The sequence below is a fragment of the Allobosea sp. TWI1241 genome (assembly GCF_039673065.1).
In the GTDB taxonomy this organism is placed as follows: domain Bacteria; phylum Pseudomonadota; class Alphaproteobacteria; order Rhizobiales; family Beijerinckiaceae; genus Allobosea.
Map to the genome: position 1 here is coordinate 221,671 of NZ_JBDJKW010000004.1, position 56,796 is coordinate 278,466.

The following is a 56,796-nucleotide window of genomic DNA, read 5'->3' on the forward strand; positions in this document are numbered from 1 at the left end:
ACTTCCTGCCGACGGACAATGTCGTGCTCGAGCAGAACGTGCCGATCGTCAATTTCGGCGACCGGCTGGTGGTGTTCGACACCGGCATGGGCTTCTCCAAGGCCTTCGGGCCGACCACCGGGCGCCTGCTGAAGAGCATGCAGGAGGCGGGCATCAAGCCGGCCGACGTCGACGCCATCGTCTGCAGCCACGCCCATATCGACCATATCGGCGGCATCTGCACCGAGGACGGCAAGGCGATCTTCCCCAACGCGCAGATCTATATCAGCCAGCTCGATTTCGATTTCTGGACCGACGAGGGCAAGCTCGGCTCGCCCCTCAAGGCCTTCATCGAGCATGCGCGCAAGAACCTGCTGCCGGTGCGCGACCGCATCGTCTTCTTCAAGGACGAGCAGGAGTTCCTGCCGGGCGTGCAGGCGCTGGCGGCGCCGGGCCATTCGATCGGCCACCACATCTTCAAGGTCGCCTCGGGCGGCAAGTCCTTCGCCTTCCTCGGCGACCTGACGCACCACGCCGTGCTGCTGACCGAGAATCCGCGGCTGGAATTCGCCTATGACCACGATCCGAAGCAGGCGGTGCAGTCGCGCGTGCGGCTTCTGACCATGCTGGCCGAGGAGAAGATGCCGGTGATGTCCTATCACTTCGCCTGGCCGGGCTTCGGCAATCTCGCCAAGGCGGGCGACGGCTTCCGCTACTATCCGGCGCCGATGCAGATGCTGCGCGGCTGAAGCCGCTCCGCGCCGCGGCGTAGCCCAGCCATGCGCCGGTGCGCCTTTCCCGGGCGCACCGGCGTGCCCTAGGCTCTCCCCATAACGACGCCCGCATCCGGGCGCGCCACAGGGGAGGGATCATGGCCGTCATCAGCAGGGTCGAGGCAGGCTTCTATCGCATTCCGCTCGCGGTCGCGGTCAGCGACAGCATGCATGGCGAGATGACGGCCTTCGAGCTGAACACCGTGCGCATCACGGATGCCGACGGTGCCACCGGCGTGGGCTACACCTATACCTGCGGGCGCAACGGCGCCGCCGTCGACGCGATCCTGCGCCGGGAGATCCCCGACCTTTTGGCCGGCGAGGACGCCGACCGCATCGAGCATCTCTGGAACAAGGTCTGGTGGGCGCAGCATTATGGCGGCCGCGGCGGCCCGACCGTGCTGGCGCTCTCGGCCATGGACATCGCGCTGTGGGATCTGAAGGGCGTGCGCCTCGGCCTGCCGCTGTGGAACCTGCTCGGCGGCCATGCCGACCGCGTCAGCTGCTATGCCGGCGGCATCGATCTCGACTACCCGCTCGACCGGCTGCTGGCGCAGACCGACGACAACCTGAAGAAGGGCTTCCGTGCCATCAAGATGAAGGTCGGGCGCAAGCGGCTCTCGGAGGATGTCGAGCGAGTCGCGGCGATGCGCGCCCATCTCGGCGACGGCTTCCCGCTGATGGTCGACGCCAACATGAAATGGACGGCCGACGAGGCGATCCGCGCGGCGCGCGCCTTCCAGCCCCATGAGCTGACCTGGCTCGAGGAGCCGATCATCCCCGACGACGTCGCCGGCCATGCCCGCATCGTCCGCGAGGGCGGCGTGCCGATCGCGGCGGGCGAGAACCTGCGCACGCTGTGGGAATTCAAGCAGCTGGTCGCCACGGGCGGCGTCACCTTCCCGGAGCCGGACGTCACCAATTGCGGCGGCATCACCAGCTTCATGAAGATCGCCCATCTCGCCGAGGCCTGGAACCTGCCGGTGACCTCGCACGGGGCGCACGACGTCACCGTGCACCTGCTGGCCGCCGTCCCGAACGGCGCCTTCCTGGAGGCACACGGCTTCGGGCTCGATCGCTACATCGCCGAGCCGCTGCGCATCGAGGATGGGCTGGCGATCGCGCCCTCGCGTCCGGGGCACGGCATCGTCTTCGACTGGGCCGGGCTCGAGGCCCTGCGCGGCTGAAGCCGGGGCGCTGGCCCCGTCCTGCAGCCCGCCTGCGTCAGAGCACGTCGTGAACCCGCAGCCGCGTGGATTCCATGTGGATGCGGATCACGGTGGCGAGTTGGTCGGCGTCGCGGCGCTCCAGCGCCTCGATCATCTGCTCGTGCTCGGCGACGGCGTCGGCCCATTTGACCTCGCCCTCGTTGCCGATGAAGCGCAGGCGCTTGATGCGGGCCTGCAGCGTGCCATGCATCTCGACCAGCACCTCATTGCCCGAGGCCGCGACGATCGCGCTGTGGATCGCCTGGTTGAGCTTGAAATATTCGAGCCGGTTGCGGCTGGCGTAGTAGCGCATCATCGCGTCGTGCAGGCCGCGAATCTCGGCGATGGTCTCGTCGGGGGCGAGCGCGCAGGCCATGCGCCCGCCGAGCTCCTCGAGCGTCTTCAGCACCTCGAGGATGTTCTTCATGTCGAAGGCGCTGAAGCGGCGGACGATCGCGCCCTTGGCGGGCTGGATCTCGACCAGCCCCTCGCTCGCCAGCGTCTTGATCGCCTCGCGCAGCGGGGTGCGCGACACGCCGAGCTGGGCGCCGACGACGCCCTCGTTGATGCGCTGCCCCGGCGTGAGGCGGCCCTCGATGATCATGTCGCGCAGGCGCTCGAGCACCTCGTCGTGCAGGGTCCGGCGCATGATGCGCGGGATTCCCTCCGCGCTTCCGTCCATCGTTCCCACATCGTTGCTCATCGCCGCTCCTCGCTCCTTGTTGTTGTACGGCATGGCGAATTGGCGCTGTCAACGTGGCGCGACGCCATCCGCTGGCCCTGGCAGTTTCCCCCTCTGCGCGGCTACCTTACGGAAGGCTCGCGCCCGCACTATAGGCATATGTAATTATGCTGCATACAGAATACTTGATCGTCCCGTATGCGCATGATACCCGCCTTCTCATGGATATCGGCCCGCGGCGACGGGCGACCGGGAGGACGAGATGAACACCCAGGCGCAAACCTCTCTGCCAACGATCGCTGTGGCGATGGGCGACCCGTCCGGGATCAGCCCCGAGCTGACCGCCCGCATCCTGGCCGAGGCCGATCTGCGCTCCGCCGCCGACTATGTCGTCTTCGGCGACCTGCGCCTGTTTCAGATGGGCGCCGACGATGCCGGCCTGACGCCCGACCTGCTGGTGATCGGGGAAGGCGACGCCATCCCCGCCGGCGCCGGCAAGCCGGTCTTCGTCGACCTGAAGAACCATGATCCGGCCGATCTGCAGCGCGGCAAGGCGACGCTCGCCGGCGGCAAGGCCGCGACCGACAATTTCCGCCGCGCGCTGCGCCTCGCCGCTGCCGGCCAGGCCGATGCGGTGTTCTTCACGCCGTTCAACAAGGCGGCGATGCGCTTCGCCTATCCGGGCTATGACGACGAGATCCGCTTCGTGCGCGACGCCATCGACTTCGAGGGCGCCGCCAGCGAGTTCAACGTGCTCGAGGGGCTGTGGAACTGCCGCGTGACCTCGCACATCCCGCTCTCCGAGGTGGCGAAGAACATCACCGGCGAGCGCATTCTGCGCGCGCTGACGCTGTCGGACATGAACCTGCGCGCCGCCGGCTTCAACCCGCCGCGCATCGCCGTGGCGGGCATCAACCCGCATGCCGGCGACGGCGGCAATTTCGGTCGCGAGGAGATCGACGTGATCGAGCCGGCGGTGAAGCTCGCCAAGGAGAAGGGCTTCACGGTCGAGGGGCCGTTCCCGTCCGACACCGTGTTCCTGCGCGCCAAGAACGGCGATTTCGACGCCGTGCTGACGATGTATCATGACCAGGGTCAGATCGCGATGAAGCTCATGGGTTTCGATCGCGGCGTCACCCTGATCGGCGGCTTCCCCTTCCCGATTTGCACGCCGGCTCATGGCACGGCCTATGAGATCGCCGGCAAGGGCATCGCCAATCTGGGCGCGACCCGCGCCGCCCTCGCGCTCGCCATCAAGATGGCCGGCGAGAAGAAGGCGGCCTGATCATCGTCCCGGAAGCGGTCGCCAAGAGCCGCGCAGACAAGACGCGTATCCCCACAAGGAGGAAATGATGAAGCATCTCTGTGTCATGGCCGGCGTCGCCGCCGCGTCCTTCGCGGCGATGGCCGCCCCGGCTGTCGCCTGGCAGCCGACCAAGCCGATCGAGTTCGTCGTCACCTCGGGTCCCGGCGGCGGCACCGACAACTTCGCCCGCATCGTCCAGTCCATCATCGCCAAGCACAAGTTGGTCGATCAGTCGATCGTCGTGCTGAACAAGGGCGGCGGCAGCGGCGCCGAGGGCTACATCTACGGCAAGGCCGGCAAGGGCGACCCCCACCGCGTCGTCTTCGGCACCAACAACGCCTATCTGCTGCCCTACGTCGCCAAGCTCGGCTACAAGGTCTCGGACCTGACGCCGGTTGCCGGCCTCGCGCTCGATGAGTTCCTGATCTGGGTCAACGGCAACTCGCCCTATAACGACGCCAAGGCCTATATCGACGCGGTCAAGGCCAAGCCGGGCGGCTTCAAGATGGCCGGCAGCCAGTCCAAGGACACCGACCAGACCCTGACGGCGATGATCCAGGAGGCCACCGGCGCCCGCTGGATCTACGTGCCCTTCCAGGGCGGCGGCGCCGCGGCGGTGCAGCTCGCCGGCGGCCATGTCGACTCCAACACCAACAACCCCAACGAGAATGTCGGCCAGTGGAAGGCCGGCCAGGTGAAGCCGCTCTGCGTGTTCTCGCCGGTGCGCCTCGCCAAGAGCGAGCCGATCCATGACGGCAAGGGCTGGGGCGACATCCCGACCTGCAAGGAAGCCGGCCTGCCGCTGGAGTCCTTCCAGATGCCGCGCACCGTCTGGATGCCGGCCGACGTGCCGGCCGACGCGGTCGCCTTCTACGCCGACGTGATGGAGAAGGTCTCCAAGACGCCGGAATGGGCCGAGTTCATCGCCCGCACCGCGCAGACCGCCCGCTTCATGAAGGGCAAGGAGTTCACCGACTTCGTCGCCAAGGACGAGGCGGCCAACGCCAAGGTCTTCAAGGCCGAGGGCTGGGCGGTCAACTGACCGCGGCCTCGCGGATGATCATCATCCCATGACATCGACCCGGGCCGATCCACGCGTCGGCCCGGGCTTCGGCACAGGCTGCGATGCCGGGTCCCGTCGCGCGCGGCGGGCCCCGGCATCGCAGCCGCAGACCGGCATCAGTGAAAGGGCGTCCTGCTCATGATCACGCGCTTCCAGGCCGAGATCGCCACCGCGATCGCCACCCTCTGCTTCGGCCTCGTCATCGTCACGGGCTCGCGCGAATTCGGCGTCGGCTGGGATTCCTCCGGCCCGCAGCCGGGCGCCTTCCCCTTCTATGTCGGCCTTCTGATCGCGCTCGCCAGCGCCGGCACCATCGTCACCACGATCGTGCGCCGCATCGGCGGCTCTGCGGCCCTGGCGGAGGGCTTCCTCGACGGGGCTCAGGCCAAGCGCGTCGCCTCCTTCTTCTTCCCCATGCTCGGCTTCGTCGTCTGGAGCGTGCTCGGCGGCATGTACACCGCGACGGTGGTCTATCTCGCCGGCGTGATGCGCTTCCAGGGCGGCTTCGGCTGGCTGCCCAGCCTCGCCACCGCCATCGGCACCGCCGCGGCGTTCTATTTCGGCCTCGAGAAGTTCGCCCAGGTCGGCCTGCTCAAGGGGCCGCTCGACATGCTCCTCGGCCTCTGATCCCAGCGAGACGGAACGGAACGTCCCATGGAAAACTTCGCCTCGCTCATGCACGGCTTCGAGGTGGCGCTGACCTGGCACCACGTCGCCCTGATGATGGCCGGTGTCCTGCTCGGCATCCTCGTCGGCGTGCTGCCCGGCCTCGGCGCCCCCAACGGCGTCTCGCTGATGCTGCCGCTGACCTTCACCATGGACCCGGTCTCGGCGATCATCCTGCTGACCTCGCTCTACTGGGGCGCGCTGTTCGGCGGCTCGACCACCTCGGTCCTCTTCAACATCCCCGGCGAGCCCTCCTCGGTCGCGACGACCTTCGACGGCCATCCGATGGCGAAGCAGGGCAGGGCGGCGGAAGCGCTGTCCTTCGCCTTCCTGTCGGCCGGCATCGGCGCCATGGCCGGCGTGATCGTCATCACGCTGCTGTCGAGCTGGGTCGCGAATTTCGCGCTGAAGTTCTCCTCGCCCGAGTATTTCGCGGTCTACTTCATGACCTTCGCCAGCTTCGTCGGGCTGGGCGGCGCCTCGCCCTTCAAGACGCTGGTCGCCATGGCCATGGGCTTCGCCTTCGCCACGATCGGCATGGACTCGGTCTCGGGCAATGTCCGCCTGACCTTCGAATACGACGTGCTTCTGGCCGGCATCTCCTTCCTGATCGCGGTTATCGGCCTGTTCGGCCTCGGCGAGCTGCTCCAGACCATGGAGGAGGGGCTGCGCTTCCAGGGCATCAAGGCGAAGGTCAGCCCGCGCGACGTGCTGGCTACCGCCGCCAAGCTGCCGCGCTACTGGTTCGCGCTGCTGCGCTCCAGCATCATCGGCATCTGGATGGGCATCACGCCCGGCGGGCCGACCGCGGCCTCCTTCATGAGCTACGCCATGGCCAAGCGCTCCTCGCGCCAGCCGGAGAAGTTCGGCAAGGGCGAGCCGGAGGGCGTGATCTCGCCGGAGACGGCCGACCACGCGGCGGGCTCGGCGGCGATGCTGCCGATGCTGGCGCTCGGCATCCCGGGCTCGGCGACGGCCGCCGTGATGATGGGCGGGCTGATGATCTGGGGCCTCAACCCCGGCCCGATGCTCTTCGTCGAGCGGCCGGACTTCGTCTGGGGCCTGATCGCCTCGATGTATCTCGGCAACGTCGTCGCGGTCGTCGTCGTGCTCGCCACGATCCCGCTCTTCGCCTCGATCCTGCGCATCCCGTTCTCGATCATCGGGCCGCTGATCGTCGTGGTCTGCTTCATCGGCGCCTATACGGTCGCCAGCAAGGAGTTCGACATCTGGGTGGCGCTGGCCTTCGGCATCGTCGGCTATGTCTTCAAGAAGCTCGACTATCCGATCGCGCCGCTGGTGCTGGCCATGGTCATCGGCGACAAGGCGGAGGATGCCTTCCGCCAGTCGATGATCTTCAGCCAGGGTTCGCTCTCGATCTTCTGGTCGAATCCGCTGGTGTCGACGCTGATGACGATCGCGCTCTCGCTGCTGCTGTTCCCGCTGTTCGGATCCGCCCGTCGCGGCGTGCGCCGGCTGGTGACGCGCCGGGCCGCCAAGGCCTGAGACGGACCCTCTTTCCCTCTCCAACGTTCCGGAGCAAGCTCATGACCCTGCCGCTGAACGGCATCATCCCGATCGTTCCGACGATCTTCCACGAGAACGGCGACCTCGATCACGAGGGCAACCGCCGCGTCATGGACCTCTCGGTCGACCAGGGCGTCGACGGCGTCTGCATCCTGGCGAACTTCTCGGAGCAGTTCCTGCTGACCGACGAGGAGCGCGACCAGGTCATGCGCCTGTCGATCGAGCAGATCGCCGGCCGCGTCGCGACGGTGGTCACCACCTCGCACTTCTCGACCCGCATCGCGGCGCAGCGCGCCAAGGCCGCGGCCGAGGCCGGCGCCGACGCGCTGATGATGATGCCGCCCTATCACGGCGCGCTGCTCAAGGCCGACGAGCAGGGCATGATCGAGCATTTCGAGACCGTGGCCGAGGCCTGCGGCATCCCGATCATCCTGCAGGACGCCCCGCTCTCCGGCGTCACCATGACCGTCGATTTCATGCTGCGCCTCAACAAGCGCGTGCCGCTGGTCAACTGCTTCAAGATCGAGGTGCCAGGCACCGCCAACAAGCTGCGCGCGCTGGTCGAGGCCGGCGGCGCGGCGATCAAGGGCCCGTTCGACGGCGAGGAAGCCATCACCCTGATGGCCGATCTCGACGGCGGCGCGACCGGCACCATGACCAGCGCGATGATCCCCGACCTGATCAAGCCGATCCTGCATGCGCATGCGGCCGGCGACCGCAAGACGGCGGCCGAGCTCTATGCGCGCGTCCTGCCGATCATCAACTACGAGAACCGCCAGTGCGGCTTGCGCGCCGCCAAGGCGTTGATGCTGGAAGGCGGCGTGATCAAGTCCGACGCCGTCCGCCATCCGCTGACCCCGCTGCATCCGAAGACCCGCGAGGGGCTGCTGGAGCTGGCGCGCGAGCTGAACCCGCTCTCGATCCGCTGGGGCAAGTAAGCTCAGGCCCGCGGGCTTCTCCCGCCGCGCTGCTCGTGACGGCGCGGCGGGCTCTCCTCGAAAGGCACCCGCATCGCGCGGGTGCCTTTCGCATTTCCGGAGAGGCTCAGCCCTTGCTCCACACCGCCAGCTCGTAGCCGTCCGGGTCGGTGAAGTGGAAGCGGCGCCCGCCGGGGAAGTCGAAGACCGGCTTCACGATCCGGCCGCCGGCCGCCTCGATCGCGGCCTGCACGGCGGCGAGGTCGTCGGCATAGAGGATGACCAGCGGTCCGCCCGGCATCGGCGTGCCGATATCGGTGAAGCCGCCTTCGAGCCGGCCATCGGCGAAGGCGCAGTAGTTCGGGCCGTAATCCGTCATCGTCCAGCCGAAGGCCTGCGCGTAGAAGCTGCGCGCCCGGGCGATGTCGGTGACGACGAACTCGACATAGTCGATGCGGCGGTCATGGGGCGAGGTCGGCATGGCGCAGTCCTGTAAGTGTGTCGGCGGATTGAAGCGGACGCCTTGCCGGCGCGGGGCGACGGGCGGTGTCAGCAGTGCGCCGGGTTTGCGCCGGCACGCCGATATTGTAGCCAGAGAGCGACAGGCCGCGAAGGCCGCTTCGTGCAGGATTGTCGGCAAGGCTGCCGGCTGAGATCACAGGGAACAGCAGATCATGAGCGAGACGACCGTTTCTCCCGCCGAGGCCCTGATCGCCGCCCGGCGCGGCCCGTCCCTCGCGGAGATCGCCACCCTGCCGGTCCCGGCCGACATCGATGCCGGCTTCGCCGCCCAGGCCGCCGTCAGCCGCGCGCTCGGCTACCGCAATGCCGGCTGGAAGGTCGCGATCGCCGAGGGCGGCCGCCCGGTGGCCGGCCTGATGCCCGGCCCCTGGCTCGAGCCCGGCATGACCTATCGCGGCGTGCATGGCGCCGAGCTGCGCGTCGAGATCGAGCTGGCCATCCGTCTCGGCCGCGACATGCCGCTGCGCCCGGGCCGTCCCTACAGCCGCGAGGAGCTGCTCGACCATTGCGACGCCGCCTTCGTCGGCATCGAGATCGTCGAGAGCCGCATCGACGATTGGACCCATGTGCCGTTCCCGCTCTGGATCGCCGATTCGCTCGGCCATGGCGGCTACATCCTCGGGCCGCAGGTGCCGTTCGCGATCTTCGACGACATCCCGGCGCTGACCTGCACGGTCGAGCTCGACGGTGACGTGCTCTACGAGCGCCAGGCAGTCCATGCCAATGGCGACCCGCTGGTGCCGGTGCTCGCCTGGGCGAACCGCGCGGAGGAGGGGCCCCTCGGCGGGCTCGAGGCCGGGCAGATCATCACCACCGGCAGCCTGTGCGGCGGCGTGCTCGCGCCGACGGTCGGCCCCGTCGTCACCCGCCTCGACCCCGTCACCGCGATTTCCTTCGCGCTCGCCGAGCAGGCCGACTGAGCGATTCGGCCATCCCGGCGGCCGCGTCGGGATGGCCAACTTTTCGTTCAGATTTACGGTTGATGGTGCGTTGAGGACGCCCGTCGGATTGCGGGCAACTGGCGGCGAGGTCACAAATTGACCGCATTCGCTGCGTCACAGGTTGAGTTGCGTTGGAGGCGAGATGCGGTCATGGCGGAGGCGGGGGATCGGTTTGGCGGGCGGTGGCGCCTGCGCGGTCGCGGCCTTCATCGGCGCTGACATCCCTTCCGCACGCGCCTTCGATCTCTCCTCGCTCGACGTCTTCGGCCTGTTCGGCTCGAAGGAAAAGCCGCCGGCCGTCAGCGCGACGACCGTCCCCTACGAATTGCGTTTCGAGATCACCGGCGTCGAGAGCGAGAGCGCGCTGAAGCGCAGCCTTGAGGACGCCTCGCTGCTCTATCGCCTGCGCCAGGACGCGCCGCCCGACGGCGAGACGCTGGCGCGCCGCGCCGCAGCCGACATCAACCCGCTGATCGACGCGCTCTGGGCGCAGGGCTATTTCAACGCCCAGGTCTCGATCGCGCTCGACGGCGTCGCGGTGACGCGCGCCGGCGAGACGCCGCACGCCTTCGCCGCGGCGGCCGAGCGTTATCGCAACCGCGCCGCCGCGCCGCTGGTCGTCACCGTCGAGGCCGGCCCGCTCTTCAAGCTGCGCAATGTCGACATCGTCGAATCCGGCCGCCGCGATCCGACGGCGCAGATCGCCGATCCCGGCAAGGTCTCGGGCCTGGTCTCCGGTGATCCGGCGCTGTCGAGCTCGATCCGCGCCGCCCAGGCCGCGCTCGTCGACTACTGGCGCGAGCGCTCGCGTCCGCTGGCCCGCGTCGTCGAGGTCCGCCCGGTGGTCGATCACGCGGCGCGGACCATGGACGTGGCGCTCGTGATCGATCCCGGCCCGGTCGCCGGCTTCGGCGACGTCTCGGTGACCGAGCATGGCGACATCCCGCCCGAGGTCATCCGCTCCTTCATCTATCTGGAGCCAGGCGATCCGTATTCGCCCAAGGCGCTGGCCGATACGCGCAAGTCGATCGCGCAGATCCCGGCGGTTGGCTCGGTGCGGCTGCGCGAGGGCACCAGCCTCGACGGCGCCGGCAACCTGCCGCTCTTCGTCGAGGTGAACGAGCGCCCCAAGCGCCTGATTGGTTTCTCGGCCCGCTATTCGACCATCGACGGCCCGGCGGTGAAGACCTATTGGGAGCACCGCAACCTGTTCGGCGGTGCCGAGCGGTTGCGGCTGGAAGGCGACATCTTCTTCGCCCCGCGCATCGACGGCACCAAGATCCAGCGCTTCGGCGACTTCCTGCCGAGCGATCTCGGCGGGCGCTTCTCCGCGAGCTTCATGAAGCCGGCGCTGGGCGGCAGCCGCAACGACCTGCTGGTCGACGTGGTCGGCACGCGCGAGCGCATCGGTACCAATCGCTTCGGCGGCTATACCGGCCGCTACGTCACCGGTAGCGTCGGCATCCGCCATCGCTTCAGCGACGTGTTCTCGATCCAGGCAGCGCTGGAGGCCGAGCGCGGCCAGACCAGCGACGTGCTCGGCCAGGTCGATTACATGATCGCCGGCGTGCCGCTGTCGCTGCGCTACGATTCCACCGACAATGCGCTCGATCCGACCCGCGGCCTGCGTATCACCGCCTCCGTCGCGCCCTATGCCGCCTTCGGCCGCCATGATGCGCCCTTCGTGCAGAGCAAGGCCTCGATCGCCGGCTATTACGCGCTCGACGAGGACGCCCGCTACGTGCTCGCCGGCCGGGTCGGCCTCGGCTCGATCGCCGGTGCCGATCTCGACCAGGTGCCGGCGACGCGGCGCTTTTATGCCGGCGGCGGCGGCTCGGTGCGCGGCTACGCCTATCGCACGCTGTCGCCGCTCGGCCCGCTCTTCCACCTCACCGGCGGCCGCAGCCTGTTCGAGGCCTCGGTCGAGGCGCGCATCAAGATCACGCGCACCATCGGCATCGTGCCCTTCTTCGACGCCGGCATGGCCTTCGAGAGCGAGATCCCGAACTTCAAGCAGAAGCTGCAATACGCCGCCGGCCTCGGCCTGCGCTATTACACGCCGATCGGGCCGATCCGCCTCGACGTGGCTGCGCCGCTCAATCCCCGCAAGGGCGACAAGCCCGTCGCTCTCTATATCAGCGTGGGGCAGTCCTTCTGATGGCCAGGCTGCGCATCACCCGTCTCGCCGCCCTGTTCGCCGCCGTCGCGGTCGCCGGCGCGCTGGTGCTCGTCACCGCGCTCGGCGGCTTCGCCCAGAACGCCCAGAGCGAGCGCGGCGTGCTCGCCGACCTGATCTCCAAGGCGCTGTCCACCGATGGCAGCCAGGTCTCGATCGGCGCGGTCGATGGCGCGCTCTCTTCGGACGCGACGATCCGCGACATCGTGATCTCCGACCGCGACGGCCCCTGGCTGAAGCTCGACCGCGCCCGCCTGATCTGGACGCGCACCGCGCTGCTGATGCGCCGGCTTGAGGTCAACCGCCTCGAGATCGGCAAGCTCGAGATTTTGCGCCGGCCCGTGCCGAACCCGGCCGCCGCCGCGGCGCAGGCCGATGCCGGGCCGCTGCTGCCGGAACTGCCGCTCAAGGTCATCGTCGAGGCCTTCCAACTCGGCGAACTGGCGCTCGGCCCCACCGTCATTGGTGCCCCTGCGCGCATCTCGGCGGAGGGCGCCGCCCGGCTCGGCCCGCCCAATGAGGGGCTCGACCTCCGGCTCGCGGGGCGACGGCTCGACATGGGCGGCAGCCTCGACGTCGACCTGCGCTTCGTGCCGGAGAACAGCCGTCTGCGGCTCGGCCTCAAGCTCGACGAGCCGGCCGGCGGCCTGATCTCGACCATCGCCGACCTGCCGAACCGCCCGCCGGTCAAGCTCGATGTCAATGGCGACGGCCCGCTCGACGCCTTCCGCGCCACGCTGCGCTTCGACGCCGGCCCGACCATCGGCGCCGACGGCACCGCCGATCTCTCGCGCCAGGGCGCGGCGCGCCGGCTGCTACTCGCGCTCGACTCCCGCATCGCCGGCCTGATGCCGCCGCCGGCCGCCCCGGTGTTCGAGGGCTCGACCCGGCTCGACGGCACGGTGGTGTTCGGCGATGACGGCGCCGTCTCCGTCGATGGGCTGGCGCTCGTCTCGGCGCTGGCGCGCCTCGATGTCCAGGGGCGCTACGCCGCCGACAAGACGCTCGATTTCCACGTCACCGCCGGTGCCCGGCCGAATCAGCAGGGCCGCACCGTCGCGGCCGGTGCCGAGATCGAGAAGCTCGCCTTCGACGCGCGCATCCAGGGCGAGGCCGCGGCGCCGCGCGTCGACGCCCGGCTGGAGGCGGGCGGCGTGCGCGTCGCGGAAGGCAGCCTGCGCCAGCTCGGCCTCACCTTCGCCGCGACCCCACGACCGGGCGCCGACGGCGCACCGACCACCATCGTCCTGACCTCGGACGGCGAGGCCAGCGGCATCGCCCTGACGGACCCGGCGCTGGCGCGCTTCGTTGGAGACCGGCTGCGCTTCACCCTGCGCGGCACGGCCGTCGACGGGCTCGCCGATTTCGAGACACTGAAGCTCGGTTTCGCCGGCGTCGAGCTCGACTATGTCGGCGCACTCGGCAATGAGCGCGTGCAGGGCAGGGCGCGCGCGGTGCTGCCCGAGTTGGCGCGGCTCAGCGGCCTCGCCGGCCGCTCGCTCGCCGGCTCCGCCCGTGTATCGGCCGAGATCGACGGCTCGCCCAAGCGCAAGACCTATGCGGTCAAGCTTGACGGCGGCGCCGAGGCGCTGCGGCTCGGCCAAGAGGCGGTCGACCGGCTGCTCGCCGGCAAGGTCACGGTCGGCGGCGATTTGCGCCTGCCGCCCGAAGGGGGCCTCTCCGTCAGCGGCCTGCGCATCGCCGGCAGCCATGTCACCGCCAGCGCCGACGGCGCGCTCGGGCCCAAGGGCTCGAACCTGCGCGCCACTATCGCGATCCCCGATCTGCGCCGGGCCGACCCGCGCCTCTCCGGCCGCGGCGCCTTCGATGCGACGCTGACCGGCCCGCTCGACAAGCTCGACGCGGCGCTGACCGCGGCCATCACCAACGCCACCATGCTCGGCCGCCCGGTGCCGCGCCTCGCGCTAGACGCCAGCTTGCGCGACCTGCAGGGCGCGCTCGCCGGCGAGGCCCGCCTGTCCGGCGAGATCGAGGGCAAGCCGGCCACCGGCACGCTGCGCTTCGCCAAGGCGCCGGATGGCGGCTGGACCCTGCCGCAGCTCGACATGGCGGTCGGTTCGGCCAGGCTCGCCGGGGCGCTCGACCTCGATGCCGCCGGCCTCGCCGAAGGCAGGATCACGCTGGCCGCCCGCAATCTCGATGATCTCTCGGCGCTCGTCCTCGCCAAACTGGGCGGCAGCCTCGATGCGGACCTGACGCTGGCGCGCCCCGATGGCGGCCAGAATGTCGACGTGAAGGCCACGGCCCAGCGCCTTTCGGCGCCGAACCTTTCGCTCGACCGGCTCGATGCGAGCCTGTCGCTCGCCGATGTGCTGCGCAAGCCGCGCATCGACGGCGACGTGCGCGTCGACCGCGCCGTGATCGCCGGCGAGCCGGTCAGCGCGATCCGCTTGACCGCTCGCGGCGCCGCCGATGCCAGCGATCTCAAGCTCGACGCCAGCGCGCGCGGTTTTGCCCTCGCGGCCGAGGGGCGCCTTGCGGTCGCCGGCCCGCTGCGCTTCGACCTCGCCCGCTTCGAGGCGCGCCGCGACAATCGCCGCATCGCGCTCGCCAAGCCCGCGAGCTTCGTCTCGACCGAGAAGGGGCTCACGATCCGCGACCTGGCGCTGGCGGTCGACGGCGGCCGCATCACGCTGGACGGCCTCGCCGGCGAGACGCTCGACCTGACCTTCGCCGCCCGCGCCGTGCCGCTCTCCGCGGCGAAGCTCGCCGTGCCCTCGCTCGACCTGTCCGGCACGCTGGAAGCCGATGCCACCATCCGCGGCCGCGCCGACAGCCCCGCCGGCTCCTGGCGGCTGCGCGTGGCGCGGCTGGTCTCGCCGGAAACCCGCGGCGCCGGGCTGCCGCCGCTCGAGATCGCCGGTCAGGGCAAGCTGGAGGGCGGCCGCAGCACCGTCGACGCCAGCCTTAAGGCCGGCAACGCCATCAATCTGACCGCGACGGGCGCGGTGCCGCTCGGCGGCGCCGGCGCGATCGACCTCGCCATTCGCGGACAGGCCGACGCCGCGCTGGCCAATCCCAGCATCGCCGCCGACGGCCGCCGGCTCACCGGCCGCGTCGCCATTGACATGCGCGCCGCCGGCACCCTCGCCGATCCCCGCCTCTCTGGCGGCGCGACGCTCGCCAACGGCACCTTCAGCGATGCGCTCCAGGGCGTTAAGCTGAACGCCATGGAGGCGCGCATCACCGCCAACGGCACGGCGCTCGTCATCGAGCGCTTCACCGCCCGCACGCCTGGCAACGGCACGCTCTCGGCCCGCGGCAACGTCGCCGTCGATCCCGCCGCCGGCTTCCCCGGGCAGATCCGCATCGAGGGCCAGCGCGCCCAGCTGGTCGACAACGGCATCGTCACCGCGGTCGCCGATCTCGCGCTCGACATCACCGGCCCGCTGGCGCAGAGCCCGCGCGTCTCGGGGCGCGTCGGCCTCACCTCCGTCGAGGTCGCGGTGCCGGACCGTCTTCCGTCGAACCTGCGGCCGGTGGACGGCATCCGCCACGTCAACGCCAAGGGCCAGGCCGCCGCCCGTCTTGCGGCCGAAAAGCGTGCGCGCGCGCTGGCCGCGCGCAAGGGCGCGCGCACGCCGGTGTTCAATGCGCTGCTCGACATCACCGTCTCGGCGCCCGGCCGAGTCTTCATCCGCGGGCGCGGCATCGATGCCGAGCTCGGCGGCGAGCTGCGCGTCGGCGGCACCTCGGCGGCGCCCGAACTCACCGGCGGCTTCGACCTGCGCCGCGGCCGCCTCAGCGTCGCCAGCCAGCGTCTCGACTTCAGCCGCGGCCGCATCACCTTCGCGGGCGACGTCACGCCGGAGCTCGACTTCGTCGCCGAGACCCGCGCCGCCGACGTGACCGCGCGCATCATCATCTCCGGCAGCGCGGCCTCGCCGGAGTTCGCCTTCACCTCCTCGCCGGAGCTGCCGCCCGACGAGGTGCTGTCGCGCCTGCTGTTCGAGCGGGCTTCGGGCGCGCTTTCACCCTTCCAGGCGCTGCAACTCGCCCAGACGGCGGCGCAGCTCTCGGGCGCGGGCGGCGACGACGTGTTCGAGAAGATCCGCCGCCAGCTCGGCGTCGACAATCTCGACATCCAGGTCGGCCCGGGCGGCCCGACCGTCGGCGTCTCGCGCTCGCTGGCCGACGGCGTGACGCTCGGCGTCAAGGCCGGCGCCAAGCCCTCCGACAGTGGCGTCTCCGTCGGCGTCGACCTGACGCGCCGCCTCAAGCTCCAGGCCGAGACCAATGCCGACGGCAGCGCCGCGGTCGGCATCGGCGCGGAGTGGGAATACTAGCGGTATCGTGAGGAGGCGGCGGCGTGCTGCCGCCGCGCCCGCCGCTGGTCGCAAGCTGCTCATCCCCTGCGCCGGGCCGCGGTTCCTGCCTCCGCCAGTCCGCCTTCCTAGGCCGGCGATCCGACCCGGCTTCGAATCCCTCCTGACAGCCCTCACGCCAGTCATGACGACGCCTTCGCGGCGGCTTGCGTGATTCTGGCGGATTCGTCCGGGAAACCGCCGGATTCCCGCTTGCGCAAGCCTGCGAAGGGGGCCGTCGGGGCTCTGGTAGTTAACCGGGTCTTAATTTCGACGGAGAAAGCGTGGCGATGTTGCAACACCGGGGGGCAAAGCGCCCTCTGCGGGGGGCCGGTGGCGCCATGACGGTTGATCGCGGGGCGGGCTTTCGCGATGGTGATTTTGCGGCGGGACATTCCCGGTCGCTGTTTTTCGCCTACGCCTTCGAATGGTTCGGGGACGCAGGCGAAAGACCGGGATAAAGCGAATTCGCCGGACAGGTCTCCTGGGGCTGCCGGCAGTGAATAAGCCGAAGCCCGAGGGTCTCGAAACTCTTTTGGAGGTAATCAAATGAAGCTCGTCAAGAGCCTCCTCCTCGGTTCCGCCGCCGGCTTCGCCGCGGTCGCCGGGGCTCAGGCCGCTGACCTTCCCTCGCGGAAGGCCGCTCCGGTCGAGTACGTTCGTGTCTGCTCCGCCTACGGCGCTGGCTTCTTCTACATCCCGGGCACCGACACCTGCCTGCGCGTTTCGGGTCGCGTTCGCGCCGAGTACGTCGTCGGCAAGCGCTTCGGCACCGGCCAGGACGGCTACGGCACCCGCGCCCGCGGTCAGGTCAACTTCGACGCCCGCACCGCGACCGCTTACGGCACGCTGCGTACGTTCATCCGCTACCAGCTGAACAACAACGGCGGCCAGTACGCCAACTCGAACGTCAACGGGATCCTGTTCCCCGGCGCTCGTACCACCAACAGCAGCGACGCTCTGCTCGACCTGGCCTTCGTCCAGTTCGGCCCGATCACCGCTGGTCGCGCGCAGTCGTTCTTCGACTTCTACGCCAACGACTACGGCTTCAACGTCGTCCGCACCTCGGACAACCGTCTGAACCTGCTGGCCTACACCGCCACCTTCGGCTCGGGCTTCTCGCTGACCGTGTCGGCCGAGGATCGCTCTTCGGGCACCGCCAACCGTGAGGCCGGCGCTGTGACCCGCTTCGGCGCCGCCGGCGTTGCGCTGGCTGGCCAGGAGTGGCCGGATGTCGTCGCGTCGCTCCGCGTCGACCAGGGCTGGGGCTCCGCTCAGCTGTCGGGCGCCATCGCCCAGCGTAAGGTCAACATCGCCCAGAACGCCTTCCTGGCTCGCGGTGGCGACCATGTCGGCTTCGCTGTCCAGGGCGGCGTGAAGATCAACCTGCCGTTCCTCGCCGCTGGCGATGCCCTGTTCCTGCAGGCCGCCTATGCTGACGGCGCTGTCGGCTACCTCGGCTACGGCACGAACTTCGGCCTCGGCCGCTTCGGGCCTCTGGTCCTGGGCGACATCTCGGTCGATCCGGTCTCGGGCAAGGTCAGCAGCACGAAGGGCTACTCGTTCGTCGCCGCCCTGCGTCACTACTGGACCCCGCAGCTGCGTTCGGAAGTGTATGGTTCGTACTCCAAGCTCGACCTGCGCTACACCCACGCCGCCGCCTTCTACGCTGGCCCGGTCCGCTCGCTGGATCCCAAGGAGCTCCGCATCGGCGCCAACCTGATCTGGTCGCCGGTCGCCGGTCTCGACATCGGTGTCGACGTGCTCTACCAGCGCGTCGAGCTCGCCACCCGCTTCCAGACGCTCCGCAACGACGTGACCCGCACGGGCGCGTTCGCCAAGAGCCAGGACGGCTGGGTTGGTCGCCTGCGCATCCAGCGCGACTTCTGATCGATCTTCCGATCGTGATGGTGGAAGCCCCGGGGAAACCCGGGGCTTCTTTCGTTTTGGGCGGCGTCCGCCCGTGGAACGCCGGTACTCCATCTGGCGGTTTTGCCGCCGCCATCGGCGATTGCCGTGAATCGCGCTGCCGATTGCCTTGACTTGCCCGGCACATAGGGCGTGATTCTCTTGTGATTCCGGCTGCGTGCCGGGCGGGCACGGTGGCAGGCGGGGTTCGGGGCATGGCGCGGCAGGCCGGTTGGCTTTGGGGGCTCATTCCGCTGGCTGTGCTGTGGGGCGCCGCCAATCTCACCCAGGAAGAGGCGGTTCGCCGCGATGTCGAGCAGCGCGCCAGCGCCGCCGTCGCGAAGGCGGGCACCGCGCCAGGGGCGCGGCCGATCTCGATCCGCGTCGGCGGTCGTGACGTGCTCGTCGATGGAGAAGCGCTGAGCGAGGACGGCGCCGCCCGTGCCTTGGCCGAGCTGCGCTCCGAATTCGGGGTGCGGCGCATTCTCGGCGGCCTGAGCCAGGTCGTGGCGCAGAAGCCCTATAGCTGGGCCGCCAGCCGCGAAGCGGGGCGGATCGTGCTCTCCGGCTATGCGCCGGACGAAGCGTCGGCCAAGGCCAATCTGGCGGCGGCGCGTGCGCTCGGCGACGGGCTGCGCGTCGAGGATCAGCAGACCATCGCGTTCGGCGCGCCGGAGGGCTTTCCCGGGCTGGCTCTGGCGATGATCGCCGATCTCGGCCGCCTCGCCACCGGCAAGGTCGCGCTCGACGACAACCGCTTCTGCGTCGAGGGCACGGCGTCGAGCCCGCAGGACTATCTCGCTTTGCGCGCTGCCGCGGCGGCTCCAGCCCCGAAAGGATTTTCGCGCGTCGACTGCACGCTGCAACCGCCGCTCGTCGCGCCCTATCTCTGGTCGGCGGAGAAGAATGCGGCCGGCGCCGTCTCGGTCACAGGCTCCTATCCGACGCAGGAGATCGGCCGGCAGATCGCCGCGCTGCTGGAACGCACTGTCGGCGGCAAGGCGACGATCAGCGATCGCAGCCTGCCGGGGCAGGGCGCGCCCGCCGGCTTCCTCGACAAGGTGACGCGCGCATTGGCCGATCTGGCCGAGCTGCGCAGTGGCAAGGTTGCGCTCAGCGGCGACGACTACACGGTGAGCGGCGAGGGCCCGGCCGGCCACGAGGCCTGCGAGGCGTTGCGCAAGCGCCTGCCGGCGGCCTCGGCCGGCGCGATCGCCTGTCCGCCGCCGCCACCGCCGGCCCCGATCATCGCCATGCCTCCCATTCCTGAGGCGCCGCCGCTCGATCTCTCTGTCGAGCGGCCGGTTGCGCCCGCACCACAGCCACCTGCGCCGGCGCCGCAGGCTGCGCCGTCGGCGGCTCCTGCGCCGCAGCGCGCGCTGAGCTGGCGCGCAGAGAAGACCGATGCCGGGCTGGTGCTCTCCGGCCTGGTCCCGAGCACCGAGGCACGGGCTGCCCTGCTGGCGAAGGCCGGTCAGGCCATGCCCGGCGTGCCCGTCATCGACCGCATGGAGATTGTCGGCGCGCTGCGGCCCGGCCCGGATTTCGCGGCCGCGACCGCCTATGCGCTCGATCTGCTGGCGCGGGCCGGTGCAGGCAGCGTCGCGATCGAGGGCGGGGCGCTGCGCATCGGCGCGACCGTCGCTGGGCGCGAGGCCTGGCAGGCGGTCACCGACGCGCTGAAGAGCGGCGCGCTGCCGGCCGGGCTCTCGCTCTCCGGCGCGCCGGCGATCGTGCTGAGTCCCTATGACTTCAGCGCCTCCGTCGATCGCACGGGCGCGACGCTGACCGGCTATCTTCCCGATGCCGGCGCGCGGGCCGCCATCCACGCACTGGTCGAGGGCTCGCCGCTCAGTGGGCGCCTGCGCGACGAGACGCAGATCGTGCCGGCGGCGCCGGCCGGCTTCGGCGTCGCGGCGCGCAGCGTGGTGCAGGACCTGCTCCGGCTCGACATGGGCACCGGTCATGTCGTCGACCGGCATGCCAGTGTTCAGGGGCTGACCTGCCGCGAACTGATCCGCAGCGAAGTCGAGACCAGCCTCGCCGCCGGCCTGCCCGAGGGCTTCACCGGCACCGCCAGCGTCGGCCTGCGCCAGACCGGCTGCGTGCTCGATCCGCCGAACACCTGCCAGAACGATCTCGATGCGCTGACGCAGCGCTATTACGTGATGTTCGGCCAGGGTACGGCGGTGGTGGCGCTCGATCCCATCACCGAGCGGGCGATGACGGAAGCGACCGCGATCCTGAGGCAGTGCCCCGGCGTGCGCGTCACCGTCGAGGGCCACGCCAATGACGACGGCGAGCGCGGCGGCTTCAACAATCTCGACCTGTCGCGCCGGCGGGCGCAGCGGGTGCGCGAGGAACTGGTTCGCCGCGGCATCGATCCCGAGCAGCTGACGGCCAGGGGCTATGGCGTCGACCGGCCGCTGGTGGCCCATGGCAGCGCCGAGGCGCGGGTCAAGAACCGCCGCGTCCAGTTCACCATCGCGAAATAGGGGAGATCGCCATGCTCTATCTCGCGGTTCACTTCGCCTGGTTCCTGCTCGCGGCCTTCGCCATGGGCCTCGTCTTCGGCTGGCTGAGCTGCCGCGGCGGCCTGCGCGGCCTGGCCTCGGCGCCCTCGCTCCTGCTGCTGCTGGCCTGGGCCGGCGCGGCGGCGCTGGTCTGGGGGCGCGTCGTCAACGACCGCCCGGCCTTCTGGATCGAGACCGGCCTGCTCTATCTCGGCGTCTACGTTGCCGGCTGCCTGGTCGGCGGGCTGGTCGCGGCGGCGGGCGGCCAGTCCGGGCTCGCTCCGGCGCTGGCGCTGCCGTCACCGCGGCTCGCCCTGCCCAAGCCGATGGCGGCGCTGCCGCCGCCCGGCCCCGCGACGGCGGCGGCCGCCAGCCTCGGCGAGGCCTTGCCGCCCGTCGAGGGGCAGGAGACGATCCAGGGCGTGCGCCCGGCCGGTTTCGGCGCGGCTCGCGGTGGCAAGCCCGACGATCTCGAGCTGATCAGCGGTATCGGCCCGCAGAACGCGCAGCGGCTCAATGCGCTCGGCATCTGGCATTTCAGCCAGATCGCTGCCTGGTCGCAGGAGAACATCGACTGGGTCGGCAGCTATCTCGCTTTCCCGGGGCGGATCGAGCGCGAGGACTGGGTGGCGCAGGCGCGCGAGCTGGCGAAGACCGTCCCGGCCGACGCGTCGGCGCCGGAGGCTGGCACGGCAATGACGGGCGCGGCGCTCGACGGTACGCGTCCGGCGGGCCTTCTGACCGCGCCGCGCGGCGGGCAGGGTGACGATCTCCTGCTGATCGACGGTGTCGGCCCGGGGCTGGCCGAAAAGCTCAACGCGCTCGGCATCTGGCATTTCGACCAGCTCACCGGGCTTTCGGCGGAGGAGATGCGCTTCGTCGCCCACCAGATCGGCCTGCCGGGGCGCGAGGCGCTGCTGGCGCAGTGGCGCGACGAGGCGAAGAGCCTCGCCGAAGGCGGCGAGACCGAGCATTCGCGCGCCGTGAAGGCGCGCCGCGGCAAGGACTGAGCCGGCGCGGGGCCTCAGGCGCCGCGCTTCTCCGCCTTCTCGATCAGCCGGGCGATGCGCCTGACCATCTCGCGCGTGCCGAGCAGCGGCGCGTGGCCCTGACCGGCGGCCGTCACCGTCTCGCAGTCTGGATGGCGCGCAGCCATCTCCTCCAGCGTCGCGGCGGCCATCAGGTCGGAGTTCTCGCCGCGGATCGCCAGCACCGGCACGCCGTTCAGCGCGGCGAAATAGGGCCAGAGATCCGGCAGCGGTGCCTCCAGATCGAGCGCTTCCAGCGTCTTCATCAGGCGCGGGTCGTAATCGGGCACCAGCGCGCCGTCGCGCTCGGTCCAGGTGCGCCGCGCCATGGTCTGCCATTCGGCCTCGCCAAAGGCGGTGAACTGCTGGTCGGCCAGGCGCTTCAGGATCTCCGCGCCCTCGGCGAAGCTGCGCGGCACCGGCATCTTGCCGATATAGCCGCGGATGCGCAGCAGGCCGCGCGCGTCGATCACCGGGCCGATATCGTTCATCACCACGCCGCGGATCGCCGCCGGGCGCGCCACGGCCAGCGCCATGGTGAGCAGCCCGCCGCGCGAGGTGCCGACGAAGACCGCCTGCTCGACGCCCGCGGCGGCGAGCACCTGCATCAGGTCGTCGAGCTCGATGCGGATGTCGTAGCGGCGCCAGTCTCTGTCGTAGTCGGAGCGGCCGCGCCCGCGATAATCGAGCGCGAGCACGCGGCGCGGCCGGGTCTCGTCGCCGGCCAGCGCCAGGGCGAGCTCGTGGAAGTCGGCGGCGGTGCGGGCGAGGCCGGGCAGGCAGACCACCGGCAGGCCGGCGGCGTCGAGCGGCCCGTAGTCGCGCGCATGCAGGCGCAGCCCGTCGCGGGCGCTGACGAAGAGCGAGCGGAATCCGGTGTCGGCGTCCATGGCGTCCCCTGCTGTCCTTTCCGGGGCTTGTCGCATGGGCCGGGCGCGCAGGCCAGCCGCCGGCGCGCCCGTCAGTCGCGCCGCCAGCCGCGCTTCAGGTCGGCGTCGATCAGATAGGCGGTGCGCTGGTTCAGGCGTTGGCGATAGACCTGCAGGTTCTCCATGACGCGCTGGACGTAGTTGCGCGTCTCGGTGAACGGGATGCGCTCGACCCAGTCGACGGCATCGACCTCCGGCGAGCGCGGGTCGCCATAGGCGGCGATCCAGCGGCGGACATTGCCGGAACCGGCATTGTAGGCCGCGAAGGTCAGCACATAGGAGCCGCGCCATTCGACGATCAGGTCGTTGAGATGCGCCGCGCCCATCTGGGCGGAGTAGAGCGGGTCTCGGGTCAGGCGCTCCAGCTCGAAGGGCATGCTCGCCCGCCGCGCCGTCTCGCGCGCCGTCGCCGGCATCATCTGCATCAGGCCGCGTGCCCCGGCATGCGAGACCGCGGCGGGGTCGAAGGCGCTTTCCTGCCGGGCGATGGCGTGGACGATGGCCCGCTCCATCGGGTCGCCGAGGATGGGGAAGTCGGGCACGCCGAAGGTCGGGAAGGCGGCCTCGTCGAGCGGGAAGCCGCGCTGCAGCGCCGTCTTGCCGATGGCGAGCAGGGTGCGCACGTCGCGCTGGGCGCGGGCGATCCCGGCGATCGCCTCGAGCGAGGCGGCGTCGTGCAGGCGCTGCGACAGGTCGAGCAGCATGGTCCGCGCCAGCCCCTCTTCCTCGATGGCGTAGAGCAGCCTGACCGCCTTGACGCCGGGCAGATGCGCCAGCTCGGCCGCCATGGTCCGCCGTACCGGCAGGTCGGCGAGACCGAGCCTGGCGCGGGCGAGCTGGCCGTAATAGGCGACCGGGTGCTCGCCGGCGCGGGCATAGAGGTCGCGCGCCTCGGCCTCGCGACCGAGGGCCTCGCTGGCCCGGCCCTGCCAATAGAGGGCGCGGGCGACCGAGATCGGCGTCTCGGCGATGGCGGCGGCTTCGGCGAAGTGCCTGCTGGCGCGGGTCGCGTCGTTCAGGAAGCGCAGCGCGATCCAGCCGGCGTGCCATTCGGCCTCGATGCGCTCGGCCGAGCCCTCGGCGGCATGGTCGGCGGCGATGTCATAGGCGGCGCGGGCCTGGCCCTCGTCGAGCAGGCGGCGTGCCAGCAGGCGGCGCTCGGCCCACCAGCCGTCGCCGTCGCCCAGTTCCGCGGCCGTCTCGGGAGCGGAGGCCATCGCCGCGACCGCCTCCGCCGACTTGCCCGAGCGCCGGGCCTGCTGCGCCAGCAGGAAGGCGTAGGACGGCTCGCCGCGCACGGAAGCCGGCAGGGCGTCGATCTGCTTCTGCGCGATCGGCCCGCGGGCCTTAGCGCTCGCCAGCCGCAGCCTGACCAGCGCGACATGGTCGGCCGAGACGCGCGCCGCATTGCGCAGGGCGCCGCGGCCGTCGCCGCGGAAGATGAAGCGCTCGGTGCGCAGCCTGTGGTCCGCGGCGCCGAGATCGGCGCCGAACTGCGTCAGGATGCGCTTCTCGAGTCCCTCTCCGAGCGCATCCTCGCGCCAGACGCGGCGGATCAGTGCCTGCGCCTCGGCGGTGCGTCCGTCGCCGGCGAGCACCTGCGCGAGCGCGATGCGCCCCGGCGCGCTGACCGGCTCGCGCCCGTGGAAGAAGCTGCGGATGGTCTGGGCGGAATGGCGGTCGCGCACCAAAGTGGCTTCCGCCATGCGCAGGAAAGGCAGGGTGCCGGGATAGTTCGGGTTCTGCGCCAGGAAGCGCTCGATGCGCTGCAGGCCGATCGCGCCGGCCTGGCTGCGGATCGCCAGCCATTCGAGCATGGTGCGCGCCGCTGCATCGTCGATGCTGCGGGCCAGGGCGTCGCCCTCGTCGAGCCGGCCCTTGCGATAGGCGTCGACGGCGGCCCGCAGCGTCGTTGGGTCGATTCTCTGGTCCTGGCTGGTCAGCCCGGTGAGGCCGTTGGGCGGAATCGCGCCCGTGGTCTCGACATCGGGCAGGCTCCGGCCGGCCGGCGGGGCGGCGATCTGGCTGGGCTGCACGGCGTCGTCGGCCGCGCGCGCCGCCAGCAGCGAGAGCGCGAGCAGAGCGATCGTGGAACCGGCGAGCTTTCGGCTCGGACGAGCAGCCATGGCACCATCCCGGGACAGCATCGGATGGCGGAATCGTCGGGGAATGGCCTTGACGAAGTCTTAACCATGAAGCCACGTTTTTTCATGGGTTGCCGGCTTTGCGGGCGGCCGCCCAGCCGCTATTCCTGATTGCCTGTTTTGTCGCCAGCCCGCATCCGGAAGCTTCTCATGACCAAGCATGCGCCTTTCACCGGTTCGATGCCCGCGCTGGTGACGCCGTTCAAGAACGGCAGGATCGACGAGGATCGGCTGCGCGCGCTGGTCGACTGGCATATCGAAAGCGGTTCGAGCGGCCTGGTCCCGGTCGGCACCACCGGCGAGAGCCCGACGCTGTCCCATGACGAGCACGGCAAGGTCACCGAGATCGTGATCGCGCAGGCGCGCGGCCGGGTGCCGGTTATCGCCGGGGCCGGCTCCAACAACACCACCGAGGCGATCGCGCTGGCCAGGCACGCCGAGGAGGCCGGCGCCCAGGCGGTTCTGGTGGTGACGCCCTACTACAACAAGCCGACCCAGGAGGGCATGTACCAGCACTTCAAGGCGGTCAACGATGCGATCGGCATCCCGATCATCATCTACAACATCCCGCCGCGCTCGGTGGTCGACATGTCGATCGACACCATGTCGCGCCTCTACGAGCTGAAGAACATCGCCGGCGTGAAGGATGCCACCGGCAATCTGGCGCGCGTCTCGCAGCAGCGCCATGCGCTCGGGCCGGACTTCATCCAGCTCTCGGGCGAGGACATGACGGCGCTGGCCTATATGGCGGCCGGCGGCCATGGCTGCATCTCGGTGGTCGCCAATGTCGCGCCGCAGCTCTGCGCCGACCTGATGGCCTGCGTCGCCAAGGGCGACTTCGCCGGCGCGCTCGCCTTGCAGGATCGGCTCACCCCGCTGCACGACGCGGTGTTCCGCGAGCCCGGCGTCGCCGGCTCCAAGCACGGCATGACGCTGCTCGGCCGCCTCGAATCGGACGAGGTCCGCCTGCCGCTCCAGCCGGTGACGCCCGCGACCAGCCAGGCCATTCGCGCCGCGCTGGTTCACGCCGGGCTCCTCAATGCCTAGATAGGAGGACTGCGTCCGTCGGTTCGTCCCGGCGCGATGCCGGAGCGAGCCATGTACGAACCCAGTCACTTCAAGGTCGAGGATCGCGCGCAGCTGTTGGGCGTCATCCGCGCCCATCCGCTCGCGACGCTGGTCACGGCCGGCGAGGGCGGGCTGCAGGCCAACCCGGTGCCCTTCGTGCTGCATGCCGAGGAGGGCGAGCAGGGCGTGCTGCGCGCCCATCTCGCCCGGCCGAACCGCCAATGGCAGGCGATCGCGGCTGGTGCCGAGGTGCTGGTGATCTTCTCGGGCGTCGAGCGCTACATCACGCCGGACTGGTATGCCTCCAAGGCCGAGCACGGCAAGGTCGTGCCGACCTGGAACTACGTCACCGTGCAGGCGCGCGGCCCGGCCCGCGCCATCGACGACCCGGCCTGGCTCCACGCCCAGATCGAGGCGCTGACCCGCCAGCAGGAGGAGCCGCGCGCACGGCCCTGGGCGGTGAGCGACGCGCCGGAACGCTTCATCGCCGCGCAGGCGCGCGGCATCGTCGGCATCGAGATCGAGATCGCCTCGCTGCTCGGCAAGTTCAAGCTCAGCCAGAACCGGCAGGAGGCCGACAAGCGCGGCGTCTTCAACGGCTTGTCGGCGGATCCGGATTCGGATTCGCAGGCCATGGCCGGGCTGGTCGACATGTTCGGAATGCGGAACCCCTCATGAGCAAGCCCGATCCGGATCGCTACAAGCTCGCCGCGGACAACCGCAAGGCGCGCTTCAACTATGCCATCGACGAGACCATCGAGGCCGGCATCGCCCTGCAGGGCACCGAGGTGAAGTCGCTGCGCGGCGGCAAGGCGATGATCGCCGAGAGCTATGCCGGCCCGATGGGCGACGAGCTCTTCCTGTTCAACGCGCATATCCCGGAATATCTCGAGGCCAACCGCTTCAACCATGATGTGCGCCGGCCGCGGAAGCTGCTGCTGCATCGCCGCCAGATCAACAAGCTGATGGGCGCGATCCAGCGCGAGGGCTACACGGTCATCCCGCTCAAGGTCTATTTCAACGAGAAGGGCCGCGCCAAGGTCGAGCTCGGCCTCGGCAAGGGCAAGAAGCTGCACGACAAGCGCGAGACCGAGAAGACCCGCGACTGGAATCGCGACAAGCAGCGCCTGATGAAGAGCGGCGGCTGAGCCGCCGTCCTGCGCGCCGCATGTCGGCGCGCCTCGACATGCCAGCCAGGACGGTTCCGAAGTACCTGCGAGCCTCGGCCTTGATCACAGGCCTGTGTCGCGCCGCCGAGGCGGCGGCGCGCTGTCTCACTGGTCTCGCCGCTGGGGCGGCGATGCTCAGCCCTTCGCCTTCTTGAAGTTCTCGTTCGCCTTGTCCCAGTTCACCGTCTTCCACCAGGCGGTGAGGTATTCCGGGCGGCGGTTCTGGTATTTCAGGTAGTAGGCGTGCTCCCAGACGTCGACGCCGAGCACCGGCCTGGCGCTGAGCTCCAGCGGGGTGTCCTGGTTGGCGGTCGAGATTACCGCGAGCTTGCCGTCCTTGCCGACGACCAGCCAGGCCCAGCCCGAGCCGAAGCGCGTGGCGCCGGCCTGGTTGACCCGCTTCACCATCTCGTCGAACGAGCCGAAGGCCGCGTCGATGGCACCGGCCAGTTCGGTTCCGGGTTTCTCGCCGCCGCCGGGCGTCATCAGCTCCCAGAAGAAGCTGTGGTTCCAGTGGCCGCCGACATTGTTGCGCACCGCCGTCCGCACCGTCTCCGGCACGGCGCCGAGATCGGCCAGCACCTTGTCGATCGGGGTGGTGCGCAAGCCGTCCCACTGCTTCGCGGCGGCGTTGGCGCCGTTCACATAGGCCTGGTGATGCGCCGAATGGTGGATGCGCATGGTCTGCGCGTCGATGACCGGCTCCAGCGCCTCGTAGGCGTAGCCGAGCTTCGGCAGGGTGAAGACCGGCGCCGCGTCCTGCGCCGTCTGCGCCAGGAGGGGCGAGGGCCGGGTGGCCAGGAGGACGGTGCCGGCCATGAGGCCGGTCAGGATGCTGCGGCGTCGGATGCTGTGCTGCATGGTTCGAACCTCCGGTGCTGTGGGACGGATGGTGACGGACGGACCGCGTCGGGCGAGACCCGCGGGGGCTCGACATCGTCGCTGCTGGCTACGCAACTCCCTGGCCGGCGGCTGGTTCGCCGGGGTCAGCCCTCCGACGGCTCGTCGCCGGTGCGGATGCCGTAGCGGCGCTCCAGCCCGGGATTGGCCTGCGTGCCTGTGCCGGCGCCGCCGCGATGGGCGCGCTCGGCCGGGTCGCGGCCGACCTTCTGCATCAGCTGGGCGAGATCGACGAACTCGTCGCATTGCCGGCGCAGGTCGTCGGCGACCATGGGCGGGGTGGTGGTGATGGTCGAGACCACCGAGACCTTGACGCCCTTGCGCTGCACCGCCTCGACCAGCGGGCGGAAGTCGCCGTCGCCGGAGAACAGGTAGATATGGTCGAGATGGGGCGCGAGCTCGAGCATCTCGATGGCGAGCTCGATGTCCATATTGCCCTTGACCCGGCGGCGCCCCGACGCGTCGGTGAACTCCTTGGCCGCCTTTGTGACGACGCGGTAGCCGTTATAGTCGAGCCAGTCGACCAGCGGCCGGATCGAGGTGTACTCCTCGCTCTCGACCAAGGTGGTGAAATAGAAGGCGCGGATCAGGTTGCCGCGCTCCTGGAATTCCTTCAGCAGCCGCCGGTAGTCCATGTCGAAGCCGAGCTGCTTCGAGGTGGCATAGAGATTTGCGCCATCGATGAAGAGTGCGATGCGCGGTCCGGCGGCCATGCGGGTGCTCCTGGGCAATGGATATGTCGCTGAAAAACGGGCCGTGGTCGAGAGGGCGTCCGACGGCGATCCGGATCATGGTGCATGATCCGGGCAGTACTGTGGTGACGGCTCGCCTTGGGCGCGCGCGGTCTTCTCTCGGCTCGGGAGAGACTGATTAGGCCTCAGCCGCGCGGGAACTCCAGGCCCATCTCGCGATAGCGCTCCGGATCGTCGCTCCAGTTCTCGCGCACCTTCACGAACAGGAAGAGATGGACCTTGGCCTCGGCGGCTTCCGCGATCTCGACGCGGGCCTTCTGGCCGATCGCCTTGATCGTCTGGCCGCCTTGGCCGAGCACGATCTTCCGCTGGCTCTCGCGCTCGACGAAGATCGTCTGCTCGATGCGCACCGACCCGTCCGGGCGCTGCTGCCAGCTGTCGGTCTCGACGGTCGAGCGATAGGGCAATTCGTCGTGCAGCCGTTCGAAGATCTTCTCGCGGGTGATCTCGGCCGCGAGGAAGCGCAACGGCGCATCCGAAATCTGGTCCTCGGGATAGAGCCAGGGGCCGGGCTTCATCCGGCTTTCCAGCCAGGTCAGGATGTCCTTGACGCCATAGCCGGTCAGCGCTGCGACCATGAAGGTCGACTCGAAGCGGGTGTGCTCGTTGAGAGAGGCCGCGATGGTGAGCAGCTTCTCCTTCGGGATCGTGTCGATCTTGTTGAGGATCAGGAACTTGGGCTGCTTCAGCTCGGCGAGCTTCTCCAGCAGCATCGTGTTCTCCTCATGGTCGAAGCGGCCGACATCGATCAGAACGCCGATCAGGTCGGCGTCGGTGGCGCCGCCCCAGGCGCTGGTCACCATGGCGCGGTCGAGCCGGCGCTTCGGCGCGAAGATGCCGGGCGTGTCGACGAATATAATCTGGGTCGGCCCGGTGAGCGCGATGCCGCGCACCTGGGTGCGCGTGGTCTGCACCTTGCGCGAGACGATCGAAACCTTGGCGCCGACGAGCTGGTTGAGCAGCGTCGACTTGCCGGCATTGGGCGCGCCGATCAGCGCGACGAAGCCGCAGCGTGTGTCCTGCTCAGACATGGGTCTCTTCCGGTTTCTCGTTCCACAATCCTTCCCGTCTCAGGAAGGCTTCCGCCGCGGCCTGCTGCGCGATCTGCTTCGAGCGTCCTTCCGCGGCCGCTTCCGCCAGGCCCGCGATCCGGGCGGCGACGCGGAACAGCGGGGCATGGTCCGGACCCGAGCGGGCGAGCTCGACATAGACCGGCGCGCTGTAGCCCTTGCCGAGCGCCCATTCCTGCAGCGAGGACTTGGCGTCACGCAGGCGCTGCGGCGGCTTCTCCAGCCGCTCGCCGAAGCCGCGCTCGACAAGTGCGCGCGCGGCATCGTAGCCGGCGTCCATGAACACCGCGCCGATCACCGCCTCGCAGGCATTGGCCAGGATGCTGACGTTCTTGCGGGCGCCGTTCAGCACCTCGCCGTCGCCGAGCCGCATGAACGGGCCGAGATCCCAGATCCGGGCGACCTCGGCGCAGGTCTCCTTGCGCACCAGATCGGCCAGCCGGCGTGACAGGTCGCCCTCCAGCGCCGTGTCGTAGCGGCGGTAGAGCATGTCGGAGATGCTGAGGCCGAGCACCCGGTCGCCGAGGAATTCGAGCCGCTGGTAGTGCCCGCCATGGCGCGCGCTTTCGGCGCTCATATGGGTGAGGGCGGTCTCCAGCAGGCTCCGATCGGCGAAGCTGTGGCCGAGATTGCGCTCGAGCCGGGCCAGGTCGGGCTTCTTGTCCGGCTTCTTGCCGGCGCTGTCGCTTGTTTTGCTCACTTGATCGTCGTGAAGATGCGGGCCCAGCGGACGGTCCAGGGCCATTCCCAGATGCGCCAGGCGGAGGCGCCCTCGTCGATCGAGAAGAAGATGATCTCGGCGCGGCCGACGAAGTTCTCGAACGGCACGTAGCCGACGCTGCGGTCGCGCGAATCGAGCGAGTTGTCGCGATTGTCGCCCATCATGAAGAAATGGCCGGGCGGCACGGTGAACACGGCTGTGTTGTCGAAGGTGCCGCGGTCACCGTCGCGCTCGATGATCTCGTGCGAGGTGCCGCCGGGCAGCGTCTCGCGATAGCGGATCGCCGGCGTCGAGCGGCCCCAGGCGTCGGTGGTGACGAAGTCGGCGATCCGCTCCCGCTTCACCGCCTGGTTGTTGATGTGCAGGATGCCGTCGATCATCTGCACCCGGTCGCCCGGCAGGCCGATGACGCGCTTGATGTAGTCCGTCGAATTGTCGCTCGGCAGCTTGAATACGGCGATGTCGCCGCGCTTCGGCTCGGCCGCCCAGACCCGTCCCTCGAACAGCGGCGGGCTGAACGGGATCGAATGCTTCGAGTAGCCGTAGGTGTACTTCGACACGAACAGGTAGTCGCCGATCAGCAGGGTGGGGATCAGCGAGCCCGACGGGATGTTGAAGGGCTGGAACAGCAGCGTGCGGATCACCAGGGCGATGAGCAGGGCCTGGACGACGACCTTGACGGTCTCGAGGATTCCGCCCTCGTCCTTGGCCTTGTTCTTGATTTCGGCGTCGTTGGCCACCCGGGCGCTCCTGCAGACATGTCTTGCCAGAGCGCGGTCTAGCGGAATGCGACGGCGCGGACAACGCGCAAGGCTTCGCGCTCGCGGCATCGGGATCGCGGCGCGGTTGCGCGCGCCCGCGCGCTGTGCCGGTCAGAGCTGCTTTCGCCCTGGTGCCCAAGTAAATAGATCGCGTTGACGAAAGTAGCCGGACCCTGCAATCTCTTCGGTGGGATAGATTCTCCGGAGAAACACCTATGAGCGCCAAGAAGTATGTCGCCGAAACCATCGGCACGTTCTGGTTGACATTTGCCGGCTGCGGCAGCGCCGTGATCGCCGCCGGCTTTCCGCAGGTCGGTATCGGGCTGCTGGGCGTGGCCCTCGCCTTCGGTCTGACGGTGGTGACCATGGCCTATGCCGTCGGTCACATCTCCGGCGGGCATTTCAACCCGGCCGTGACGATCGGGCTGGCGGCGGGCGGGCGTTTCCCGGCCTCGCAGATTCCCGGCTACATCGTCGCCCAGCTCGTCGGCGCGATCGCCGCGGCGGGCCTGCTCTATCTCATCGCCAAGGGCGCGCCGGGCTTCGATCTCGCCGGCGGCTTCGCCTCCAACGGCTATGCCGAGCATTCGCCCGGCAAGTACAGCCTGCTCTCGGCCTTCCTCATGGAATTCACCATGACGGCGGTGTTCCTCTTCGTGATCTTCGGCGCGACCAGCAAGCAGGGCCCGGTCGGCTTCGCCCCGCTCGCCATCGGCCTGGCGCTGGTGCTGATCCATCTCGTCAGCATCCCGGTCACCAACACCTCGGTGAACCCGGCGCGCAGCACCGGCCCGGCGCTCTTCGTCGGCGGCTGGGCGATCTCGCAGCTCTGGTTGTTCTGGGTCGCGCCGATCCTCGGCGGCATCTTCGGTGGCGTGCTCTATCGCTGGCTGAACGACGAGGGCTGAGCCCCGGCGGGGGCGGGCGTCAGCGGCGCCCGCATCCTGATCGCGACGATCCGATCAGGCGAGCGCGTCCGGCTTCACCGCCGGGCGCGCTTCGATCACGACGAACGCCTGCGCCAGCGGAGGATCGTCGGTGAGCGAGACATGGACGATCGCCTCGTAGCCGGGCGGCGTCATCCCGGCGAGCCGTTCTGCGGCCCCGCCGGTCAGTTTCATGGTCGGGCGCCCGCCCGGCAGGTTGACCACCTCCATGTCGCGCCAGAACACGCCGAGCGCCATGCCGGTGCCCAGTGCCTTCGAGCAGGCCTCCTTGGCCGCGAAGCGCCTGGCATAGGAAGCGGCCCGCGTCGCGCGGCGGTCCGACTTCGCCCGTTCGCCGGGCGTGAAGACGCGATGGGTGAAGCGCTCGCCGAAGCGCGCGAGCGACTTCTCGATGCGGCGGATGTCGCAGAGGTCGGAGCCGATGCCGAGGATCATGGCGCAGGTCTACAGCATCGTGCCGACAAGGGGAATCCGCTCGTCGCAACAATCCGATGCGATACCAATGAGATAGATCGCCGCTATCGCGTCGGTCCGGGCGCGCGGCGATCCTGAGCATGGTGCACGGTGGCCACCGCCTCAGCCGGCGGCGCGGCCCTCGTCCATCGCCCGGCGCATGGTGGCGATCGCCGCTTCGAGCCCGACGAAGACCGCTTCCCCGATCAGGAAGTGTCCGATGTTGAACTCGGCGAATTCGGTGACGCGGGCGAGGTCGCGCGCGGTGTCGAAATCGAGCCCGTGGCCGGCATGCACCTCGAGCCCCTCGGCGATGGCGAGGCGCGCGCCCTCCGCCAGCCGGGCGAATTGCCGGTGGGCCTCGTCGCCGTCGCCCGCCGCGACCGCGTGGCACCATGTTCCGGTATGCAGCTCGATCACCGGGGCGCCGAGCCGGGCGGCCATGCGGATCGGCGCCGCGTCCGGCTCGATGAACAGCGAGACGCGGCAGCCGGCCGCCGCCAGCCGCGCGATCGGGGCCTCGAGGGCCTGCGCCTGCCCGACGACGTCGAGCCCGCCCTCGGTGGTGCGCTCCTCGCGCTTCTCGGGCACGAGGCAGGCGGCATGGGGGCGCAGGCGGCAGGCGAGGGTGACCATCTCCTCGGTCGCCGCCATCTCGAAATTGAGCGGGCGCGTCAGCTGGGCCGCCAGCCGGGCCATGTCGGTATCGCGGATATGGCGGCGGTCCTCGCGCAGATGGGCGGTGATGCCGTCGGCACCGGCGGCGATGGCGAGATGGGCGGCGCGGACCGGATCGGGCAGCTCGCCGCCGCGCGCATTGCGAATGGTGGCGACGTGGTCGACGTTCACGCCGAGCCGCAGAGCTTGTCTCATCAGCCGTTCTCCCGAGCCTCGCGGCAGATGTAAGCCGTGCGGGGCAGGGGGCTCAAGGCACGCCGGCGCGGGGCCGGCCCCGCAGGACCGATGGTGTGGCACCGATGGTGGGGCTCCCACAGGCTGCGGCGCGGCGCGGGCCCGCAAATCGCTTGCGCGCCCGGGCCTGCGCATCGCGCAAAACCTTGCATCGGCGCGGGCGACGCTGTAAGAGCGCCGTTCATCCCTTTCATCGCATCGCGATATCAGAAGGAGCCGCGGATGGCTCGCGTCACCGTTGAGGACTGCATCGACAAGGTCGAGAACCGATTCGAGCTCGTCCTGCTGGCCGGTCATCGCGCCCGCATGATCGCCTCCGGATCGCCGATCCTGGTCGCGCGCGACAACGACAAGAACCCTGTCGTGGCGCTGCGCGAGATCGCCGAGGAAAAGCTGACCCCCGAGGATCTCAAGGAAGACCTGATCCACTCGCTCCAGAAGCATGTCGAGGTCGACGAGCCGGAAGCCGACACGGTGCCGTTGCTGACCTCGCCGACGCAGTCCTCCACGCCCGATTCGGAAGTCCAGTTCGACCGGATGAGCGAAGAGGACCTGCTGCGCGGCCTCGACGGCCTGGTGCCGCCGACCGAGAGCCCCGACGACGAGGACTGATCCCGCGCGAAAGCGTTGAGGATGATTCGTCAAAAGCCCGGCATCGCCGGGCTTTTTCGTGGCCGCTGACCGCGGCCGCATCTTGCCGCCCGGCAGGGCGGCATCGATAGTGACCAGTGTCAGGGCCGCCTCGCCCGCTCGCGCCGTCGCGAGGGAGGCCGGGCCGCCGCGTCGGATTCGGCGCGCGGCAGGCTCCTGCAGGACGAGCGGTGGAGTACGGCCCGCATGGGCATGATGCGGCAATACGAGCTGGTCGATCGGGTCCGGCGCTACAATCCCAATACCGACGAGGACCTGCTCAACCGGGCCTATGTCTACGCCATGCGCGCCCATGGCTCGCAGAAGCGCGCCTCGGGCGACCCCTTCTTCGCCCATCCGCTCGAAGTGGCGGCGCTGCTGACCGACCTCAAGCTCGACGACGCCACCATCGTCGCGGCCGTGCTGCACGACACGGTCGAGGACACGGAAGCGACGCTGGAGGAGATCGAGAACCTCTTCGGGCCCGATATCCGCCGCCTCGTCGACGGGCTGACGAAGATCAAGAAGCTCGACCTCGTCTCCAAGAAGGCGGCGCAGGGCGAGAATTTCCGCAAGCTGCTGCTGGCGATCGCCGAGGACATCCGCGTCCTGCTGGTGAAGCTGGCCGACCGCCTGCACAATATGCGCACGCTCCATTACGTCGCGCCTGAGAAGCGCCTGCGCATCGCCGAGGAGACGGTCGAGATCTATGCGCCGCTCGCCGGCCGCATGGGCATGCAGGAGCTGCGCGAGGAGCTGGAGGAACTCGCCTTCCGCCACATCAAGCCGGAGGCGCACGACACCATCACCCGCCGGCTCGAGGAGGTGACCGAGCGCGAGGGCCAGGTCATCGGCGAGATCGAGAGCGACCTGAAGACCAAGCTCGCCGAGCGCGGCATCGAGGCCCAGGTCTATGGCCGCCGCAAGCGGCCCTATTCGATCTGGAAGAAGATGGAGCGCAAATCCATCTCCTTCGAGCAGCTCTCCGACATTTTCGGCTTCCGCGTCATCGTCGATACGCCCGACGACTGCTATCGCGTGCTCGGCATCGTCCACATGACTTGGCCGATGGTGCCGGGTCGCTACAAGGACTACATCTCGACGCCGAAGCAGAACGACTACCGCTCGCTGCACACCACGGTGGTCGGCCCCGGTCGCCAGCGCGTCGAGCTGCAGATCCGCACCGACGCGATGGACCGCATCGCCGAATACGGCATCGCCGCCCATGCCCGCTACAAGGACGGCCGCACCACGGGCGAGCTCGCCGCCGACGACAGCCGCGCCTATCAATGGCTGCGCCGCACCGTCGACCTGCTGGCCGAGGGAGACAATCCCGAGGAATTCCTCGAGCACACCAAGCTCGAGCTCTTCCACGACCAGGTCTTCTGCTTCACCCCGAAGGGGCGGCTGATCGCGCTGCCGCGCGGCGCGACGCCGATCGACTTCGCCTATGCTGTGCACACCGATGTCGGCAACACCGCTGTCGGCGCGCGCATCAACGGGCGCATCGCGCCGCTGCTCACCGAGTTGCAGAACGGCGACGAGGTCGAGATCACCCGTGCCGAGGGCCAGACGCCGCCGGCCGCCTGGGAATCGCTGGTCGTCACCGGCAAGGCCCGCGCCGCGATCCGCCGCGCCACCCGCACCGCCGTGCGCCGCCAGTATTCCGGCCTCGGCCGCCAGATCCTCGAACGCGCCTTCTCGCGCGCCGAGCGGGCCTTCGGCGACGAGAAGCTCAAGGCGGCGCTGCGCCGCCTGGCGCGCAACACCGTCGACGACGTGCTGGCGGCCGTCGGCCGCGGCGAGATGTTCTCGGGCGACGTGCTGCGCGCGGTCTATCCCGATCTCGAACCCGAGAAGCGTTCGAGCGTCGATCCGAAGGTGAAGGCGCCGCCGCCGGGCAAGGGCTGGTTCGAATTGCGCCAGGGCGAGAACCTCAAGTTCAAGCTGCCTGACGAGCCGCCGGGCGACGACGCGATCCCGATCCGCGGCCTCGGTGGCGACCTGCCGGTGCGCTTCGCCCCGGGCGGCGGCGCCGTGCCGGGCGACCGCATCGTCGGCATCCTAACGCCGGGCGAGGCAGTGACGATCTACCCTATCCAGTCGCCGGCGCTCGCCGCCTTCGACAACGAGCCGGAGCGCTGGCTCGACGTGCGCTGGGACCTCGACGACAAGCGCCCGCAGCGCTTCCCGGCGCGCATCGCGCTCAATTCGATCAACGAGCCCGGCTCGCTGGCCCAGATCACCACCACCATCGCCGAGCACGACGGCAATATCGACGCCGTGCAGATGGTCAGGCCGACGCCGGACTTCACCGAGGTCACCATCGATCTCACCGTCTGGGACCTGAAGCATCTCAGCGCCATCATCAGCGAGCTGCGCGAGAAGCGGGTGATCAGCCGCGTCGAGCGCGTGGTGGCGTAGCGCCCGGATTGACGGGCTTTCGCGCGCCGCCCTAACTCCGCCGATGGAATGGAGCGACGACGGCACGATCATCGGCGTCAGGCGTCATGGCGAGAGCGCCGTGATCCTGGAGGTGATGACGCGCCTGCACGGCCGGCATCTCGGCCTCGTCCGAGGCGGGCGCTCGGCCCGCCAGCAGCCGGTGCTACAGCCGGGCAACGCCGTCGCGGTGACCTGGCGGGCGCGGCTGGAGGACCAGCTCGGCGAATACAGGGTCGAGCTGCTCGCCTCGCACGCGGCGCGGCTGATGGCGCAGCCGGTCGCGCTCTACGGGCTGGCCACGGTGGCGGCGCTGCTGCGCCTCCTGCCCGAGCGCGATCCGCATCCGGCGCTGCATGAGGGGCTCGGCGTTTTGGTCGAGCATCTCGACGAGCCGACGCTGGCGCCGGCGCTGCTGATCCGCTTCGAGCTCGCCATGCTGTCGGAACTCGGCTTCGGCCTCTCGCTCGACCGCTGCGCCGTCACCGGGGCGCGCGAGATGCTGAGCCATGTCTCGCCGAAGAGCGGGCGGGCGGTCAGCCGGGCCGCGGCCGGGCCTTGGCTCGACCGCCTGCTGCCGCTGCCGGCCTTCCTGAGCGAGGGCCAGGGCATGGCCGCGCCCTCCGTCGCGGACATCCTGGCGGGCTTTGCGCTCACCGGTTTCTTCCTGCGGCGCGACGTCTTCGGGCCGCGCGGGCTGGCGGAGCCGCCGGAGCGCGAGAAATTGCTTGATCTCGCCCGGAAAAATCCCTGATTTCGTCAGGATCGTGCCGGCGACGCTTTGCGTTGCTGCCTTTCAGGCGGCATTGTGCGAGAAGACGATCGCGTGCCGCTGGGGGCCACGCGCGGCGCGCCCGGCCGAGCTGTCGGCGCCATCTGGTCGAGGTCTGAGGAGAGCATGGGCAAACCCGTCGAGCCGCCGCCGGAGGACGAGACCGAGCGCGTCGATCTGAAGAGCGCGCTCGAGGAGCGCTATCTCGCCTATGCGCTCTCCACGATCATGCATCGCGCCCTCCCGGACGCCCGCGACGGGTTGAAGCCGGTGCATCGCCGCATCCTGCACGCCATGCGGCTGCTGCGGCTCGATCCCGGCCAAGTCCACAAGAAGTGCGCCCGCATCGTCGGCGACGTCATCGGCAAGTTCCACCCGCATGGCGACCAGTCGGTCTACGACGCGCTGGTGCGCTTGGCGCAGGATTTCGCCCAGCGCTATCCGCTGGTCGACGGGCAGGGCAACTTCGGCAATATCGACGGCGATAACGCCGCGGCCTACCGCTACACCGAAGCGCGCATGACCGAGGTCGCGCGCCTGCTGCTCGACGGGCTCGACGAGGACGCGGTCGATTTCCGCGAGACCTATAACGGCGAGGACGAGGAGCCGATGGTGCTCCCCGCCGCTTTCCCGAACCTGCTGGCCAACGGCTCGCAGGGCATCGCGGTCGGCATGGCGACCTCGATCCCGCCGCACAACGCCGCCGAGCTTTGCGACGCGGCGCTCTATCTCATCCAGCACCCGGAGACGAGCTCCGAGCAGCTGATGACCTTCGTGCAGGGCCCGGACTTCCCGACCGGCGGCGTCGTCGTCGAGACCCGCGCCTCGATGGTCGAGACCTACCGCACCGGTCGCGGCGCCTTCCGCACCCGCGCGCGCTGGCATGTCGAGGACCAGGGCCGCGGCGCCTGGCTCGCGGTGGTGACCGAGATCCCCTACATGGTCTCGAAGGGCCGGCTGATCGAGAAGATCGCCGAGCTGCTCAACGAGCGGAAGCTGCCGCTGGTCGCCGATCTGCGCGACGAATCGGCCGAGGATATCCGCATCGTCATCGAGCCGCGGGCCCGCAATGTCGACGCCAACCTGATGATGGAATCGCTGTTCAGGCTCTCGGAGCTGGAAGCGCGCATTCCGATGAACATGAACGTGCTGACCGGGGGGCTGGTGCCGCGCGTGCTCGGCCTGGCCGAAGCGCTCCGTGCCTGGCTCGACCATCGCCGCGAGGTGCTGCTGCGCCGCTCGCGCTACCGTCTCGGCCAGATCGAGAAGCGGCTCGAGATCCTGGCCGGCCTGCTCATCGTCTATCTGGACCTCGACCGGGTCATCAAGATCATCCGCGAGGAGGACGAGCCGAAGATCGAGCTGATGAAGGCCTTCGAGCTCACCGAGATCCAGGCCAACGCCATTCTCGACACCAGGCTGCGCGCGCTGCGCAAGCTGGAGGAGATGCAGCTCAAGACGGAGTTCGATGCCCTGACCCGCGAGAAGGGCCAGATCGAGGAGCTGCTCGGCTCCGAGCCGGTGCAGTGGAAGCTGATCAAGCACGACATCCGCGAGGTGAAGAAGCTCTTCGGCCCGGATACGGTGATCGGCAAGCGCCGCACCGATTTCGCCGACATGCCCGATACCACCGATATCGACCTGACCCAGGCCATGGTCGAGCGCGAGCCGATCACGGTGGTGATCTCCAAGAAGGGCTGGATCCGCGCGCTGAAGGGCCATGTCCAAGACCTGTCGAACCTGTCCTTCAAGGGCGACGACACGCTGCACGCGGCCTTCTTCGCCGAGACCACCTCCAAGCTGCTGCTGATGGCGACCAACGGGCGCGTGTTCACGCTGGAAGCCTCCAAGCTGCCCGGCGGTCGCGGTTTCGGCGATCCGGTGCGGCTGATGATCGAGCTGGAGGAGAGCGCCGAGATCGTCGCCGCCTTCCCCTACAGGCCGGGGCTGAAGCTGCTCGTCGCCACCAGCGAGGGCCGCGGCTTCGTGGTGTCGAGCGACGAGGTCGTCGCCAACACCCGCAAGGGCAAGCAGGTGCTGAACGTCGAGGCGCCGGCCACCGCCATGCTCGCCATCCCGGCCGAGGGCGACCATGTCGCCACCATTGGCCAGAACCGCAAGCTGCTCTGCTTCCCGCTCTCCGAGGTCGCCGAGATGACGCGCGGCAAGGGCGTCAAGCTGCAGCGCTACAAGGATGGCGGGCTGGCCGACGCCAAGGTGTTCAAGCTGGAGGACGGGCTAACCTGGCTCGACACCTCCAACCGCACCTGGACGGTGACGCAGGCCGACCTGCTGGAATGGCTGGGCCACCGCGCCGAAGCCGGACGCTTGCCGCCGAAGGGCTTCCCCCGCAGCAACCGCTTCGGCGGCTAACGGGCCGGTGCGCCCCGCCCGTGATTGCGAGGCGCACCGCCTCCGCCGTTCGGGAGCCGTCACCTGCCGCGTTCCGGTGCCGGCGAACCACCCTTCAGGAGCCGCTGCCCCTGTCATTTGGGGGCTTCGGGGACCGCGACCTCCGTCATTCCGGGGCTTCGCGCAGCGAAGAGCCCGGAACCCATGATCACGCGGAAACGGCAGTCGAGCGCGAGCGCTCGTGCTCGCCACGCTCCGCCCGCGACAATCCGCTTCCGGTCATCGTGGCCAGCGTGGTGGTGATGGGTTCCGGGCTCGCCGCTATGCGGCGCCCCGGAATGACATTGTGGGGTGGGGAGGGGCTTGCGATCGGCGGAGCAGGAGGTCGCCTGGTGGCAGGCCCTCACACGATCTCTCGATCACCGCTTCGCTGACAGCTCGGCCGCCGAGCCGCGAAACAGTCGCGATTTCAGAGGTTTGGCCCTCGCGTCGGAATCAGCTTCGCAAGGCGTTGAATCAAACTCTCAAGCGCGGCTATCGGCAGCGTCAAGCCGGCGTGGTCTGGCGCCAGCCGAGCGTCACGGGCGCCGGTCGTGTGTCCAGGCGATTGCGGGGGGCGGCCTCAGCGCAGGGCCGGGCCGACGACGCCGACTTCGAGGCCGAGCGTCAGCTTGTCGGTCACGGCCCATTCGACGCCGGCGCGTGCATCGGGGCGGACGGCGATATCGGAGCGGGAGAACGGGGTCGAGAAGGGCGTGGCGCCGAAGCGGTAGGTCTCCTTCGCCGCGCTCATGCCGACCTTGGTGTAGAGCAGCACGTCAGGCGTCGCGAGCACGCCGACCTTGACCTGGAAGGCGCCGGCGATGTCGCGCGAATAGCTGGCGCGGCCGAAGGCCGGGATGCCGGAATTGCCGAAGGACGGAGCGTATTCCAGCGCGCCGACGATGCCGTAGACGAGGTTGCCGTCGCGCCAGTGCTTGCCGCCCTCCAGCCCGATGGTCGGGCCGGCGGAGCTGCCCCAGTACTTCGAGCTCGAGACCTGGAAGCCGGTCGAGATCCGGGCATAGGAGCCTTCCCAGCGCACGCCGCCGGGATCGAGCGTCGGCTGGCTCCAGGCGAAGGAGGGCAGGGCCGCGAAACCGGTGAAGGGCAGGACCGCCTGGGCTCGCGCCGGCACCGAGGCCAAAGCGAGGCCGCTGCCGGCCAGGGCGGCGATGGCGAGGGCTCTGAAGGGGCTGGGGCGCGCGCTCATGCTCATAGGCTAGCAGAGGAGAGCGCGATTGTCGCGGTTTTGTGGCGGGCGCTCAGGCGACCTTTGCCTTCAGCTTGACGAAGCGCATGGCGCGCTCGGCGGTGGCGAGATCGAGCACGCGATAGGCGGTGATGTCGGAGTCGATGTCGCGCGCCTTGAAGAACAGCCGCCGCGAACGCAGCCGCAGGATGGCGGCGAAGGCGTCCTCGCCGAGATCGAGGGTGCGGGCGAGCACCGCCACGCCGCTGACGTCGCGCTGGAGCAGGACGCGCAGGGTCTGGTCGTCCGAGAGCCCGGCGAGGCCGGCCAGGACCTGCGCGAGATGGAAGGCGCGGTCCTCCTCGGCCAGCATGGCCACCACGTCGTCGCGCGTGCGCTCGCCATTGCGCAGGTCAGCCTGCAGCAGTCTCACCTCGAGGCGCTGCCTGCGGGCCTCGCTGGCGAGGCCGTGGGCGCCGGGCTGCGCGTGCTCGGAGACCTGCTCGACGATGCGCAGCACCCGTTGCAGCCGCTGGGGCGACAGGTCGCTGCGTCCGGCGAGCGAGGCGCTGACCGCTGCATCGTCGCCGCCGCGCTCCAGTAGCCGGTCGAAGCCCTGCTCGGAGAACCGCGCGCCCTCATTGCCGCTGACGGTGCGCAGCACGGTGGTGTCGCCGCGCTCGACCAGGATGTCGGTGACGGTTTCGGACAGGCGGGCGCGTTCGGCGATGGCGGCGAGATGCGCCTGGGTCTGGCTGACCGCGATCGCCGCCAGATCGCTGTCGCTGAGCACCGGCGAAAGCCGCAGCACCAGCCGGGCCACGCCCGAATCGGCGTCGTTGGCCAGCGTCACCGCGACCTCGCGCGGCAGGCTGGGGACGGCGGCGACGCTGTCGGCGTAGTCCTTGCGCGCCTCGGGATCGAGATGGCCGAGCGTATTGAGTGCGATGTCGCCGTAATGCGAACGCGAGACCTCGCTGGGGTCGGCATCGAGCAGGAACAGGTCCGTCACCGCGTTGAGCAGCTGGCGGCGTGAATCCGACGACAGCTCGGCGGGCATACGCGAGAGCGAGAGCAACATGGGACGTCTGTTCCGCATCGGCCGGGCCTTCTGCCCGCGAGCGCACTCAACCATGTCCGGCTTTGATTAAGTCTTAAGGCGGCGGCGCCCGCCAAGGGCGCCGCTGCGCGTCGTTAACGCTTGGTCAAGTCGCCGGCAGGCAGGCGGGGCCGAGCGGCTCGAAGCTCTTGTAGGTCAGGATGAATTCCTGATGGCCGAGTTCCTCGGACTTGGTGCGGGCGCCCTGCGCCAGCGAGACCACGAGGTCGCGGATCTCGGTGCCGACCTCGTCGAGGCCGGCGCGGCCTTCGAGGATCCGCCCGGCATCGACGTCCATGTCCTCGCTCATCCGGCGATAGGTCTCCGGATTGGCGCAGATCTTCACCACGGGCGAGATCGCCGAGCCGACCACCGAGCCGCGCCCGGTGACGAACAGCACGCAATGCGCGCCGCAGGCGATCAATTCGGCGATCTCGGCATTGTCGTTGATATTGGGGAAGCCGAAGCGGACCTCGCCGTCCGGCACCACGTCGAGCAGATAAAGCCCGCCGCGCGGCGGCACGTCGCCGGGCTTGAGCAGGCCCGAGATCGGCGAGGCGCCCGACTTGGCATAGGCGCCCATCGACTTCTCCTCGATGGTGGAGAGCCCGCCCTCGGCATTGCCGGCGGCGAAGGAGCCGTAGCCGAGCGTCGCGTAATAGCGCGCGGCCTTGGCGACCGAACCTTCCAGCACGCGGCCGAGTTCCGGCGTGACGGCACGCGCGGCCATGATGTGCTCGCAGCCGATCAGCTCGCCGGTCTCCTCGAAGATGCAGGCGGCGCCTTCGGCGATCAGCTGGTCGAAGGCGCGCCCGGCCGCCGGGTTTCCGGTGATGCCGGAAGTGCCGTCGGAGCCGCCGCAGACCGTGCCGATCACCAGTTCGCTCACCGCCATCGGCACGGTCTCGGCCGCGTCGAGCGCCAGGCGCTGCTCCTCGACCCAGGCCCGCCCCTGGCGGATCGAGGCACGCGTGCCGCCGGTGCCCTGGATGACGATGGTCTTGACCGGCCGGCCGCTGGCCCGGACGGCGCGCTCCAGCGCGTATTTGTTGAAGCTCTCGCAGCCGAGCGAGACGAGCAGCACCGCCCCGACATTGGGATGGGTGCACAGCCGCTCCATCATCCGGTCGGCATAGGCGTTGGGGTAGCAGCCCGGGAAGCCGATGGCGTGGACCTCGTTCTCGCGCCAGGGCAGGGCGATCTCTCGCGCGACATGGTGCGCGCACTCGACGAGATAGGCGACGGCGACGACGTTGCGGATGCCCTTGCGGCCGTCGCTGCGGAGGTAGCCCCTGAGTTCGCTCATGACGCGGCTCCCGCCTTGCGCTCGTCCTCGAGATGATGGGTCGGCGTATAGTCGCTGCGCATGTTGTGGACATGGACATGCGCGCCCGCGGCGACGGCCTGCGTCGCCACGCCGATCGGCGCGCCGTATTTCAGGATCTTGTCGCCGGCCGCGATGGCGCTTCGCGCGACCTTATGGGCGAGCGCAATGGCGGTGTCGGTGGTGCCCGACCCGGCGCCCGTCGCGATGGTCTCGCCGGCGGCGAGGCGCTGGCGCGCCACCAGCACGTTGTCGCGCGGATCGAGCAGGATCAGGCGGGGATCGTGGCTCATGGGTCGGTCCGGTATGAGGCCCGCCGGCACCGCCGGCGCAGGCCGGGATGCTGGCGGGCGGGAAGCGTTGCGTCAGAACTTGCCGTACTGCAGATAGGCCTGCTGCGGGTCGGTCCCGGCCAGGATCGCGGTGCGGACCTTGTTCTCGGTCGAGATCGCGGTCTCGGACTTGTCGAGCACCTCCTCGATGATCTCCGAGGGAATGCGCACCACGCCGTCGCGATCGGCCAGGATGTAGTCGCCGGGGCGGATCCAGACGTCGCCGATCTTGACCGGCTCGTCGACGGCCTTGGGCAGCCAGGCGCCGACGATGTCGCGCGGCGTATAGGCCTTGAAATAGACCTGGAAGCCCATCTCGATCATGAACTCGTTGTCGCGCGACAGCCCGTCGATGACACAGCCGCGCACGCCCTTGTTCTTCAGCGTCTCGGCCGAGAGCTCGCCCATCAGCGCGACCTCCTCGGTGTTGGGCTGGCAGACCCAGACATGGCCGGGCTTGGCGGCGGAGAGCAGGCCGGTCCAGCCGAGCAGCGTCTCGTGGGAATCGAACTCGCCGGTCTTGCCCTCGACGGTGAAGGCCGGCCCCGCCAGGGTCTGGCCGGGCAGGAGCGGGCGCAGCGCCGGGGGCAGGGTGAAGTCCTTGAGGCCCATGCCGCGCATCACGTCGTGGACGACGCCGGTGTAGCACTTCTCCAGGCGCTGGGTCAGTTGGTCGGTCATGTTTCCTCCGTTGCGGCCGCCGCTTGCCCGCGGCCGTCGCGGCGGAGAGTGGGGTGCCTCGCGGACGGCGGCAAGGGCGGATCGCGCAGGACGGCGATGCGCCTGCGAAACGCTTTGGGAGGCGGCGCTGGCATGCCCGGTCGCGGCCTACTCAGCCCGTTCCCAGCCCTGCGGCGAAAGCCGTTCCTGCGGCAGGAAACGGGCCTTGTAACCCATCTTCTCCGAGCCCTCGACCCAGTAGCCGAGATAGACATAGGGCAGGCCGAGCTTGCGGGCGCGGGCGACATGGTCGAGCACCATGAAGCTGCCGAGCGAGCGCGGCTCAAGGTCCGGATCATAGACCGAATAGACCATGGACAGCCCGTCCGAGAGCCGGTCGGTCAGGGCGAAGCCGTAGAGGTCGCCCGTGCCGCGCCCGGTGAAGCCGCTGTCGGGGCCGCGGCGGCGGTATTCGATCAGGCTGGTCTCGACATGGGTGTCCTCGACCATCATCGCGAAATCGAGCGCCGACATCGAGGCCATGCCGCCATCGGGATGGCGGGCGTCGAGATAGCCGCGGAACAGCGAATAGTGCTCCGAGCGCGGCTGTGGCGGCAGCACCTCGCCGATCAGGTCGGCATTGCGGGCGAGAACCTTGCGGAAGCCGCGCGACGGCCGGAAATCGTCGACCACGATCCGCACCGAGACGCAGGCGCGGCAGGTCTCGCAGGCCGGGCGGTAGGCGATGCTCTGCGAGCGCCGGAAGCCGCCCTGGGACAGCATGTCGTTGATCTCGCGGGCGCGCGGCCCGACGAGATGGGTGAAGACCTTGCGCTCCTCCCGCCCCGGCAGATAGGGGCAGGGGCTCGGCGCGGTTAGGTAGAATTGCGGGGCGTCCCGCAGATGCCGCGTCACGTTCGCTCGCTTCCCGGTAACGCCGGTACTCGCGCCCAGTGTAGCACCGGGCGCGAGGGCAACAAGCCGGGCTTCAGGCCCGCACCACCACCAGGCCGGTGAGGATGTCGTGGCCGAGGCGGCGATCGTCGCGGACCAGCCCGCAGAGGATGTCGATCAGCCAGAGCGCCACCGTGCCGGCGGCGACGTAGAAGAACAGCGCGTGCACGGCGGCGGCGAGCGCGTCGGGCCGGCCGCCCGAGACCGTCTCGACCCGCAGCCCGGCCATGCGCATGCCGAAGGTCGCTTGCTTGCGCCCGCCGATCGTCAGCGCCGAATAGCCGAGCAGCACGAAGACGGCGGCGCCGCCCATCAGCAGCCAGGTCAGTCCGAAGGTGACGATGCCGAGGATGCCGAGCATCGCCAGCACGATCCAGGTCAGGACGAACAGCACCACCACGTCGCCGATCCAGGCGAACAGGCGGGAGCCGAGCACGCCGCGCGTATCCTGCGGCAGCCGGTCGTCGAGCGCGACCACCGGATCGCGGGAATAGGGCGAGTTCGTCATCGTCGGGTCTCTCCTGGGACGGGGCCGGGCCGGGACCGGCCCTCGATCGTCCAGGGCACAATGTTTGGTCAGGCCTGCGGTTCCGCAAGGCCGCGCGGATGAATCCGGCGCGGCGCGAAGCCCTCGCGCACCAGCGCCGCCTCGATCTGCGCGGTGTGCGCCTCGTCGCGCGCCTCCACCGTGACGTCGAGCGTCACGCCCTTGGCGGGCACGTCGAGGAAGAGGCGGCCATGGCTGACCTCGAGGATGTTGGCGCCCAGCGTGCCGAGCAGGCTCGCCACCTTGCCGAGGAACCCCGGCCGGTCGCTCGCCGCGAGGCGGAAGGCGGCGATGCGCTGCGCGCGCTCCAGTTCGCGCACCATGATCGCCGCCAGCAGGCGCGTATCGATATTGCCGCCGCTGAGCACCAGCCCGACCTTGCGGCCGCGATAGCGCTCCGGCTCCTTCAGCAGCGCCGCGAGGCCTGCGGCTCCGGCGCCTTCCGCCAGCGTGTGCTGCAGCGTGGCGAAGGCGTTCACCGCGCGCTCGATCACGTCCTCGTCGACCAGCACGATGTCCTGCGCGCAGGCGCCGACGATCGGCAGCGTCGAGGTACCGACGGTCTTGACCGCGATGCCTTCAGCCAGCGTCGGACCGCCAATCGGCCGGGCCGCACCGGTCAGCGCATTGTGGAAGGAGGGGTAGAGCACCGGTTCGACACCGATCAGCGTGATCGCCGGGTTGAGGCCGCGCGCCGCCACCGCGATGCCGGACAGCAGCCCGCCGCCGCCGAGCGGCACGGGCAGCACCTCGAGATCCGGCCGCTGGCGCAGCATTTCGAGCGCGATCGTGCCCTGGCCGGCCATCACCGCCGGATCGTCATAGGGGTGGACGAAGACCAGCCCCTGTTCGCCGGCGAGACGATGGGCCTCGTCGGCGGCCTCGTAGAGCGTTTCGCCGTGCAGCACCACCGTCGCGCCGTGGCCGCGCGTGTTCTCGACCTTCACCAGCGGCGTCGGCTCCGGCATGACGATGGTCGCCGGGATGCCGAAGCGGCGCGCGTGATAGGCGACGGCTTGGGCGTGGTTGCCGGCCGACATGGCGACGACGCCGCGACGCTTCTCCGCGTCGCTCAGCCTGAGCAGCTTGTTCACCGCGCCGCGCTCCTTGAAGGAGGCGGTCGCCTGCATGTTCTCGTGCTTGACGAAGACCTCGGCGCCGGTGAGGGCCGACAGGCGCGGCGACGGCACCAGCGGCGTCTCCAGCACATGGCCGGCAATGGTCCGTGCGGCCGCCTCGACATCTGCGAGGCTGATCGCGAAGGCGGTGTCGGTCACGCGGAAATCCCCGAGCGGTTCGAGCCGGGCGCTCGGTGCGCGCCACCGTCGCGGGTGGATGGTCGCGTGAGCCGTCGCCATGCGGCGAGCTATAGCCCGCTCCGTCGCGCGCGACGAGAGCGATCGGCGCCGGCCCGGCTGCGGATCGCCTATTTGCCGGTGCGGGGCGGGCCGGGATCCACCGGCGGCTCGGCCCGGTCCTCCAGATAGAAGCGGCGCAGCAGCAGGAAGCTCGCCTCCGCCATCGGGATGCCGTCCGAGGCGACGCCGGCGAGCGCGCCGCGCGGCAGCGAACCGCCATCGCCGGCGAAGACGCAGTCGATCGTGCGCCGGCGCAGCGGGCGCGACGGTTCCTCCACCGTGTAGACGATCCGCAGGATACCGCGGCGCGGGCCGGGGCCAGAGCGCTCGACCTCGATCCGCGTCCCCGGATTGAGGGCGGGAATCGCCAGCCGGCAGGCGCGGACCTGCGCGGCGTCGAAGGACGCGCTGCAGCCGGCGAGCGGGACGGCCAGCAGGAGGGGGAGGGCGAGCGCGCGCATCGCCGTCAGGCTATCGCATCGGCCCGGAATGCGGAACGCGCTCCGGGCAGGGCTGTCGTGCGGGCAACGGCATGGATCGCGGCCGTGGCGCCCGGGCCGGAAGACGGGCGAAGCGGCTCAGCGCTGCTCGGCGAGCGCCTTGGCGACGCGCGGCGCGAAATAGGTCAGCACCCCGTCGGCGCCGGCGCGCTTGAAGGCGAGCAGGCTCTCGGTCATCGCCCGGTCGCCGTCGAGCCAGCCATTATTGGCAGCGGCCATGATCATCGCGTACTCACCCGAGACTTGGTAGGCGAAGGTCGGCACGCGGAAGGTGTCCTTCACCCGCGCGATCACGTCGAGATAGGGCAGGCCCGGCTTGACCATGACCATGTCGGCGCCTTCCTCGAGATCGAGCGCCACCTCGGCGATGGCCTCGTCGCTGTTGGCCGGGTCCATCTGGTAGGTGCGCTTGTCGCCGATCAGCGTCGCATTGGTGCCGATCGCGTCGCGGAACGGGCCGTAATAGGCCGAGGCGTACTTGGCCGAATAGGCCATGATCTGCACGTCCTCGTGCCCGTCGCCGTCGAGCGCGGAGCGGATCGCCGCGACGCGGCCGTCCATCATGTCGGAGGGGGCGATCACGTCGGCGCCGGCATCGGCCAGCGCCAGGGACTGTTGCACCAGAATCTGGACGCTGGCGTCGTTGAGGATGGTCTCGCCCGACATCACCCCGTCATGGCCGTGGGAGGTGTAGGGATCGAGCGCGGCGTCGCAGATGATGCCGAGATTGGGCACCTCGGCCTTGATGGCGCGCACGGCGCGGCACATCAGGTTGCGGCTGTTCAGGGCCTCGGAGCCGGTGGCGTCGCGCAGCGAGCGCTCGACGAAGGGAAAGGGCGCGATCGCCGGAATGCCCAGCGAGGCGGCCTCGACCGCGCGGCGCACCGCCTCGTCGATGTTCAGGCGCTCGACGCCCGGCATCCAGGCGACGGGCGAGGTCGCCTCGCTCGAATCGATCAGGAAGAGCGGCCAGATCAGGTCGTCGGTGGTCAGGCGGTTCTCGCGGACCAGCCGGCGCGACCAGTCGCTCTTGCGGTTGCGGCGCATGCGGCGCGTCAGGCCGAGCGAGGCCTGGGTGTCGATCGCGGTGCCGGACTGGCGCGCCTGCGGGGCGAGAAGGGGGTGAACCGCTCGTGATGTCATCGATGCCTCCGCGCACAGCCGGCTACCTGCCCGTCGCGTGTGATCGCTCTTAGCACATCGGAACCATTCCAAAACAGGAGGAATGGTCGCATGGCGTGCCTGCTCGCTCTTTCTGGCCTGCACGGCGGTGCGCGACCGCGGCGTGCGCCTGCGCGCGTTGACAAGCGTCGCGGCCAGCCCGCAAACACGGGGCGTGGTCCGGGAGGCGAGCGCGACGCGAATGACTGACGAACCCGAAATCATCTGCGAGGTGCGCGGCGCGGCCGGGCACGTCCTGCTCAACCGCCCCAAGGCGCTCAACGCCCTCAACCTGCCGATGGTGCGCGAGCTGACGCGCGCGCTGGACGCCTGGGAGCGCGATCCGGCGGTGACCCGCATCGTCGTCGAGGGCGCCGGCGGCAAGGCCTTCTGCGCCGGCGGCGACATCCGCACCCTGCACGACCTCGGCAAGGCCGGCCGCCATGCCGAGATGCTGTCGTTCTGGCGCGAGGAATACCTGCTCAACCTGCGCATCCAGAGCTATTCCAAGCCCTATGTCTCGCTGGTCGACGGCATCGTCATGGGCGGCGGCGTCGGACTCTCGCTGCACGGCAGCCATCGCGTCGCAGGCGAGCGCTATCTCTTCGCCATGCCCGAGGTCGGCATCGGCTTCTTCCCGGATGTCGGCGCGACCTATGCGTTGCCGCGCCTGCCGGGCGCCGCCGGCGTCTATCTCGCCCTGACCGGCGACCGGATCGGCCAGGGCGACGCGGTCGCGCTGGGAATCGCCAGCCATGCCGTCGGCTCCGCCCGAATCGCCGAGCTGTCGCAGGCGCTGACGGGGCCGGAGCCGGTCGAGACGATTCTCGCCGCCTTCGCGGCGGAGCCCGGCGAGGTGAAGCTCGCCGCCTCGGCGCTGGTGATCGCCGACTGCTTCGGCGCGGAAACCCTGCAGGAGCTCATCGCCGCGCTGGAGCGGCAGGCTGGCGAGGGCGACGCCTTCGCCGCGAAGACGCTCGCGACCCTGCGCACCAAGTCGCCGACCAGCGTCGCGATCGCCTTCGAGCAGATGCGCCGCGGCGGCGCGCTCGACTTCGCCGACGCGATGGCGACCGAGTTCCGTGTCGTCTCCCGCATCGCCCATGGCCATGACTTCTACGAGGGCGTCAGGGCGGTGCTGGTCGACAAGGACCAGTCGCCCGTCTGGCAGCCTGCGACGATCGAGGCAGTCGATCCGGCGGCGGTCGCGGCGCATTTCGCGCCGCTCGGCCCCGACGAACTGCTGCCGGGCCGCTAGGATGGCGGTGCTGCGAGACGGGGACGTTCTGCGCAATCCGGGGCTCGACGGCCAGGCGCCGGAGAGCAAGGCCGTGGCCACGCGCTGGCGGCGCGTGCTCGTCTGGTTCCTGCGCCTGCTCTCGCTGGTCTGGATCGCAAAGGGGTTGACGCAATGGGGCGTCATCCTCGGGCTCGGCCCCGAGGCCGGCCCGCCCTTCGAGGCGCGCCCGCTGACCTTCCAGGCCATCATCGTCTACTTCGCGGTTTTCGATCTCGTGGCCGCCGTCGGCCTCTGGCTGACCGCGACCTGGGGTGGCGTGCTCTGGCTGCTGGCCGCGATGAGCCATCTCCTGCTGGGCTTCTTCTTCCCGCGCTGGCTGCCGCTCTCGCCGGCTCTGGTGGCGGGCTATGTCGGCCTGATGACGGCCTATTTCCTGGCCACCTGGGCGGCGGAAAACCGCGACGGCTGAACCCGCCGCAACCGTGCGAATGCGCGCCGGGACGGTAATAAACGCTTTAGCTTAAGCGTTTTCGGGTTCATTTCGGATTCACCCAAACGGGTAAATCTCCGATTCACGCTGATATTTAAACTCGTTTTCATCCGCCCCGCCTAGGGTGTCTCTCAGAACCGGACTGGGAGAAAAATCCCGGCCGACATCCAACAGGCGGGATATACGAAGATGAGCACTGTAAAGACTGTTGATCGTGTTGGGTCTGACGACGTTAAGCTGGAAGTGAAGCCGCTTTACCTTGAGTCCCTCACCCTGGTCGAGCGTCTGCATCGTCGTCTGCTCGACGTCATCAAGGACGAGTTCGAGCGCCGCAACCGCGACGACGTCAACAGCGTCCAGGCCCTGCTCCTCTACAATATCGGCGACGCCGAGCTGAGCGCGAGCGAGCTGCGCACCCGCGGCTACTATCTCGGCTCGAACGTCTCCTACAACGTCAAGAAGCTGGTCGAGCTCGGCTTCCTGCACCATGCCCGCTCGCGGATCGACCGTCGCTCGGTGCGCATCTCGCTGACCGACAAGGGCCGCGAGGTCCACGACATCATCAAGGGCGTCTACGACAAGCACGTCCGCACGGTGGAGCAGATCGGCGGCATCGCGGCCGACGACTTCGAGCGCATGAACAACGCGCTGCTGCGCCTCGAACGCTTCTGGACCGACCAGATCCGCTACAAGCTCTGATCCGGCCGGCGGCACCGCCGCCGCCAGGCCCGGTCGCACGGGGAGGGGCGCCCGACGCCCCGCCCGCCGTCGGGCAAAAAGCGCGGAGATCGCGCGGACGCTATCAAGAAGCCGTGAGAATTCATGGCCATCGCCTCAAAAATGCCTCGCTCCTGCTCATGAGCTATTAACTGTGGTAGGGGATCGTCCCCGACAGCCGGCCCTGGTCCCCACGGGATCATGGATTGCCGGATTCGCCCTTTATGTGCGTGCGAAGTCCAAGGGGTACGATTGATGCCGAATATCCGCCTGACGCGTCGTGAGACCGTGCTGGCCCTTCTGTCGAGCGCCGCCGTCGGCGCCAGCCTGCCGGCGTTCGCGCAGCAGGCCGAATGGGCCCAGAACTACGATGTCGGTGCGAGCAATGCCGTTCTGCGCTCGTCCACGCCCATGCTGTCGCCTGCGGCGCTGGCCGCGACCGAGCAGGCCGTGCAGGCCTATCGCGATCTCGCCGCCCGTGGCGGCTGGCCGACCCTCCAGGTGCGCGACAAGCTCGCCCTGGGCTCGCGCGGCCCCGGCGTCGTGGCGCTGCGCCAGCGCCTGATCGTCACCGGCGATCTCGACGCCTCCGCCGGCACCAGCAACGTCTACGATTCCTATGTCGAGGCCGGCGTGCGCCGCTTCCAGGCCCGCATGGGCCTCTCGACCACCGGCGGCATCAACCGCGCGACGCTCACCGCGCTGAACGTGCCGATCGACCGGCGCATCCGGCAGCTCGAGACCAATATCGTGCGCCTGCGCACCTGGTCGGGCAATCTCGGCCACCGCTACGTCGTCGCCAACATCCCGGCCGCGGCGATCGAGACGGTCGAGAACGGCCATGTCGCGACCCGCCACGCCGCCGGCGTCGGCAAGATCGACCGCCAGTCGCCGCTGCTGCAGACCAAGATCCCCGAGGTCAACTTCAATCCGACCTGGACGGTGCCCGCATCGATCATCCGCAAGGATCTGATCCCGATCATGCGCAAGCAGCCGAACTACCTGACCGAGAACAAGATCAGGATCATCGGCCCCAGCGGCGAGATCGCGCCCGAGCGCGTCAACTGGAATTCCGACGAGGCGACCCGCTACACCTTCCGGCAGGATCCGGGCGGCGAGTTCAACTCGCTCGGCTTCGTGCGCATCAACATTCCGAGCCCGCACGGCGTCTACATGCACGACACGCCGGCCAAGGGCATCTTCGGCGACGATTTCCGCTTCGTCTCCTCGGGCTGCATCCGCGTGCAGAACGTGCGCGACTACATCACCTTCCTGCTCAAGGACACGCCCGGCTGGGATCGCGCCAGGATCGACGCGACGATCGCCTCGGGCGAGCGCATCAATGCCCGCATCGCCAATCCGGTGCCGTGCTACTGGGTCTACATCACCGCCTGGGCGACGCCGGATGGCGGCATCCAGTTCCGCGACGACATCTACAACAAGGACGGGCTGGGCCCGGTGCCGGTCGCCCGCCTCGACGGCGACCAGGACATCTGATCCGGACCGGCGGCTCGCGGCCTCGGCTCGCGAAACCCCTGCAAAAACGAAGCGCTCCCGACCATCGGTCCGGGAGCGTTTTCATGTCGGTGCAGGGTGTTTGGTGGCGTCGCCGGCATTGAACGCCGATCAGCGCACGGTTCAGGCCAGCCGGTCGGCGATCAGGAACCCCAGGATCGAGATGCAGGCCATCACGATCGAAATCTCGAACAGGCTGAACATCCGCGCCTCCCTCTTCCGTCTGCGAGGGTCAACGCCGGAATCCCGCCATGGTTCCGCCCTGCCTGCGGCCCGTTCGTGGCGGGCCGCAGCGGGGGGCGGCTGCGCTCAGAAGCTGATGCGCAGCGAGGCCGAGCCGCCGAAATTGCGCGCCTTCTCGGAGAATTCCCCGTCGAAGCGGCCGCCGAGCGTGACGGAGTCGGAGAGCTTGATCTCCAGCCCGGTCGAAACCAGGGCGGCGTTGCGGTCGGGCTTGGCGCTCTCCATCACGAAGTCGGAGCCCGGCAGGCCGACCAGCGCCGCGGTGAAGCGGCCGTCGCGCTGGAAGTAGTAGCCCCAGCCCAGCTTGGCGAAGGCGGTGGTCGACAGGCCGAACAGTGTCATCGTGCTGTCGAGGCGCAGGCCGAGCTCGCTGCGCGCGGTCGTGCCGGCACGCGAGCGCATGCTGACGCCGGCCGCCGCCCCCGTCGCCGAGTCGTATTCCGTGAAGGCTGGGGTGCGCTGGTGCTGTCCGAGCACGGCGGCATAGGGCGAGACCGCGATGCCGCCGAAGCTGGTGAGCTTGTAGGCCGCCTCGAGCCGGCCGTTGAAGATGTCGGAGCGGTACTTCGCCTTGATGCCGAAGGCGCCGAGCGCCGGAATCGCGCGCTGCGTCTCGGTGTCGGCCGAGGCGTAGCCGACCGAGGCGCCGAGCGAGAGATCGCCGATGCGCGTCATGCCGTAGAGGCCGGCCTGCAGTACCTGCGCCTTGGCCGAGCCGAGCTGGTTGCTCAGATTGCTGCGCGCCTCGCCGGCCGAGACGCCGATGCCGACGATCGTATCGGGCAGCACCCGCATGTCGATGCCGAGCGAGACATGGCCGCTGCTGCCTTCGCTGCGATGCGAGCCGATGCGGGCATCGCCGTCGACGCGGCTCTTGCTGCCGTGGATCGCGCCCCAGGCGTTGTAGAGCCGGTCCGGCATGACGCGGGCTGCGGCGAGCGGGCCCTTGCCGGCGGGCAGTTCGGTGGCGGCGTGCGAGGAGGAGAAGGCCACCGCTGCCGGGCCGGGCATGCTCATCGGGTCGCGGCCGGTCGCAGTCGGGTCGAGCGTCGCCTGCAGGAAGCCGTTCGCTGCGACATTGCCCAGCGCGCCGGCATTGCCGTGCACCTCGCCGGTCAGCGTCGAGAGCGCGTTGGCCAGCGCCTGCGGATCCTTGCTGTTGTAGATCGGGAAGAAGGACGAGAGATCCGCGCCGGCGGCGAGCGCACGGTCCATCGCGGCCGCGACCGAGACGCCGTTGAGCGAGGCGGCCGGCAGCTGCTGCGCGGGCTGCGTGGGCTGGCCGGGCTGCGGCGTAACCGGCTGTTCCGGAACGATGATCGGGACGAGCGGCGCGGCCTTGAGCGTGACGTCGACGGTCTTGGCGCCGTACGCCACGGCGCTGGTCACGCCGACGCCGAAGCTGCCCTCCGTGGTGACCTGGCCGAAGGTGCCGGCGCGGCCGCCATCGGCACGCAGGACCGTATAGGGCGTGTCGAAGCGATAGGTTCCGCCGCCGGCGACGATCTGCATGGTGCCGGCCAGTGACGCGGTGCCGCCGACCGAGAGCAGGTCGGCAGAGGGGCCGGCGATCTCGGCGCGGTAGAGCGAATCCGTTGCGAAGCTGACATTGCCGCCGACTCGCAGCGTGCCCACCGAGTTGCCGGGCGCGATCCGTCCGGTCGAGGCGACGGTGACGTTGCCGCCGATCGTGCCGCTGCCGCCGAGCGTCGCGCCGCCGAGAACCGAGACGTTGCCGCCCAGCGAGCCGCCGGCGGCCGTGCCGACGATCAGCGAACCGCCATGGACCGTGGTCGTACCGGTGAAGGCCGCGCCATTGCCCGTCAGGATCGTCGTGCCCGCGACCTGGTGGATGGTGCCGAGGCCCGAGATGGTCGAGGCAAGGGTGAAGTCGGGCGCGGTGTGGTTGAACACCATCGTCCCGGTGCCGTCGTGGAACACGATGCTCGTGGCGTTGACGATGCCCGGCGCGACGGCTGGCGCGCCCATGGCGGCGCCGATGTTGAGCGTGCCCTGGCTGCCCGCGGAATAGGCGAGGCGGACCGCGGCGGTGTTCAGGGTGGCGCCGTTCGAAATGGTCGCCGTGCCGACGCCCTGCCAGCCGATGAGCGTGTAGACGCTGGCGCCGACCGTGGTTCCTGTGCCGTCGATGATGAGCCGGCCGTCCCCGGAGCTGTTGGTGCCGAGGAGGAAGTGGGACGCCGACAGGCTGGCCCCTTGCGTGACGGAGACCGTTCCCGTCGCCCGCACCCCCGTCCACACCTCAGTGGCGGTCATGCTGGTGTTGGCGCCGCGGACGATCAGGTCGCCGCTCGATCCGCTGTCGACCGCGAGGTTGATCCTGCCGACCATCGAGGCTGTGGCACCGCCTTCGACCGTGAAGACGCCGGTGCCGCCCTTGCCGATCTCGGTCGTGTTCTGCGTATTGGTCCATCGTGAGAGCGGGCCGCTGACCGTGACGGTGCCGGAGGCCCCGGCATCGTAGCCGAGCGTGGTCGCCTTGACCGAGGTCGCGCCGCCATCGAGGACCGCGACCACGCCGACGCCGGAGCGGCCGATGAGAAAGGCGTTGTTCGCGTTCACGTTGGAGCCCGAACCGGTGACGACCAGCCTGCCATCGCTGATGCTCCCGGTCGTGGTGTTGCGCTGCATGCCGAGATGGAGGCTCAGATTAGCCGTCACCGAGCTGCCGTCGGCCACCGTGACACTGCCATGGCCGAAGGTGCCGATATTGAGGTAGTCGGCGGTCAGCTGCGAGCCTCCAACGAGCACCACCGACCCGCCTTGGCCCGCCAAGGTGTCGTTGAGGTTGTTGATGCTCTGCTCGCCGATCGAGGCGTTGGTCGCGGTCAGGCTCGCGCCGGCCGACAGCGTCAGCTGCGGGGCAGCGACGCTCCTGTCGAATCCGACGAAGAGATTGTTAACGACCACGGGCGCGCCCGTGCCGTCCAGCCGCGGTGAGTCGCCGAACCCGTTTGCGATGACGACGTTCGAGTTCGGGCTGCTCGGCGCCGCGGTCCAGTTCAGCGGCTGGCGCCAGTTGTCGCCAATGGCGCCGGTCCATTGCGAGGTCTGCGCGACGGCCGGGCTTGCCATGGCCAGTGCGAGCAGGGAACTGCCGCAGAGCGCGGGCAGGGAGAGCGGCCAGGCAGTGCTCCGGTCGGTCATGCGAGTCTGGATCCTGTAGCGATCTAGGCAGTTGAGCCGTTCGGACCGTTGGCATTGTCCCGGGGCGAATATCCGCATCGAGAATGCCGAATCTGCTGGCCGATCGTGACGCCCTGTCCGGTCGTCACGGCCCCGCGCGAATCGATCGGGCGAAACAGCCGCCCCGAGACATTTCGTTGCACGGCTCATTGTCTCGGCGAACGGAAAGTTGCTGACCTTGCGGCATCGTGGCGAGAATGTGGCAGAATGTATCTTGCATGCAACAGCGTCTCAAACGGCCCTCGGCGCCGCGTGCAGGGGGGCGCGCGCAATCGCGCATTCCCCTTTTGCCGGCCATGGTCTAAGCACGCGGCGGCGCCGGGGCAGGGTCCCGGCCAATGTTCGTCGAAGACCGTGCCGATGTCGGGCTCGCCGTGCTGTCGTCAGCGCCGCGGGTCGCGCGCGAGGAGCAGACCATGAGTGACGCCGCCCCGAAGCATCTCTCCAACTCCTTCTTCGGCGCCTCGCTCGCCGACGCCGATCCCGAGATCGCGCGCGCCATCACGCTGGAACTCGGTCGCCAGCGCGACGAGATCGAGCTCATCGCCTCGGAGAACATCGTCTCGCAGGCGGTGCTCGAGGCCCAGGGCTCGGTGATGACCAACAAATACGCCGAGGGCTATCCTGGCCGGCGCTATTACGGCGGCTGCCAGTTCGTCGAC

At 69.6% G+C, this 56,796-nt stretch carries 48 protein-coding genes (2 of these 48 cut by a window edge); 26 read left to right on the top strand and 22 right to left on the bottom strand.

The window, feature by feature from the left end; translation table 11 throughout:
- Both ABE438_RS08005 and ABE438_RS08010 read left to right on the top strand, forming a co-directional pair.
- Nucleotides 1-728: the 3' portion of an MBL fold metallo-hydrolase gene (locus ABE438_RS08005; RefSeq protein WP_346502055.1), read on the top strand. It extends 268 nt beyond the left edge of the window; the window shows 728 of its 996 coding nt (coding positions 269-996); its start codon lies beyond the left edge, outside the window; its stop codon occupies nt 726-728.
- Nucleotides 729-850: 122 nt separating this feature from the next.
- Entirely contained in the window at nt 851-1,939 is a 1,089-nt protein-coding gene (locus ABE438_RS08010) for a mandelate racemase/muconate lactonizing enzyme family protein (protein WP_346502056.1), read from the top strand.
- A 37-nt stretch (nt 1,940-1,976) separates the two neighbouring features.
- Here ABE438_RS08010 and ABE438_RS08015 read toward each other — a convergent pair whose 3' ends face one another.
- Nucleotides 1,977-2,663, bottom strand: a complete 687-nt coding sequence (locus tag ABE438_RS08015) for a GntR family transcriptional regulator (protein WP_346502057.1) — start codon at nt 2,661-2,663, stop codon at nt 1,977-1,979.
- Between the two features lie 241 nt (nt 2,664-2,904).
- Between ABE438_RS08015 and ABE438_RS08020 the strand changes: the two genes are divergently transcribed.
- From ABE438_RS08020 to ABE438_RS08040, 5 genes are all read left to right on the top strand, one after another.
- Entirely contained in the window at nt 2,905-3,927 is a 1,023-nt protein-coding gene (locus ABE438_RS08020) for a 4-hydroxythreonine-4-phosphate dehydrogenase PdxA (RefSeq protein WP_346502058.1), read from the top strand.
- Between the two features lie 67 nt (nt 3,928-3,994).
- Nucleotides 3,995-4,990, top strand: coding sequence for a tripartite tricarboxylate transporter substrate binding protein (locus ABE438_RS08025; protein ID WP_346502059.1), 996 nt, complete (start codon nt 3,995-3,997; stop codon nt 4,988-4,990).
- A gap of 159 nt (nt 4,991-5,149) precedes the next feature.
- Entirely contained in the window at nt 5,150-5,638 is a 489-nt protein-coding gene (locus tag ABE438_RS08030; RefSeq protein ID WP_346502060.1) for a tripartite tricarboxylate transporter TctB family protein, read from the top strand.
- Between the two features lie 27 nt (nt 5,639-5,665).
- On the top strand, nt 5,666-7,183 hold the full coding sequence (locus tag ABE438_RS08035; RefSeq protein WP_346502061.1) for a tripartite tricarboxylate transporter permease: 1,518 nt from the start codon (nt 5,666-5,668) through the stop codon (nt 7,181-7,183).
- Nucleotides 7,184-7,224: 41 nt separating this feature from the next.
- Complete coding sequence (locus ABE438_RS08040; protein ID WP_346502062.1) at nt 7,225-8,142, top strand: dihydrodipicolinate synthase family protein; 918 nt, start codon at nt 7,225-7,227, stop codon at nt 8,140-8,142.
- A gap of 106 nt (nt 8,143-8,248) precedes the next feature.
- Here ABE438_RS08040 and ABE438_RS08045 read toward each other — a convergent pair whose 3' ends face one another.
- Complete coding sequence (locus ABE438_RS08045; protein WP_346502063.1) at nt 8,249-8,602, bottom strand: VOC family protein; 354 nt, start codon at nt 8,600-8,602, stop codon at nt 8,249-8,251.
- 193 nt (nt 8,603-8,795) lie between these two features.
- Here ABE438_RS08045 and ABE438_RS08050 point away from each other — a divergent pair, with 193 nt between their 5' ends.
- The 6 genes from ABE438_RS08050 (at nt 8,796) to ABE438_RS08075 (ending at nt 21,516) form a co-directional block, all read left to right on the top strand.
- Entirely contained in the window at nt 8,796-9,563 is a 768-nt protein-coding gene (locus ABE438_RS08050) for a fumarylacetoacetate hydrolase family protein (protein WP_346502064.1), read from the top strand.
- A gap of 193 nt (nt 9,564-9,756) precedes the next feature.
- Complete coding sequence (locus ABE438_RS08055) at nt 9,757-11,742, top strand: autotransporter assembly complex protein TamA (protein ID WP_346502065.1); 1,986 nt, start codon at nt 9,757-9,759, stop codon at nt 11,740-11,742.
- Nucleotides 11,742-16,067 (top strand): translocation/assembly module TamB domain-containing protein, encoded by a 4,326-nt coding sequence (locus ABE438_RS08060; RefSeq protein ID WP_346502066.1) that lies wholly within the window; start codon nt 11,742-11,744, stop codon nt 16,065-16,067. The genes ABE438_RS08055 and ABE438_RS08060 overlap by 1 nt, the downstream gene beginning before the upstream one ends.
- Nucleotides 16,068-16,634: 567 nt before the next feature.
- Complete coding sequence (locus ABE438_RS08065; RefSeq protein ID WP_346502067.1) at nt 16,635-17,975, top strand: porin; 1,341 nt, start codon at nt 16,635-16,637, stop codon at nt 17,973-17,975.
- Nucleotides 17,976-18,208: 233 nt separating this feature from the next.
- The gene (locus ABE438_RS08070; RefSeq protein ID WP_346502068.1) at nt 18,209-20,488 is read left to right on the top strand and encodes an OmpA family protein; all 2,280 of its coding nucleotides are present in this window, start codon (nt 18,209-18,211) and stop codon (nt 20,486-20,488) included.
- Between the two features lie 11 nt (nt 20,489-20,499).
- Nucleotides 20,500-21,516, top strand: coding sequence for a hypothetical protein (locus ABE438_RS08075; RefSeq protein WP_346502069.1), 1,017 nt, complete (start codon nt 20,500-20,502; stop codon nt 21,514-21,516).
- Between the two features lie 14 nt (nt 21,517-21,530).
- On the opposite strand, the gene ABE438_RS08080 is transcribed toward ABE438_RS08075, so the two are convergent.
- Entirely contained in the window at nt 21,531-22,424 is an 894-nt protein-coding gene (locus ABE438_RS08080; RefSeq protein ID WP_346502070.1) for an alpha/beta fold hydrolase, read from the bottom strand.
- A gap of 71 nt (nt 22,425-22,495) precedes the next feature.
- Nucleotides 22,496-24,589 (bottom strand): lytic transglycosylase domain-containing protein, encoded by a 2,094-nt coding sequence (locus tag ABE438_RS08085; protein ID WP_346502071.1) that lies wholly within the window; start codon nt 24,587-24,589, stop codon nt 22,496-22,498.
- A gap of 168 nt (nt 24,590-24,757) precedes the next feature.
- Here ABE438_RS08085 and dapA point away from each other — a divergent pair, with 168 nt between their 5' ends.
- From dapA to smpB, 3 genes are read left to right on the top strand one after another with little or no spacing between them, the layout of a single operon-like run.
- A complete protein-coding gene (gene dapA, locus ABE438_RS08090; RefSeq protein ID WP_346502072.1) occupies nt 24,758-25,654 on the top strand; it encodes a 4-hydroxy-tetrahydrodipicolinate synthase in 897 nt (298 codons plus the stop codon).
- A 51-nt stretch (nt 25,655-25,705) separates the two neighbouring features.
- Nucleotides 25,706-26,353: an FMN-binding negative transcriptional regulator gene (locus tag ABE438_RS08095; RefSeq protein ID WP_346502073.1), complete on the top strand. Its 648-nt coding sequence runs from the start codon at nt 25,706-25,708 to the stop codon at nt 26,351-26,353.
- Nucleotides 26,350-26,823: an SsrA-binding protein SmpB gene (gene smpB / locus ABE438_RS08100; protein ID WP_346502074.1), complete on the top strand. Its 474-nt coding sequence runs from the start codon at nt 26,350-26,352 to the stop codon at nt 26,821-26,823. The genes ABE438_RS08095 and smpB overlap by 4 nt, the downstream gene beginning before the upstream one ends.
- Before the next feature lie 156 nt (nt 26,824-26,979).
- Here the strand turns inward: smpB and ABE438_RS08105 are convergent, their stop codons facing one another.
- The 5 genes from ABE438_RS08105 to lepB all read right to left on the bottom strand — a co-directional run bounded on the left by ABE438_RS08105 (nt 26,980) and on the right by lepB (nt 31,027).
- On the bottom strand, nt 26,980-27,705 hold the full coding sequence (locus ABE438_RS08105; RefSeq protein WP_346502075.1) for a superoxide dismutase: 726 nt from the start codon (nt 27,703-27,705) through the stop codon (nt 26,980-26,982).
- A gap of 125 nt (nt 27,706-27,830) precedes the next feature.
- Nucleotides 27,831-28,457 (bottom strand): LabA-like NYN domain-containing protein, encoded by a 627-nt coding sequence (locus tag ABE438_RS08110; RefSeq protein WP_346502076.1) that lies wholly within the window; start codon nt 28,455-28,457, stop codon nt 27,831-27,833.
- A 164-nt stretch (nt 28,458-28,621) separates the two neighbouring features.
- A complete protein-coding gene (gene era / locus ABE438_RS08115) occupies nt 28,622-29,527 on the bottom strand; it encodes a GTPase Era (RefSeq protein WP_346502077.1) in 906 nt (301 codons plus the stop codon).
- Nucleotides 29,520-30,311 carry a ribonuclease III gene (gene rnc, locus ABE438_RS08120; protein WP_465248576.1) on the bottom strand — a complete coding sequence of 264 codons (792 nt, stop codon included), beginning with the start codon at nt 30,309-30,311 and terminating at the stop codon, nt 29,520-29,522. The genes era and rnc overlap by 8 nt, the downstream gene beginning before the upstream one ends.
- Nucleotides 30,263-31,027 (bottom strand): signal peptidase I, encoded by a 765-nt coding sequence (gene lepB, locus ABE438_RS08125; RefSeq protein ID WP_346502079.1) that lies wholly within the window; start codon nt 31,025-31,027, stop codon nt 30,263-30,265. The genes rnc and lepB overlap by 49 nt, the downstream gene beginning before the upstream one ends.
- 236 nt (nt 31,028-31,263) lie before the next feature.
- Here lepB and aqpZ point away from each other — a divergent pair, with 236 nt between their 5' ends.
- Nucleotides 31,264-31,956, top strand: coding sequence for an aquaporin Z (aqpZ, locus tag ABE438_RS08130; protein ID WP_346502080.1), 693 nt, complete (start codon nt 31,264-31,266; stop codon nt 31,954-31,956).
- A gap of 54 nt (nt 31,957-32,010) precedes the next feature.
- Here the strand turns inward: aqpZ and acpS are convergent, their stop codons facing one another.
- Entirely contained in the window at nt 32,011-32,430 is a 420-nt protein-coding gene (gene acpS / locus ABE438_RS08135; protein WP_346502081.1) for a holo-ACP synthase, read from the bottom strand.
- Between the two features lie 141 nt (nt 32,431-32,571).
- A complete protein-coding gene (locus tag ABE438_RS08140; RefSeq protein ID WP_346502082.1) occupies nt 32,572-33,321 on the bottom strand; it encodes a pyridoxine 5'-phosphate synthase in 750 nt (249 codons plus the stop codon).
- A 261-nt stretch (nt 33,322-33,582) separates the two neighbouring features.
- On the opposite strand from ABE438_RS08140, the gene rpoZ reads away from it, so the two are divergent.
- From rpoZ to parC, 4 genes are all read left to right on the top strand, one after another.
- A complete protein-coding gene (gene rpoZ, locus ABE438_RS08145) occupies nt 33,583-33,972 on the top strand; it encodes a DNA-directed RNA polymerase subunit omega (RefSeq protein ID WP_346502083.1) in 390 nt (129 codons plus the stop codon).
- A gap of 231 nt (nt 33,973-34,203) precedes the next feature.
- Nucleotides 34,204-36,414, top strand: coding sequence for a RelA/SpoT family protein (locus ABE438_RS08150; protein ID WP_346502118.1), 2,211 nt, complete (start codon nt 34,204-34,206; stop codon nt 36,412-36,414).
- 43 nt (nt 36,415-36,457) lie between these two features.
- Entirely contained in the window at nt 36,458-37,186 is a 729-nt protein-coding gene (recO, locus tag ABE438_RS08155) for a DNA repair protein RecO (protein WP_346502084.1), read from the top strand.
- Between the two features lie 144 nt (nt 37,187-37,330).
- Nucleotides 37,331-39,577: a DNA topoisomerase IV subunit A gene (gene parC / locus ABE438_RS08160; protein ID WP_346502085.1), complete on the top strand. Its 2,247-nt coding sequence runs from the start codon at nt 37,331-37,333 to the stop codon at nt 39,575-39,577.
- Nucleotides 39,578-40,178: 601 nt separating this feature from the next.
- On the opposite strand, the gene ABE438_RS08165 is transcribed toward parC, so the two are convergent.
- From ABE438_RS08165 to hemB, 10 genes are all read right to left on the bottom strand, one after another.
- Nucleotides 40,179-40,808 carry an outer membrane protein gene (locus tag ABE438_RS08165; protein WP_346502086.1) on the bottom strand — a complete coding sequence of 210 codons (630 nt, stop codon included), beginning with the start codon at nt 40,806-40,808 and terminating at the stop codon, nt 40,179-40,181.
- 52 nt (nt 40,809-40,860) lie between these two features.
- Nucleotides 40,861-41,868, bottom strand: coding sequence for a DUF2336 domain-containing protein (locus ABE438_RS08170; protein ID WP_346502087.1), 1,008 nt, complete (start codon nt 41,866-41,868; stop codon nt 40,861-40,863).
- 124 nt (nt 41,869-41,992) lie between these two features.
- Entirely contained in the window at nt 41,993-43,192 is a 1,200-nt protein-coding gene (locus tag ABE438_RS08175) for a UxaA family hydrolase (RefSeq protein WP_346502088.1), read from the bottom strand.
- Nucleotides 43,189-43,503 (bottom strand): UxaA family hydrolase, encoded by a 315-nt coding sequence (locus ABE438_RS08180; protein WP_346502089.1) that lies wholly within the window; start codon nt 43,501-43,503, stop codon nt 43,189-43,191. Before ABE438_RS08180 ends, ABE438_RS08175 begins: the two co-directional genes overlap by 4 nt.
- A gap of 72 nt (nt 43,504-43,575) precedes the next feature.
- Nucleotides 43,576-44,223 (bottom strand): RraA family protein, encoded by a 648-nt coding sequence (locus ABE438_RS08185; RefSeq protein ID WP_346502090.1) that lies wholly within the window; start codon nt 44,221-44,223, stop codon nt 43,576-43,578.
- A 147-nt stretch (nt 44,224-44,370) separates the two neighbouring features.
- The gene (locus tag ABE438_RS08190; protein WP_346502091.1) at nt 44,371-45,117 is read right to left on the bottom strand and encodes an arginyltransferase; all 747 of its coding nucleotides are present in this window, start codon (nt 45,115-45,117) and stop codon (nt 44,371-44,373) included.
- A gap of 73 nt (nt 45,118-45,190) precedes the next feature.
- Entirely contained in the window at nt 45,191-45,664 is a 474-nt protein-coding gene (locus ABE438_RS08195; RefSeq protein WP_346502092.1) for an RDD family protein, read from the bottom strand.
- A 68-nt stretch (nt 45,665-45,732) separates the two neighbouring features.
- On the bottom strand, nt 45,733-46,980 hold the full coding sequence (locus ABE438_RS08200; RefSeq protein ID WP_346502093.1) for a threonine ammonia-lyase: 1,248 nt from the start codon (nt 46,978-46,980) through the stop codon (nt 45,733-45,735).
- Between the two features lie 149 nt (nt 46,981-47,129).
- Entirely contained in the window at nt 47,130-47,522 is a 393-nt protein-coding gene (locus ABE438_RS08205; protein ID WP_346502094.1) for a hypothetical protein, read from the bottom strand.
- A gap of 117 nt (nt 47,523-47,639) precedes the next feature.
- Complete coding sequence (gene hemB / locus ABE438_RS08210; RefSeq protein ID WP_346502119.1) at nt 47,640-48,608, bottom strand: porphobilinogen synthase; 969 nt, start codon at nt 48,606-48,608, stop codon at nt 47,640-47,642.
- Between the two features lie 316 nt (nt 48,609-48,924).
- Here hemB and ABE438_RS08215 point away from each other — a divergent pair, with 316 nt between their 5' ends.
- The 4 genes from ABE438_RS08215 (at nt 48,925) to ABE438_RS08230 (ending at nt 52,666) form a co-directional block, all read left to right on the top strand.
- On the top strand, nt 48,925-49,980 hold the full coding sequence (locus ABE438_RS08215; RefSeq protein ID WP_346502095.1) for an enoyl-CoA hydratase/isomerase family protein: 1,056 nt from the start codon (nt 48,925-48,927) through the stop codon (nt 49,978-49,980).
- Nucleotide 49,981: 1 nt separating this feature from the next.
- The gene (locus tag ABE438_RS08220; protein WP_346502096.1) at nt 49,982-50,431 is read left to right on the top strand and encodes a DUF6163 family protein; all 450 of its coding nucleotides are present in this window, start codon (nt 49,982-49,984) and stop codon (nt 50,429-50,431) included.
- A 210-nt stretch (nt 50,432-50,641) separates the two neighbouring features.
- Nucleotides 50,642-51,151, top strand: coding sequence for a transcriptional regulator LdtR (gene ldtR / locus ABE438_RS08225; RefSeq protein WP_346502097.1), 510 nt, complete (start codon nt 50,642-50,644; stop codon nt 51,149-51,151).
- 273 nt (nt 51,152-51,424) lie between these two features.
- Entirely contained in the window at nt 51,425-52,666 is a 1,242-nt protein-coding gene (locus ABE438_RS08230; protein ID WP_346502098.1) for a L,D-transpeptidase family protein, read from the top strand.
- A 327-nt stretch (nt 52,667-52,993) separates the two neighbouring features.
- Here ABE438_RS08230 and ABE438_RS08235 read toward each other — a convergent pair whose 3' ends face one another.
- Nucleotides 52,994-56,095: an autotransporter outer membrane beta-barrel domain-containing protein gene (locus ABE438_RS08235; protein WP_346502099.1), complete on the bottom strand. Its 3,102-nt coding sequence runs from the start codon at nt 56,093-56,095 to the stop codon at nt 52,994-52,996.
- A gap of 455 nt (nt 56,096-56,550) precedes the next feature.
- On the opposite strand from ABE438_RS08235, the gene glyA reads away from it, so the two are divergent.
- Nucleotides 56,551-56,796 carry the 5' portion of a serine hydroxymethyltransferase gene (glyA, locus tag ABE438_RS08240; RefSeq protein WP_346502100.1) on the top strand. Its footprint extends 1,050 nt past the window's final position, so 246 of the gene's 1,296 nt are visible here — the first part of the coding sequence; its start codon is at nt 56,551-56,553; its stop codon lies off the right edge, out of view.

Excerpts from the sequence above, each read along its gene's own strand:
- ABE438_RS08010 (WP_346502056.1), top strand. The coding sequence starts at position 851 with ATGGCCGTCATCAGCAGGGTCGAGGCAGGCTTCTATCGCATTCCGCTC.
- ABE438_RS08015 (WP_346502057.1), bottom strand. The coding sequence starts at position 2,663 with ATGAGCAACGATGTGGGAACGATGGACGGAAGCGCGGAGGGAATCCCG.
- ABE438_RS08020 (WP_346502058.1), top strand. The coding sequence starts at position 2,905 with ATGAACACCCAGGCGCAAACCTCTCTGCCAACGATCGCTGTGGCGATG.
- ABE438_RS08025 (WP_346502059.1), top strand. The coding sequence starts at position 3,995 with ATGAAGCATCTCTGTGTCATGGCCGGCGTCGCCGCCGCGTCCTTCGCG.
- ABE438_RS08030 (WP_346502060.1), top strand. The coding sequence starts at position 5,150 with ATGATCACGCGCTTCCAGGCCGAGATCGCCACCGCGATCGCCACCCTC.
- ABE438_RS08035 (WP_346502061.1), top strand. The coding sequence starts at position 5,666 with ATGGAAAACTTCGCCTCGCTCATGCACGGCTTCGAGGTGGCGCTGACC.
- ABE438_RS08040 (WP_346502062.1), top strand. The coding sequence starts at position 7,225 with ATGACCCTGCCGCTGAACGGCATCATCCCGATCGTTCCGACGATCTTC.
- ABE438_RS08045 (WP_346502063.1), bottom strand. The coding sequence starts at position 8,602 with ATGCCGACCTCGCCCCATGACCGCCGCATCGACTATGTCGAGTTCGTC.
- ABE438_RS08050 (WP_346502064.1), top strand. The coding sequence starts at position 8,796 with ATGAGCGAGACGACCGTTTCTCCCGCCGAGGCCCTGATCGCCGCCCGG.
- ABE438_RS08060 (WP_346502066.1), top strand. The coding sequence starts at position 11,742 with ATGGCCAGGCTGCGCATCACCCGTCTCGCCGCCCTGTTCGCCGCCGTC.
- ABE438_RS08065 (WP_346502067.1), top strand. The coding sequence starts at position 16,635 with ATGAAGCTCGTCAAGAGCCTCCTCCTCGGTTCCGCCGCCGGCTTCGCC.
- ABE438_RS08070 (WP_346502068.1), top strand. The coding sequence starts at position 18,209 with ATGGCGCGGCAGGCCGGTTGGCTTTGGGGGCTCATTCCGCTGGCTGTG.
- ABE438_RS08075 (WP_346502069.1), top strand. The coding sequence starts at position 20,500 with ATGCTCTATCTCGCGGTTCACTTCGCCTGGTTCCTGCTCGCGGCCTTC.
- ABE438_RS08080 (WP_346502070.1), bottom strand. The coding sequence starts at position 22,424 with ATGGACGCCGACACCGGATTCCGCTCGCTCTTCGTCAGCGCCCGCGAC.
- ABE438_RS08085 (WP_346502071.1), bottom strand. The coding sequence starts at position 24,589 with ATGGCTGCTCGTCCGAGCCGAAAGCTCGCCGGTTCCACGATCGCTCTG.
- dapA (WP_346502072.1), top strand. The coding sequence starts at position 24,758 with ATGACCAAGCATGCGCCTTTCACCGGTTCGATGCCCGCGCTGGTGACG.
- ABE438_RS08095 (WP_346502073.1), top strand. The coding sequence starts at position 25,706 with ATGTACGAACCCAGTCACTTCAAGGTCGAGGATCGCGCGCAGCTGTTG.
- smpB (WP_346502074.1), top strand. The coding sequence starts at position 26,350 with ATGAGCAAGCCCGATCCGGATCGCTACAAGCTCGCCGCGGACAACCGC.
- ABE438_RS08105 (WP_346502075.1), bottom strand. The coding sequence starts at position 27,705 with ATGCAGCACAGCATCCGACGCCGCAGCATCCTGACCGGCCTCATGGCC.
- ABE438_RS08110 (WP_346502076.1), bottom strand. The coding sequence starts at position 28,457 with ATGGCCGCCGGACCGCGCATCGCACTCTTCATCGATGGCGCAAATCTC.
- era (WP_346502077.1), bottom strand. The coding sequence starts at position 29,527 with ATGTCTGAGCAGGACACACGCTGCGGCTTCGTCGCGCTGATCGGCGCG.
- rnc (WP_465248576.1), bottom strand. The coding sequence starts at position 30,311 with ATGGCCCTGGACCGTCCGCTGGGCCCGCATCTTCACGACGATCAAGTG.
- aqpZ (WP_346502080.1), top strand. The coding sequence starts at position 31,264 with ATGAGCGCCAAGAAGTATGTCGCCGAAACCATCGGCACGTTCTGGTTG.
- acpS (WP_346502081.1), bottom strand. The coding sequence starts at position 32,430 with ATGATCCTCGGCATCGGCTCCGACCTCTGCGACATCCGCCGCATCGAG.
- ABE438_RS08140 (WP_346502082.1), bottom strand. The coding sequence starts at position 33,321 with ATGAGACAAGCTCTGCGGCTCGGCGTGAACGTCGACCACGTCGCCACC.
- rpoZ (WP_346502083.1), top strand. The coding sequence starts at position 33,583 with ATGGCTCGCGTCACCGTTGAGGACTGCATCGACAAGGTCGAGAACCGA.
- ABE438_RS08150 (WP_346502118.1), top strand. The coding sequence starts at position 34,204 with ATGATGCGGCAATACGAGCTGGTCGATCGGGTCCGGCGCTACAATCCC.
- recO (WP_346502084.1), top strand. The coding sequence starts at position 36,458 with ATGGAATGGAGCGACGACGGCACGATCATCGGCGTCAGGCGTCATGGC.
- parC (WP_346502085.1), top strand. The coding sequence starts at position 37,331 with ATGGGCAAACCCGTCGAGCCGCCGCCGGAGGACGAGACCGAGCGCGTC.
- ABE438_RS08165 (WP_346502086.1), bottom strand. The coding sequence starts at position 40,808 with ATGAGCGCGCGCCCCAGCCCCTTCAGAGCCCTCGCCATCGCCGCCCTG.
- ABE438_RS08170 (WP_346502087.1), bottom strand. The coding sequence starts at position 41,868 with ATGTTGCTCTCGCTCTCGCGTATGCCCGCCGAGCTGTCGTCGGATTCA.
- ABE438_RS08175 (WP_346502088.1), bottom strand. The coding sequence starts at position 43,192 with ATGAGCGAACTCAGGGGCTACCTCCGCAGCGACGGCCGCAAGGGCATC.
- ABE438_RS08180 (WP_346502089.1), bottom strand. The coding sequence starts at position 43,503 with ATGAGCCACGATCCCCGCCTGATCCTGCTCGATCCGCGCGACAACGTG.
- ABE438_RS08185 (WP_346502090.1), bottom strand. The coding sequence starts at position 44,223 with ATGACCGACCAACTGACCCAGCGCCTGGAGAAGTGCTACACCGGCGTC.
- ABE438_RS08195 (WP_346502092.1), bottom strand. The coding sequence starts at position 45,664 with ATGACGAACTCGCCCTATTCCCGCGATCCGGTGGTCGCGCTCGACGAC.
- ABE438_RS08205 (WP_346502094.1), bottom strand. The coding sequence starts at position 47,522 with ATGCGCGCGCTCGCCCTCCCCCTCCTGCTGGCCGTCCCGCTCGCCGGC.
- hemB (WP_346502119.1), bottom strand. The coding sequence starts at position 48,608 with ATGCGCCGCAACCGCAAGAGCGACTGGTCGCGCCGGCTGGTCCGCGAG.
- ABE438_RS08215 (WP_346502095.1), top strand. The coding sequence starts at position 48,925 with ATGACTGACGAACCCGAAATCATCTGCGAGGTGCGCGGCGCGGCCGGG.
- ABE438_RS08220 (WP_346502096.1), top strand. The coding sequence starts at position 49,982 with ATGGCGGTGCTGCGAGACGGGGACGTTCTGCGCAATCCGGGGCTCGAC.
- ldtR (WP_346502097.1), top strand. The coding sequence starts at position 50,642 with ATGAGCACTGTAAAGACTGTTGATCGTGTTGGGTCTGACGACGTTAAG.
- ABE438_RS08230 (WP_346502098.1), top strand. The coding sequence starts at position 51,425 with ATGCCGAATATCCGCCTGACGCGTCGTGAGACCGTGCTGGCCCTTCTG.
- ABE438_RS08235 (WP_346502099.1), bottom strand. The coding sequence starts at position 56,095 with ATGACCGACCGGAGCACTGCCTGGCCGCTCTCCCTGCCCGCGCTCTGC.